The 57,671-nt window shown below is 71.1% G+C and carries 36 protein-coding genes (1 of these 36 running past the window's edge); 17 read left to right on the top strand and 19 right to left on the bottom strand.

Annotated elements, in window-relative coordinates; genetic code table 11:
- On the top strand, window positions 1-342 hold the 3' portion of the coding sequence (locus tag H284_RS0111175; RefSeq protein WP_020076296.1) for a hypothetical protein. It extends 1,230 nt beyond the left edge of the window; 342 of the gene's 1,572 nt are visible here — the last part of the coding sequence; the start codon falls outside the window, past its left edge; it ends in the stop codon at window positions 340-342.
- Between the two features lie 38 nt (window positions 343-380).
- On the top strand, window positions 381-938 hold the full coding sequence (locus H284_RS0111170; RefSeq protein ID WP_020076295.1) for a DUF2087 domain-containing protein: 558 nt from the start codon (window positions 381-383) through the stop codon (window positions 936-938).
- Between the two features lie 9 nt (window positions 939-947).
- Here the strand turns inward: H284_RS0111170 and H284_RS0111165 are convergent, their stop codons facing one another.
- Complete coding sequence (locus H284_RS0111165; protein ID WP_020076294.1) at window positions 948-1,535, bottom strand: CGNR zinc finger domain-containing protein; 588 nt, start codon at window positions 1,533-1,535, stop codon at window positions 948-950.
- Between the two features lie 88 nt (window positions 1,536-1,623).
- Here H284_RS0111165 and H284_RS0111160 point away from each other — a divergent pair, with 88 nt between their 5' ends.
- Window positions 1,624-1,809 (top strand): hypothetical protein, encoded by a 186-nt coding sequence (locus tag H284_RS0111160; protein ID WP_020076293.1) that lies wholly within the window; start codon window positions 1,624-1,626, stop codon window positions 1,807-1,809.
- 68 nt (window positions 1,810-1,877) lie between these two features.
- Here H284_RS0111160 and H284_RS0111155 read toward each other — a convergent pair whose 3' ends face one another.
- The 4 genes from H284_RS0111155 to H284_RS0111140 are packed head-to-tail and all read right to left on the bottom strand — an operon-like array spanning window position 1,878 to window position 8,056.
- The gene (locus H284_RS0111155; protein ID WP_020076292.1) at window positions 1,878-3,731 is read right to left on the bottom strand and encodes a YyaL domain-containing protein; all 1,854 of its coding nucleotides are present in this window, start codon (window positions 3,729-3,731) and stop codon (window positions 1,878-1,880) included.
- Window positions 3,728-6,478 carry an alpha-mannosidase gene (locus H284_RS0111150; protein ID WP_020076291.1) on the bottom strand — a complete coding sequence of 917 codons (2,751 nt, stop codon included), beginning with the start codon at window positions 6,476-6,478 and terminating at the stop codon, window positions 3,728-3,730. The genes H284_RS0111155 and H284_RS0111150 overlap by 4 nt, the downstream gene beginning before the upstream one ends.
- Window positions 6,475-7,059, bottom strand: coding sequence for a D-sedoheptulose-7-phosphate isomerase (locus H284_RS0111145; protein ID WP_020076290.1), 585 nt, complete (start codon window positions 7,057-7,059; stop codon window positions 6,475-6,477). Before H284_RS0111145 ends, H284_RS0111150 begins: the two co-directional genes overlap by 4 nt.
- Window positions 7,052-8,056 (bottom strand): ROK family protein, encoded by a 1,005-nt coding sequence (locus H284_RS0111140; RefSeq protein ID WP_020076289.1) that lies wholly within the window; start codon window positions 8,054-8,056, stop codon window positions 7,052-7,054. Before H284_RS0111140 ends, H284_RS0111145 begins: the two co-directional genes overlap by 8 nt.
- Before the next feature lie 196 nt (window positions 8,057-8,252).
- Here H284_RS0111140 and H284_RS20155 point away from each other — a divergent pair, with 196 nt between their 5' ends.
- Together H284_RS20155 and H284_RS0111130 are read left to right on the top strand one after the other, a co-directional pair.
- Window positions 8,253-8,630, top strand: a complete 378-nt coding sequence (locus H284_RS20155) for an ArsR/SmtB family transcription factor (RefSeq protein ID WP_051092477.1) — start codon at window positions 8,253-8,255, stop codon at window positions 8,628-8,630.
- Window positions 8,627-9,121: an SRPBCC family protein gene (locus H284_RS0111130; RefSeq protein ID WP_018192733.1), complete on the top strand. Its 495-nt coding sequence runs from the start codon at window positions 8,627-8,629 to the stop codon at window positions 9,119-9,121. Before H284_RS20155 ends, H284_RS0111130 begins: the two co-directional genes overlap by 4 nt.
- 134 nt (window positions 9,122-9,255) lie before the next feature.
- Here the strand turns inward: H284_RS0111130 and H284_RS0111125 are convergent, their stop codons facing one another.
- Genes H284_RS0111125 through H284_RS0111095 form a run of 7 tightly spaced genes read right to left on the bottom strand, consistent with a single transcriptional unit; the run spans window position 9,256 to window position 18,541 of the window.
- A complete protein-coding gene (locus tag H284_RS0111125) occupies window positions 9,256-10,017 on the bottom strand; it encodes an alpha/beta fold hydrolase (RefSeq protein ID WP_020076287.1) in 762 nt (253 codons plus the stop codon).
- Between the two features lie 9 nt (window positions 10,018-10,026).
- On the bottom strand, window positions 10,027-11,925 hold the full coding sequence (locus H284_RS0111120; protein ID WP_020076286.1) for an MBL fold metallo-hydrolase: 1,899 nt from the start codon (window positions 11,923-11,925) through the stop codon (window positions 10,027-10,029).
- Window positions 11,922-13,823, bottom strand: coding sequence for an alpha-amylase family protein (locus H284_RS0111115; protein WP_020076285.1), 1,902 nt, complete (start codon window positions 13,821-13,823; stop codon window positions 11,922-11,924). Before H284_RS0111115 ends, H284_RS0111120 begins: the two co-directional genes overlap by 4 nt.
- 23 nt (window positions 13,824-13,846) lie before the next feature.
- Window positions 13,847-15,319, bottom strand: a complete 1,473-nt coding sequence (gene gtfA / locus H284_RS0111110; RefSeq protein WP_020076284.1) for a sucrose phosphorylase — start codon at window positions 15,317-15,319, stop codon at window positions 13,847-13,849.
- A complete protein-coding gene (locus H284_RS20150) occupies window positions 15,316-16,155 on the bottom strand; it encodes a hypothetical protein (RefSeq protein ID WP_231371294.1) in 840 nt (279 codons plus the stop codon). Before H284_RS20150 ends, gtfA begins: the two co-directional genes overlap by 4 nt.
- Window positions 16,155-17,054, bottom strand: coding sequence for a hypothetical protein (locus H284_RS0111100; RefSeq protein WP_020076282.1), 900 nt, complete (start codon window positions 17,052-17,054; stop codon window positions 16,155-16,157). Before H284_RS0111100 ends, H284_RS20150 begins: the two co-directional genes overlap by 1 nt.
- On the bottom strand, window positions 17,051-18,541 hold the full coding sequence (locus H284_RS0111095) for an FGGY family carbohydrate kinase (protein ID WP_020076281.1): 1,491 nt from the start codon (window positions 18,539-18,541) through the stop codon (window positions 17,051-17,053). Before H284_RS0111095 ends, H284_RS0111100 begins: the two co-directional genes overlap by 4 nt.
- A 78-nt stretch (window positions 18,542-18,619) precedes the next feature.
- Between H284_RS0111095 and H284_RS0111090 the strand changes: the two genes are divergently transcribed.
- The 7 genes from H284_RS0111090 to H284_RS0111060 all read left to right on the top strand — a co-directional run bounded on the left by H284_RS0111090 (window position 18,620) and on the right by H284_RS0111060 (window position 28,780).
- On the top strand, window positions 18,620-19,456 hold the full coding sequence (locus tag H284_RS0111090) for a DeoR/GlpR family DNA-binding transcription regulator (RefSeq protein ID WP_020076280.1): 837 nt from the start codon (window positions 18,620-18,622) through the stop codon (window positions 19,454-19,456).
- Window positions 19,456-20,751, top strand: coding sequence for a 3-oxo-tetronate kinase (otnK, locus tag H284_RS0111085; RefSeq protein WP_020076279.1), 1,296 nt, complete (start codon window positions 19,456-19,458; stop codon window positions 20,749-20,751). Before H284_RS0111090 ends, otnK begins: the two co-directional genes overlap by 1 nt.
- Window positions 20,748-21,413, top strand: a complete 666-nt coding sequence (locus H284_RS0111080; RefSeq protein WP_020076278.1) for a class II aldolase/adducin family protein — start codon at window positions 20,748-20,750, stop codon at window positions 21,411-21,413. Before otnK ends, H284_RS0111080 begins: the two co-directional genes overlap by 4 nt.
- A 74-nt stretch (window positions 21,414-21,487) precedes the next feature.
- The gene (locus H284_RS0111075; protein ID WP_029042909.1) at window positions 21,488-23,500 is read left to right on the top strand and encodes an ABC transporter transmembrane domain-containing protein; all 2,013 of its coding nucleotides are present in this window, start codon (window positions 21,488-21,490) and stop codon (window positions 23,498-23,500) included.
- Window positions 23,481-25,223 (top strand): ABC transporter ATP-binding protein, encoded by a 1,743-nt coding sequence (locus H284_RS0111070; protein WP_020076276.1) that lies wholly within the window; start codon window positions 23,481-23,483, stop codon window positions 25,221-25,223. Before H284_RS0111075 ends, H284_RS0111070 begins: the two co-directional genes overlap by 20 nt.
- Window positions 25,220-27,067, top strand: a complete 1,848-nt coding sequence (locus H284_RS0111065) for a protein O-GlcNAcase (RefSeq protein WP_020076275.1) — start codon at window positions 25,220-25,222, stop codon at window positions 27,065-27,067. Before H284_RS0111070 ends, H284_RS0111065 begins: the two co-directional genes overlap by 4 nt.
- A gap of 120 nt (window positions 27,068-27,187) precedes the next feature.
- Complete coding sequence (locus H284_RS0111060; RefSeq protein ID WP_018192749.1) at window positions 27,188-28,780, top strand: stealth family protein; 1,593 nt, start codon at window positions 27,188-27,190, stop codon at window positions 28,778-28,780.
- A gap of 194 nt (window positions 28,781-28,974) precedes the next feature.
- Here the strand turns inward: H284_RS0111060 and H284_RS0111055 are convergent, their stop codons facing one another.
- Both H284_RS0111055 and H284_RS0111050 read right to left on the bottom strand, forming a co-directional pair.
- The gene (locus H284_RS0111055) at window positions 28,975-29,898 is read right to left on the bottom strand and encodes a phosphodiesterase (RefSeq protein ID WP_020076274.1); all 924 of its coding nucleotides are present in this window, start codon (window positions 29,896-29,898) and stop codon (window positions 28,975-28,977) included.
- A 66-nt stretch (window positions 29,899-29,964) separates the two neighbouring features.
- Window positions 29,965-32,583 (bottom strand): glycosyl hydrolase 2 galactose-binding domain-containing protein, encoded by a 2,619-nt coding sequence (locus H284_RS0111050; RefSeq protein WP_020076273.1) that lies wholly within the window; start codon window positions 32,581-32,583, stop codon window positions 29,965-29,967.
- A 129-nt stretch (window positions 32,584-32,712) separates the two neighbouring features.
- On the opposite strand from H284_RS0111050, the gene H284_RS0111045 reads away from it, so the two are divergent.
- From H284_RS0111045 to H284_RS0111025, 5 genes are all read left to right on the top strand, one after another.
- Window positions 32,713-33,723 (top strand): Gfo/Idh/MocA family protein, encoded by a 1,011-nt coding sequence (locus H284_RS0111045; protein ID WP_020076272.1) that lies wholly within the window; start codon window positions 32,713-32,715, stop codon window positions 33,721-33,723.
- 77 nt (window positions 33,724-33,800) lie between these two features.
- On the top strand, window positions 33,801-34,841 hold the full coding sequence (locus H284_RS0111040; RefSeq protein ID WP_020076271.1) for a Gfo/Idh/MocA family protein: 1,041 nt from the start codon (window positions 33,801-33,803) through the stop codon (window positions 34,839-34,841).
- A 71-nt stretch (window positions 34,842-34,912) separates the two neighbouring features.
- Entirely contained in the window at window positions 34,913-35,161 is a 249-nt protein-coding gene (locus H284_RS0111035; protein ID WP_020076270.1) for a hypothetical protein, read from the top strand.
- A 102-nt stretch (window positions 35,162-35,263) separates the two neighbouring features.
- On the top strand, window positions 35,264-35,959 hold the full coding sequence (locus H284_RS0111030; protein ID WP_018192755.1) for a hypothetical protein: 696 nt from the start codon (window positions 35,264-35,266) through the stop codon (window positions 35,957-35,959).
- Between the two features lie 98 nt (window positions 35,960-36,057).
- Window positions 36,058-37,080 (top strand): TolB family protein, encoded by a 1,023-nt coding sequence (locus tag H284_RS0111025; protein ID WP_020076269.1) that lies wholly within the window; start codon window positions 36,058-36,060, stop codon window positions 37,078-37,080.
- A 242-nt stretch (window positions 37,081-37,322) separates the two neighbouring features.
- Here H284_RS0111025 and H284_RS0111020 read toward each other — a convergent pair whose 3' ends face one another.
- The 5 genes from H284_RS0111020 to H284_RS21185 form a co-directional block, all read right to left on the bottom strand.
- Complete coding sequence (locus H284_RS0111020) at window positions 37,323-37,679, bottom strand: hypothetical protein (RefSeq protein ID WP_020076268.1); 357 nt, start codon at window positions 37,677-37,679, stop codon at window positions 37,323-37,325.
- A complete protein-coding gene (lepB, locus tag H284_RS0111015) occupies window positions 37,667-39,214 on the bottom strand; it encodes a signal peptidase I (RefSeq protein ID WP_020076267.1) in 1,548 nt (515 codons plus the stop codon). The genes H284_RS0111020 and lepB overlap by 13 nt, the downstream gene beginning before the upstream one ends.
- 119 nt (window positions 39,215-39,333) lie before the next feature.
- Complete coding sequence (locus tag H284_RS0111010; RefSeq protein ID WP_020076266.1) at window positions 39,334-39,777, bottom strand: hypothetical protein; 444 nt, start codon at window positions 39,775-39,777, stop codon at window positions 39,334-39,336.
- A gap of 67 nt (window positions 39,778-39,844) precedes the next feature.
- Complete coding sequence (locus tag H284_RS0111005; protein ID WP_020076265.1) at window positions 39,845-40,777, bottom strand: L,D-transpeptidase; 933 nt, start codon at window positions 40,775-40,777, stop codon at window positions 39,845-39,847.
- A gap of 58 nt (window positions 40,778-40,835) precedes the next feature.
- The gene (locus H284_RS21185; protein WP_502685488.1) at window positions 40,836-57,671 is read right to left on the bottom strand and encodes a CLIPPER-2 domain-containing protein; all 16,836 of its coding nucleotides are present in this window, start codon (window positions 57,669-57,671) and stop codon (window positions 40,836-40,838) included.

Here is a 57,671-nt window from a genome sequence, read left to right as displayed (position 1 = left end):
ATGCTGCTCAGCGGCGTCGCCGTCTGCTCGGTGACCTCGGCGCGGTTCGTCTTCCCGGTACCTGAGCCCGGCGACAACCCGTTCCGGTCGCGGCCGGGCAGCAACATCTCGCTGATCGGGCCGACGTTCGCGGCGTGGGGCGTCATCGCCGTGCTGTGCCTGCCCGAGATCGTGCTGCTGATCGTCTCTCTGGTGACCCGCGAGGCGATCTGGGGCTGGCTCGGGCTCGCCGCCGGGATCGTGCTCGGCGCGGTGCTGCTCGTCGTCGGCGTGCGCGTGGGCGGCCGCGTCCTGGACGCACGGGCTCCGGAGCTGCTGCTGCAGCTGCGGAAGGACGCCTGAGGCGCCCACACTGCGGACCCGTGCGGGAGACTGGGAACGTGGAGCAGGACGACAGCGCGAGCGCCGACGAGACGCCGGCCGACGGGCAGCGGCCCGCGGACTGGCGGCCCGTGGTCGCCGCGCTCGCCAACCGAGACGCGCGCGCTGTGTGGGCGCAGCTCATCGCGGACGGCGCCCCGGCAAGCGAGATGAGTCCGGCGCGGCAGCGGCGCGCGCTGGCGCTACTCGAGAGCGTCGGCCTGGTGCGCCGCGCCGACGGTGTCCACGAGCCGGTCGACACGGCCTTCCGCGAGCTGCTCGCGACGTCGGCATCGCTGCAGCCGCGCCGCACGGGAGTCGAGCGATTCCTGCGTCCCGACGGCCGGATCGACCGCTTCCCCGCGGCTGCGGAGGACCGCGCTGCGCTGCTCGCCCGCATCGGCGACCGCGTGCTCGCCGACGGCGAGACCGTCACCGAACGGGAACTCACGGAACGCCTGACACGGTTCGGCGCCGATCCCGTGACGCTGCGCCGCTATCTCGTCGATGCGGGCATCCTGGTGCGCACGCGCTCAGGGTCGGAGTACGCCCGGGCCGACGTACCCGCAGACTCCTGACCTGACCGCTCAGGACGGAGTGGATGCCCGACGCGCGTGCGCCTTCTGCATCTTGACCGCGTTCCCGCAGCCCGCCATGGTGCACCACCGGCTGGACCGGTTCTTCGAGTAGTCGTAGTACGCCCACCGGCAGGTGACGCGATCGCAGACCTTGAGCCGGGACCAGCTGCCGTCCTCGCGGGAGGCGCGCACCGCATCCAGCACTCCGGCCAGGGCGGCGCGGGCGCCGCGATCGGTCGCGGGCGCCAGCGCGAATGACTCGGAGCCGCCGAAGGACAGCCGAAGCGGCAGCTCGGCGAGCGCGTCGTCGAGGCTGCGGAGTGCAGCGGCATCGGCGTCGTGGCCGGCGTGCGTGGCGAGCACCGAGCGCAGGCCCTCGCGCACGGTCTTCGCGAGTGCCAGGTCGTCTTCGGTGGCGGTGACGTCATCCCCGAGCAGGTCGCGGCTCCGCAGCCACGCGGCGAGGTCGTCTGGGCTCTCCCAGCCCTCTTCGTCCTCCTGATACTCGACGGTGTTGACGAAGTCCCGCACCAGCCGCAGCTGGGCGGGGATCATCTCGTTCTCCCGTTCGAACGCGAGATCCGTCTGCCGACCCATGACACCACCATACGCCCTTGACAGGTGTCGCGACAGTGCGCATGGTGATGACACCGGCATTAATACTTAGCCGGTGTAGGAGGTCATCGTGGATCGGACAGCACAGCAGATCATCGCGGTCGGACATCGGCCGGAGATCCCGGCCGAGCGGATCGGGAGGTGGATGCGCATCCACTACCGGGCGCTACGGGCGGGGCGGCTGCGACCGCGAGCCGTTCGCGATCCGTGGATCGACCACGTCTCGCCGTGGGCGTTCTGGGGCCTCCACCGCTGAAGGCCGTCGAGGTGCGACTCGTGGCGCTTATTCGGGCGGGATAGCGACCACGACGTGCACCTCGACGCTCAGCCCGCCAGCGTCTGCTCGCAGGCGAGCAACGTCACGCCGACGCTCCAGGCGTGCGAGAGCGTCAGCAGCATCCCCTTCGGCTGGAAGCACGCCGTCTGGTAGTACCGCTCGCTGACCATGCCGCGGTAGGCGTTGAAGTCGCCGTCCTCGCGGGCGATGAACTGCCGGAAGCACGCCAGCGTCTCGTCGGCGCGCTCCGCATAGTGCGGGTCGCCGAGGGCCGCCGAGAGCTCGCGCAGCTCGGCCGTGCAGACGAGCCCGTAGGCGTGCAGGTGCTGGTTCGACGGCGATGCGTTGTCGGCGCCGCGGGTGCGGAAGCCGTACGCCCCGAGCAGGGTGTGCGCCGGGAAGGTGACGTCGTACGTGTAGCGGAAGGTCAGCATCCAATCGGCTGCGCGCCGCGCCACATCGAGCCAGTGCCGATCGCCGGTCGCGCGGTGCAGGGCGACGTAGGCCATCACGGCTGCGTAGCCGTCCTCCGAGGTCGGCGCGAGGTCCACGTCCTCCGGGGCGCCGTGGAGGAACTCGCGGTCGACGAACTTCTCGTAGTACGTGCCGGCTGCGAGCGCCGCGGGCAGGTTGCGCTCGTCGCGTTCGGCCGCCTCCACCAGGGCGGCGATCCACGTCAGACCCGAGGCGCCCGACCAGGACAGCACCTCGCCGGTCTCGGCATGGTGGACCGATCCGAGGTTGCCGTCGTCGCGCTGACGGCCGACGACGACATCCAGGTTCGAGCGGATGGCGCGCTCCCACTGCTCGTGCGGGTCGAGCGCCTGCGCGCGGACGAGGAACAGCGTCGCCTCGGCGAGGGTGCGCGAGTGGAGTCCGCGTTTCAGCTCGGTCCAGCTCTGCGTCCAGCCGTGGTCGCGGTACCAGACGCCCCAGAAGGTTCCGGAGGGCGACAGAGATGCGGTGATGAAGTCGATGACGTGACGCGCCGCGTCCGCCTCGGCCGGCCGGTCGGTCCGCAGCCCGTGCGCGAGGAGCGCGTACGCCCACGGGATGCCGCTGACCCAGCCGACGTGCATGGCCTGGCGGTCGACGCTGAGCCCGTCCCGGCCGCTGACCTCGCGGTCGAAGCCGACGGTCTCCAGCAGCACGCCGGGGTCGGGGTCGTAGTGCCAATCGAGCAGGCAGGCGGCGGTGAGGTCGGCGGCGGTGGCCACGTCCACCCACGGATTCTCGGTCGCGTGCTCGGCCGCTTCGGCGTGCAGCGCGCGCAGGATCGGGGCGTAGGCGTGGCGGGATGCGTCCAGCGCGAACACGCGCACCGCGAGCTCCACCGTCTCGCCGGGGACGAAGCGGTGCGTCGCCACATCGGCCGGCCGCGGGCGGTCGTCGCCGTAGTACGTGACCGGGTATTCGCGGTACGGGAAGCGCAGGCTGACCGTCGCGTCGCCCCACTCCGGGTCGTGCGCGAGCCCGACGCCGGTGAGGCCGAGCGCGGAGGTCTCAGCCGCGGCGAGCGCGACGCCTCCACGGTCCGGCCCCGCCCAGGCGAAGACCGCCGGCGTCGCCGCACGGTCGGCGCGGAACTCCCAGGCGTCGCTCACCAGGGCCGCGTGCTGCTCGGGCGTCCTCGCCCCGATCTCGAAGCGCGGGAACGCCCGGGTGTTCTCGGCCGGCCGGTTCTCGCCATAGAAGGCACCGGGGATGAGCCACCAGGGATCATCGGCGCCGTGAACCGGAGCCTCCACCAGCACCGACCCGTCGGCCGGCTCCGCGCCGGTGTACGTCACGCGCACCGCGAGCCGCCAGCCGGGCTCCGCCTCGCTCCACTCCAGCCGCACCTCGGCCGCCGCGGAAGCGGGACCGGCGACGGTCGCCCGGACCTCGGGGCGCGCGCTCACGGCAGCGGGCGCTCGATCAGGTCGACCTCGCGGACCGGCTGGGCCGGGTCGGCCGGCACCACGAAGGTGCGCAGCTGCGACGGGCCGAAGTCCTCCTCGATGGTGCGCCCGAGCAGCGGGAGCTCGATGCGCGAGCGTCCGCCCTCTCCGCGCGTCTCGACGGCCCGCACCACCACGTCCGCGCCGCCGGGGGCGCCCGTCTCGTCCTCGGTGCCCTTCAGCGCGGTCACCATGACGGTATCGCCGCCGTCGCTCGCGAACGAGTTCACCGGAGGCAGCACGCCGTCGTGGAACGACTCCTGCATCGCCCGCACCGGGTTGCCGAGCACGAGCGCGCGACGGATCGGGTCGGCCTCACGCCAATCGCCCGCGTGGGGCACCAGCTCGTAACTGAACCGCTGGACACCTTGATCCTGGAAGGAGTAGATGCCCTCCGGGTCGAGCAGGCGCGGGTCGTGCCACGAGTAGACCGGGCTGCGGACGGTGGTCACGCCGATGCTCGGCTGCTCGCCGTTGTCGGCGGTTCCCGGCGACACATCGTAGGCGTGCTTGTTGGTCGTGATCACCGTGAGACCGGCGGCGGCACCGTCGATCGTGCCGGTCAGATCCACCCACGACTGCGCGGGCTCCTCGGCGCCGTCGACCGGGCGCTCCAGGTGGCCGAACGGGATCTCGTACGTCGCCGTCGGGTCGTCGAGAACGGTCGGGAAGCGCAGCTTCAGCAGGTGCGCCTGCTCGCGCCAGTCGAGCGTCACGTTGACCCTCAGCACGGGCGAATCGTGGTCGAGGATGAGCTCCTCCACCAGAGTGGATGCGCCCCACGCCCGCTCGACGCGGACGCGCGATCGCAGCGGACCGGTCTCGCGGACCACGATGCGCTTCAGCTCCATCGTCGCGCCCGGCCAGGCGTACGAGATGACCCGGTGGCCCCACGTATCGGTCGGGTCGTCGTTGATCTGGGTGTGCTGGGCGCCGTCGACGCCGGCCATCACATCCACGCCGGTCGCCTTGACCAGGTAGGACGAGATCCAGCCCGTCTCCTGATCGATGCGGATGCGGACGTGCTCGTTCTCGAGGGTGTCGGCCGTCACGGTCAGGCCATCGGATGCCGCACCCGGGCCGGCGCCGGGACGCAGGCGGTAGAGGCGGTAGCCGAGAGCCGGGACGTCGGCGCGGAACACCACGGCGCCGCGCGAGACGTCGTCCGTCGTCGCGGTCGACTGCGAGTTCTGGAAGACGACGGGCTCGCCGTTCTCGTCGACCACGTGCACGCCGGCGCGCTGCGCGCCGTACTGGAAGTCCACATCCACCGACACCGCCCAGGGGTGCGGGTTGAAGACCAGGACCGGCTGCGTGCCGTCCTCCCGGTCGACCTGCACCTGGCGGGCGAGGACGTTGTGCGCCCGCGTGATGATGCGCTTCGAGATCGCGACGGCCTCGCCGAGCTGGTCGCGTGCGTCGTCGTACGACGGCTCGATCGCCGAACCGGGCAGGATGTCGTGGAACTGGTTGAACAGCACCTGCTTCCAGGCGGTCTCCAGCTGTTCGCGCGGGTAGTCGACGCCGTCGGTCGCGGCGACCACCGCTGCCCAGCGCTCCGCGTTCAGCACGGCGAACTGCGCGCGACGCTGCCACGCCTTGATCCCGGAGTGCGCCGAATAGCAGCCGGGCGCATGGTGCTGCAGGTCGTCGCGGCGCACCGGGAGGGTGTCGAGGAACGCCTCGCCCCGGCCGAGCACCTCGTCGAAGTACGTGCGCGGTGACGACATCGTCATCCTTCCGAAAGAGCCCATGCGGTCGTAGCGGTGGATCGACTCGATGTTCGCGATGGTCGGGCCGCCGCCGTGGTTGCCCACGCCGTAGAACACCATCGCGGTCGCGTTCTCGCCGAAGCCGACGGTGCGGTCGAGCGAGGCGAGCGCCTTCTCGGTCTGGCCGTCGACCGAGCCGGGCGGGCTGCAGTACTCGAACGGGATGCGGTAGGCCAGCACGCGCGAGCCGTCGGGCGCCTCCCACCAGAACAGGCTCGGAGCCAGGTCGGACTCGTGCGGGCCGGGCCGCAGGAACGTGTACGAGTCCATCCCCTGGCCGCGCAGGATCTGCGGGAGCATCGCGTTGTGACCGAACGGGTCCACATTCATCCCGACGGTCGACGGCTTCCCGAAGCGCGACTCGAGGTAGCGCTGGCCGTACAGACCCTGGCGCACGAAGCTCTCACCCATCGGCATGTTGTTGTCCGGCTCGACCCACCAGCCGCCGACGTTGACCCAGCGGCCCTCGGCGACACGGCGCTTGATCTGCTCGAACAGCTCGGGGTCGGACTCCTCCACCCAGCTGAGCAGCACGATCTGGTCGCAGGTGAAGACGAAGTCGGGGTACTCCTCCATGCGGTGGATGGCCGACCAGAAGGTCGCGCGGGCCTCCTGGTAGCCCTCCTGCCAGGGCCACAGCCACACCGGGTCGAGGTGCGCGTTGCCGATCATGTGGAGGGTGCGCTGCGGGGTCGCCGTCGGGCGCTTCGCGGGCGGGAGGTCGCGCGGCTGGGTGCCGGCGGGCGCGTTCGCGACGGGGGCCCTGCCGTTCGTGTCGGGGGCGCCCGTCTCGCCGGCGACCTCGTTCCCGGATGCGCTCTCGCGCGGCTCCTGCGCCGCATCCACCGCGATCTGTTCCGGAGTTTCTCCGCCCACACGCGGCGTGTCGGCCGGAGAAAGTCCGGAATCGACGGCTGCCTGCTCGGGGGTGGTCACAGTGCGTACTCCTCGTCGCCGTCGGCCCATGCGTCCACGATCTCGGAGAGCACGTGGAGCATGAACGTGTGGAATTCCTGAATCCTCGGGGTGGTCGTGGACGGGCTCAGCAGCGCGTAGTCGGCGAACTCCTTCGCCGGGCCGCCGTCGCCTCCGCCGAACAGCACCGTCGTGGCGCCGACCGACTTCGCCGCTTCGAGCGCTGAGACGATGTTCGCACTCCGGCCGCTCGTCGTGAAGGCCGCGACGACGTCGCCCGGGCGGGCGAGACCGAGCACCTGGCGCGAGAAGACGTCGTCGTACGAGTAGTCGTTGGCGATGCAGGTCATCGTCGTGGGGTCGGTGCTGAGCGTGACCGCCCCGAGCGGCCGACGGTCGCGCTTGTAGTGCCCGATGATCTCACCGGTGAAGTGCTGCGCATCCGCCGCGCTACCGCCATTGCCGAACGTGTACAGGATGCCGCGCTCGGCGAACGCGTCGCAGAGCAGCTTCCCGACCGCACGCAGGGCCGGCAGCAGTGCCTCGCCCTGCTCGGCGACCTGGATGTGCGCCTCCAGCTGCTGCCGCATCCACTCAGCCACGGTGGTCTCCCTTCCGGACGCCTGCGCCCGCACCGGCGAGCTGGTCGAGGCGGTCGAACGCGACGGCACCGGCGCCGACGACGCAGACGACGTCGCCCAGGGCGGCGAGCACGACGGTGGATGCGGCGGCAGCGGGCGGCATCGCGTCGGCGGCGACGCGCTCGCGCACGGGAACGAGCAGGGCGTCGCCGGAGCGGGTCACCCCGCCGCCGAGCACGACGAGGTCGGGCTCGAAGACGTTGACGAGGTCAGTGAGGGCGACGGAGAGCACGTCGACCGTCTCGTCCCAGAGCTCGACGGCGAGGGCGTCGCCGTCGGCGGCGGCTGCGACCACATCCTCCGCCCGCACGACGGGCAGCTGGGCGAGCGTCGAGCCGGCGCCGCGCTCGGCGACGGCCTCGCGGGCGCGCTGGGCGATGGAGGTGCCGGAGGCGTATCCCTCGAGGCAGCCGCGGCGCCCGCACAGGCACGGACGGCCGCCGGTGCGGACCATCACGTGGCCGAACTCGCCGCCGTTGCCGGCCGCGCCGCGGTGCAGGCGGCCGTCGATGACCGCGCCGCCGCCGATGCCGGTGGAGATCGTCAGGTAGACCATGGTGTCGGCGTCGCGCGCGGCGCCGTAGCGGAACTCGCCGAGGGCGCCGGCCGTCGCGTCGTTCTCGAGAACGGCCGGGATGCCGAACTCGCGCTCGGCGAGCTCGACGATCGGCAGGTCGATCCACCCGGGGAGGTGCAGCGGGCCGGTCAGCACACCGGCCTTGGCGTCGAGCGGACCGCCGCACGAGATGCCGACGGCCTCGACCTCGAGGCCGGATTCGGCGATCGCGCGATGACCCATGTCGAACAGCCTGGGAACGATCGCACCCGGGCCCTCCTCCCGACGAGTGGGTTCGACGATCAGTGCGTGGGTTCGTCCGTCTTCCGTGACAACACCGACGGCGAGCTTCGTGCCGCCGATGTCGAGCGAGAGGACGGCGCGGAGGCCGTTTGCCATCATGTCCTTCCGAGGGTGCACGACCGCGCCAGCGTCGGTGGATCGTGTGGGATCGTTCCCACAGATACTAGGACGCCGCGGGCAGGCGGGTCAACACGGCGCGTTCGCTGGGCGCGTCCGCAGCCGTCGCTCGCAGCCTGAGCGCCTCGCGAGATTCGGGGATTGCGCACAGTGCCGCGTCGCGCTAACGTACAACCAAATGGTTGTAGATGAGTTGACGGATGCTGAGGTCGATCGCATCTTCCAGGCACTGGCGGATGCGACCCGGCGGGATATCGTCGCGCGGTCGCTGCAGGGGGAGCACTCGGTGAGCGAGCTCGCCCGGCGGTACGACATGAGCTTCGCCGCCGTGCAGAAGCACGTCGCCGTGCTCGAGCGGGCGGGACTCGTCCGCAAGCGGACCCGCGGACGCGAGCGCGTCGTGTCGGGCGACCCGGAGACGATCCGGCGGGCGTCCCGGCTGCTCGACGCCTACGAGGAGATCTGGCGCCGTCGCGATCGCGCCATCGACGGCATCCTCGCCGAGGAGGCCCGAAGCACGCTGAGCACCACCGAACCAGAGAGGAACGAGCGATGACCTTCATCGAGTCGAACAAGGACGTGGATGCGCTGACGCTCACGTTCGTCACCGAGTACGACGCGCCGCCGGAGCGCGTGTGGCAGCTGTGGTCCGACCCGCGCCAGCTGGAGCGGTGGTGGGGACCGCCGACCTGGCCGGCCACGTTCGAGGTGTTCGAGTTCGAGCCGGCGGGACGGGCGTCCTACTACATGACCGGGCCTGACGGCACGAAGGCCCATGGCTGGTGGCGGTTCGTCGAGATCGAGCCTCCGGTTCGGATCTCGCTCGACGACGGCTTCGCCGACGACGACGGCAACCCGGCCCCCGGGGAGCCCGTCCGCATGACGACGACGCTCGAGGAGCGCGACGGCCGCACCCGTATGACGCAGCTCACCCAGTTCGCGAGCACGAAGCAGCTGGACGAGATGGTCGCGATGGGCATGGAGGAGGGCATGCGCGAGGCCGTCTCCCAGATCGACGATCTCCTCGCCGCCGACGTCACCCGCTGACGCATCCCATCCCCGCCGACATCCGACCCCCCGTCGAGTACGCACAAATTGCACGCCCCGAGCACCGCGGGCGTGCAGTTTGTGTGTACTCGACGGTGGGCGGAGAGGGGCGAGCGACGGAACGCCCCGCGAGGTCAGGGGGCGTCGAGGAAGGCGAGGAGGTGCGGCAGCGTGCGGCGGAGCGGGCCCGGGTCGCCCGCGGCGGCGAGACGCTCGCCCAGGTAGTCGCCGTGGATGCCGGGGACGATGAGGAGGCGCGCGTCAGGCAGCAGCGACGCCAGCTCGACAAAGTGTTCGGCCCGGACCACGTCACGATCCGCGCCGACCACGAGCGTGGGCGCCGACACGGAGGCGAGCAGCTCGTCGGAGAAGTCCTGGAACCCGAGCATCAGCTCGCGGTCGAGGTCGAACATCCGCCGCGCGTGCTCCGGGTCGCGGCTGACCGCGAGGTCGGCCTCCCGATACGGCGCGGGCAGGTCGTCGAACGTCCCGGCGGCGAGCCCGTCCCAGAAGCCGTCCACCATCCCGGCGCGACGCACCGGGGCCGAAGCCGCGATCAGCCGCCGCACCGCGGACGGATGCCGCGCCGCCAGCTGCAGAGCGACCTGACCTCCGTTGCTGAAGCCCAGCACATCCACCGGGCCCAGCCGGAGCTCGTCCAGCACGGCCGCGACGTCATCCGCCGAGCCTTCGAAGCTCGCAGGACGGTCACCCGAGGTCGTGCGGCCGTGCCCCTGCAGCTCGACCGCGAGCACCGATCGCGTCGGCGCGAGCAGCGGCAGCAGCATCCCCCAGTTCGACTCGATCGTGGAACCGCCGCCGTGGATCAGCAGCAGAGGCGGATGCGGCGAGTCCGGGTCGCCTTGCCATTCGCGATACAGGGGGATGCGTTCCACGCCCGCAGGCTAGCGGAGCGGCACCGAGGTGTCGAGGACTGCGCCCGGTGCGACCGTGTCCACCACGGCATCCCCCGCCTGGCCGTAGCGGGCGGCGCCGATCGTGACGTCCGCCGCGATCCGCTGACGCTTGCGCACGTTCGCCGTCGCCCGCACGGAGAACCGCAGCCGCACGGTCTCGCCCGCTCCCGCCACCACCGATGCGGCGTCCGGGTCGCTCCAGCCGGCGGGCGTCACCAGCCGCGCCACCACCTCGCGCGGCTCGTCGTAGGCGTTGACGACCACGACCTCGTAGTCGAGCTCCGCGCCCGGGGACACGCGCTGATAGAACGGCTCCACCAGCACCAGGTTGCCGTCGGCGGGCGGCAGCATCCCGTCGTCCGGCAGCAGCCCGTCGTGGATGGCGGCCAGCTCGTCGCCCTGCTCGGTCAGCAGCTGCAGGTAGTCCTCGTCCACCTCGCGACCCTGCCAGTGCCCGGTGATCATGAGACCGGGGGCGACGCGACGGTACAGCGCTGCGCTCTGGATGAAGTCGTCACGCCGGAACCGGTTTCGGTACTGGTAGTTGAGGATCTCGCGCTGGACACCGAGCCGCCCCTCCGCGGTCTGCTGGTCACCGGTCGCGAGCACCCGCACGCCGTCGACCTCGAACTCGAACGCGGCGGCGTAGAGGGTATGACCGGGCAGCTCGTGCGTGACGATCTCGTACTCCTGCCAGCGCACCGTCTCGCCGAGACCAAGCACCCGGTCGGCCGGAATGGGCTCGAACCACTGGCACGGAAGGTCGGTGCGCATCGGGTCGGCCATGATCGGCGCGACGTTCTCGGGCAGCCACACCTCGGTGCCCTCGACGTCGCGCAGCAGGTTCAGCCCCGCGATGTGGTCGTCGTGGTAGTGCGTGCCGAGTACGACCTCCACCGAGGTGACCCCGAAGTCGCGCTTGAGCGCCGGGATCGACGCCAGCCATGGCCGCCGTGCGGCGCGGTCGGTGCCGGCGGGCCAGCCGGTGGACATGTCGTAGCCGTAGTCGATGAACAGCGCGGCGCCGGAGTCGCTGAGCAGCACGTACACGCACGAGTTGGCGGTGCGGTTGAGCAGCAGGTGGTCGGTGAGCCGGACGAAGGGACGCTCCAGCCAGTCGCGCAGATCCCACGGGTGGGTGCGCCGCGAGTCGACGTAGCCGCTCATCCGGGTGGCCAGCTGGTCGAGTGCGTCGACGGCCTCGGGCATGGGCTCGCCGTGCGACGGGAGCAGGATGGTCGGCTCCTCCTCCTGCAGCAGCAGGCACGAGAGCACGTTCATCGCCGGTCCCTCGTTCTCGGTGTACGACCACTGCGTGGCCGCGAGCGACCACACCTTGCCCGGCGCGTAGATGAGGTCGCCCGTGAAGGCGACCCGCGCATCCCCGCTATCGACGAGGTAGGTGACCGACCCCATGGTGTGGCCGGGCGTCGGGACGGTCTTCACGTCGACGCCGCCGAATCGCGCGGTGCGGTACTCGGGCACGGTCCCGGCGATCGGCACAGGGTCGAGCAGGGAGAAGCGGTCCTGGCGCAGGTTGTAGTCGTTGTACAGCGCGCGGGCCGACCACATCTCATCCACGCGGGCGAAGAGGTCCTGCTCGACCGGGGGCACGAAGATCGGGATGCCGGCCTCGACCGCGCGCGGAAGGCCCTGCCCCTGGTCGCGATGGTGGTGCGTCATGAGCACCGCGTCGAGGGTCTCGAGGCCGAGTTCGCCGAGGTGGTCGAGCACGTCGCCCGAGCCGAAGTCGATGGCGATGGCGCCGGAACGCTCGGCGCCGGAACGCGCACCGCCGGCCGAACCGGCCGGCGGGATCACCACGTACACGTTGCACGTGTCCGTGAACCGGTGGACGCCCGGGGCGACCTCGGTGAACGCGCTCATACGGCGGATGGCTCCTTCTCGGCGGGTTCGCCCGCACGGCTCGCACGCGTCGCCCGGTAGGCGATCCAGAGACCGGCGATCTCATCCAGGTCGGCGTCGGTAACCGTCTCGCGGCTGTTGTCGATGGACTCCACGTAGTACAAGGCCGGAACCCCGAGCTCGGGCTGGATGCGCGAGTAGGCGAGCCACTCGTCGCGATTCGGCATCGGCCACTGGTCGGTGTCGATCGGGTGGCCGGGAAGGGCGGCCGCGGCGATGTCGTGGCGGTAGCGCAGCTGGTCGGCGACGGGCACCGGGTCGCCGTGGACCGAGTCCTCGAGCACGTCGTTGAGGCGCACCATGTCGGTGACCCCGGAGAACGAGGGATGCACGGTGTGCGTCACGACCAGCGCATCCGGCTTGGCCGCCTTTGCCGCGTCGTGGATGGTCGCGATGATCGCGTGCAGCGCGCTGATGCCCCACACGTCGTCGCCGTGCGTGCGAAGGGTGACACCGGACGGCGCGCGCTGGGTGAAGTCCACCTTGAAGCCGTCGGCGTCGAGTCCGTCGGCCGACAGCATCCGCGTGACCTGGTCGCGCAGCGCGTCGAGGTAGGCGGGATTCGACGGGTCGACGGCGACGGGGCGACCGTGCGCGTCGCGCACGGTCAACTCCGGCGGCAGGCCGGCCGGGTCCCACGCCTTGAACCACAGCAGGACGCGCTGACCGGCGGCGTGCCGCGCGTCGATCCAGCCGCGGAGGTCCGGCCACTTCTCGGTGTCGACCGTGTTGGTGCCGTAGTCGGCCTGCCAGCGGTCGTCGATGACGACGGTGCCCGGGTGGATGTCGCGCTCGGCGAGACGGTTCAGCCACCGGTCGTAGAGGTACTGGCGGGCGAGGTCGGGGGCGAAGGCGGCACCGGCCGGGAGCACGAACCCGTCCGCATTGTCGGTGGCGAGCGCTTCGCCCTCGTGGCTCATCCGGACGGCGAGCGCGCACTGCGCCCCCCAGCCGCAGAAGATCGGCTCGTGCCACCACTCGGCGCCGGCGCTCGGCTCCTCGGCCCAGCCGCGCTCGAGCAGGTCGTCGCAGTAGTCGCGGATGAGGCTCAGCGGCGCGCCGCCGGGCCGCAGCACGAACTCAGGCGACACCCATCCACCCGCGCGGACCCGCGTGTGGCCCTCGTAGGTGAGGCGGAACAGGAAGCCGCCGTCGATCGCGTCGTAGCGGAACGTCGTGAAGCCCAGCTGCGCGATCGGCGCGACCACCGAGACGCCGAGCCAGTCGCCGACGGGCATGTCGGTCGGTCCGTGCGGCGCGTCCGGTGCGATGGACGGCCGGCCGAGGCCGAACACCAGCGGGGGCGGCGAGAAGATGCCGTTCAGCCGGCCAGGCTCGGCGTCGCCGACGACGCCGAGCTGCGCCTGGGTGTTGGAGGCGCGGACGACCTGGATGGGCTCGGTCGGCGTCGGCACGAAGACCGACGGGAAGCGGATGCCCGAGCGGAACGTGCCGGCCGCCCCCGTCGGCAGGGCTGCCTGACCGCCGAAGATCGTCAGGTCGGTGATCCGGGCGTCGTCGTCCTCCGTCGTCACCTCGACGCGGGCGCGGACCTCGCTCGGTGTGCAGTTCAGGACGACGGCCTTGGTCGCCCACGCGCTGGAATCGGTGAGCACGGTGACGCGCACCGTGCCGTCCTCCTGCTCCTCCACGGTGACCGCGGTCGGCCCGGACGACTCGTCCGGGAGGCCGACGCGGTCGACGCTCGCGAGGAGCGACAGATCGCTCCAGAGCTCCCCATTGGGGCCGGCGATGGTCGCGCGCGGCCGGGTGAGCGCGACGCCGAGCGTGTAGGCGGGCGCGACGAGGACGACCTCGGTCGCGCTGCGGGTGACGGTGATGTCCTGGATGGTCTGCATGGTCCTCGGTGGGGGAAGAGGGGTCAGAGAGCGGCGAGTGCGGGCACGGAGTCGGCGGTGAGCTGGCCGCCGGCACCCGCGAGGCGGATGCGGAATCCGGGTTCGGGGGCGAACGAGACGGTGAGGGTGGCGCGCTCGTCGCCGAGCACCCACTCGAGGTCGAGCGAGCCGTCCGCCTCCACACGGTAGCGGAACTCGCCCTGGAAAGCCGGATGCGTCGAGCGCAGGCGGACGAGCGCGAGTTGCGCGCGCGTCACCTCGCTCGCGAGCGCCGTCTCCAGCTCGTCGGGCGTGTACACGTGACGGTTGACGTCGCGGCCCTGGCCGGTGCGCTGGAAGAGCGCCACGTCATCCAGACCGCCGAACAGCCCGACGTAGTACAGCTGCGGTTTGCCGGGGAGCCACAGCTGCACCGCCCGGGCGAGCAGGTAGCTGCGCGCGTCGGCGCCCAGGGAGGAGAAGAAGGTCGCGTTGATCTGGTGCGGAAGGCTCATCCACGCGGGGATGACGGAGGCGACGGTCGAGTGGCCGCCGGTCGCGACGGCGGCCCGCTCGAAGATGGCGGCCATCTCGCCCTGGTCGATGAGCCCAGGCCGATCGCCGGAGGGTCCGGCGTCGATGATGCCGATGCCGTCGTGGGTGTCGAGCACGGTGATCGCGTTCTGCGGGCGGATGCGCATCCACTCGACGAGGCGATCGGAGGTGCCCGTGCCCAGGCTGTGGAGCAGCAGCGGTGCGAGCGCGAAGTCGTAGACGTAATCGACGAGCGGCGCGATGGCGAGCTGTTGCGTGTAGTGGGCGTGCACCTCCACGAGCACGCGGAGCCCCTCATCGCGGGCCATCGCGACGATCTCGCGGACGAACTCGAGCGTCTCCGGGGTCATGAAGCTGTCGGTGCCGGGCGTCTTGACCGCGTAGCCGACCGCGTCGAGACGGACCGTGGTGACGCCGCCCGACCGCAGGGTCGCGAGGATGCGGCGCAGGTACACGCGGGCCCGGTCGTTGGCCACATCCAGGTCGACCTGGTTCGGCATGAAGGTGGTCCACACCAGCCGGCGGCGGCCGTCGGCCATCCGGTAGGCCGTGAACGGCAGACCGGGCCGCGGGCGGTAGAACGCCGTGATGCCGTCCTCGGTCGCACCGTCGGGGAAGACCGTGTCGAAGGTGAGGAACATCCCGTCATGGGCGGACTGCTCGCCGTTCGCCACCCAGTCCACGAACTCGGCGGAGTCGCTCGACACGTGGTTGACGATCAGGTCGGCGGTCACCTCGCGCTCCGCAGCGAGGGCACGGACGTCGTCCCAGGTGCCCAGGCGCGGGTCGACCGCGCCGTGGTCGATGGGGTCGAAGCCCGCGTCGGCGCCGTCGAAAGGCACGAAGAACGGCAGGATGTGCACCCCGGCGAAGTCGCGCAGCGGGCCCTCGAGCAGCGCGCGCAGCCGCGGCAGGTCGCCGCCGAGGCGGTCCGCGTAGGCGAGCAGGTCGACGCCGGTCATGCGCGGGTTCCGTCCGCCGGGGTCCCGTCCGCCGGACCCGCCGCGGCGGAGGTACCGCCGGACCCGGGAGGCGCCGGCCGGTTCGCGCTGGCGTCCGGCGTTCCCGGGTCCGACGGGGTCAGGGCCTCCCGCAGGCCGGCGACGCCGCCGGCCGGAGAGGTGAGCACGGGGAGGTCGACGCCGGCCGATTCGGCGGCCGGTGCCATGGAGGCCTGGGCGAGGACGAGGACGGAGGCCGTTCCGCTGTCCGCGAGCCGGCGCACCTCGTCGGCGATGAGCCGGTCGTGGGTGGCCTGGTCGCCGGCGGCCCGTGCGGCCGCAGCGCCCTCGACGACCGTCGCGGTGACGTCGACCGCGACGCCGCGCGCCGCCGCCTCCCGCTCGATCAGCCGGGTGGTCGGCCCGAGCGTCGCGGTGTTCGTCGCGAGCACCGCGATCCCCCCAGCCGACAGCTCCTGAGTTTTTTCGCCCTCGGACGGCGTGTCAGGCCGAAAAACTCCGGAGCTGTTGGCGTGGGCGGCGAGACGGACGGACTCGGCGGCCATGGCGGCGTCGACGCGGATGACGGGGATGCGGAGCGCAGCAGCCGCCTCCTCCGCGGCCTCGCCGATCGATGAGCAGGTCACGAGCACGGCGTCCGCGCCCGAGTCCGCGAGGTGACGCAGGTGCCCGACGACGCGCTCGCGCACCGCGGGGGTGACGCCCTCGGCGATGGCCGTCTCGAGCATCCACGCGTCGACGACATGCTCACGCGAGGCACCGGGAACGGCATCGGCGACGAGCGCGTCGAACGTCGGCGCGAGCGCCGGGACGGTGTGCAGCAGTCCCGCGATCATCACGCCTCCCGCCACGGCCGGGCCTCGCGGTCGACGACCTCGATGAGCGCTTCGAGACGCGGGACCGACAGCTCGCGCAGAGCCGACGGCACGTCGTCGCGGCCGACGACGTCGCTCCACAGGGCACGTCCGGCGAGGAAGCCGCTCGCACCGGCCTGGCACGCCGCCTCGACCGCGGGCAGGAACGCCGGCCGGTCGACACCCTGCGAGAGCACGACCCACGGCCCGGTGATGGAGGCGTTGAGCTTCTCGCTCGCGTCGCGCTGCGCTGCTTCATCACCGGTGCCCGACATCGGCACCTGCACCTTGTAGAGGCTCTGGCCGAGCGGCGACAGCTCCTCCGCGGCCTCGCGAATGGCGACATCCAGATCCCAGTTGCCGGCGTCGAGCTCCTCGGGGGTGGCCCGGACGACCGGCTCCAGCACGGAGAGCACGCCGCGCGTACGGCACTCGGCGACGAACCGCTCGACCAGCCGGACGCGCTGCTCGCGCTTGGCGTCGCGCCGCCAGATCACGAGCAGCTTCAGCGCCGAGACGCCGGCCAGATCGGTCTGGTCGAGGACGACCTCGTCGAGTGCGGTCTCCTCGACCGGACCGCCGTCCTCCTGGGTGAGGGCGTCTGCGGCGAGGATGAGGCCCGTCTCGGGCGGGAGCGCGTCGCGCACGGCCTCGAACCCGTAGTGCCGGTCGATCAGGAAACCGGATGCGAGCGGGCCGAGCGCCTCGGCGACGTCGAGCTTGAACCGGATGAGCATGTCGTCCGCCGGGCGTCCGGCACCCGCCAGATCGAACATGTGGCGGAGGCTCTCGCGCTGATCCATCGCGACCATCGCGAGGCCGCCGCTGGGGCGGGCGATGGCGTCGAGGTCGAGCGCCGGGCGGGAGGTGGTGTCGGTCATGCGTGTTCCTTGTCGTGGAGCGTGGCCGCGCGCACGAAGGCGTCCAGCAGTGCTGGATCGCCCGCGGACGCGGCGCTGTCGGCGCTGCGCAGGGGCAGCGAGGTCGTGAGGCCGGTGACGCGGTGGGCGGCCAGCATGGCGGCGCCGGTGGCGACCGGCTCCGCAGCGTCCACGCGACGCAACGCGCCGGGGACGAAACGCTGCTTGAGCCGCCACCAGGCACCGTTGGCCGCACCCGGACCGCCGAGAACGGCGAGGTCGACGGAACGCGGGCCGGCGAGGTCGGTCTGGGCCGCATCCATCCACGCCAGCTGCAGCGCGAGTCCGGCGAGCACCGCGGTCAGCGTCGCGGCGGGGTCGGCCAGCCCGGTGGATGCGGTGCCCGCGTCGCCCGCGGAGGCGAGCTCCACGAGGCGCAGCGTCGCGGCGGGGTCCGGCGCGGGCGACTGACGCCCGCGAAGGTACGGGAGCAGGACGGCCTCGACCGGGCCGCCCGCGAGCCCGAGCGCCTGCTCCTGCACATCGTGGCGATCGGCCCCGGGCAGCAGCTCGGCGAACGCCCATTCCACCAGCGCACCGGCGGTGGGATTGCCCGCCAGCAGCGTCTCGTGCGCGCCGTCCACGGTGCGCGCGAGGCTCATCCCGTGGCGGCGCGCGCCCCCGCGGGAGACGGCGTCGGCAACCCGCAGCAGCGCCTCGGCGGTGCCGACGGAGTCGGCGGCCTGGCCGGGTTCGCGGACTCCCGCGGCCCAGGCGCCGACGGCGTGGTCGTGGCCGGCGACGACCACGGGCAGCCCGGCTGGGAGGCCAAGCGCGGCGGCGGCCGAGGCCGTCAAAGTCCCGGCGATAGCGCCCGGCTCGACGACGCGCGGGAAGCGCTCAGGGGTCACGCCGGCGAGCGCGAGCAGCTCGGGGTCGAAGGATGCGGCGAGCGCGCCCCCGCGCTCGGGCAGGCGATACGCCATGGTGCGGGCGGCGAGCGTGTGGTCCGTGGCCGCCTCTCCGGTGAGCGCCTCGACGATCAGCCCGTCGGCGCCGCGCCAGCGCGCATCGGCGAGCCGCGCATCCCCGTCTGCCGCCAGCCGGAGCCAGTGCGTCAGCGGCGACTTGGCCGGGGCGGGCACGCCGGTCGCCGCGTACAGCGCCCCGGCGCCGGCGGCCGCGACCAGGCGGTCGGCGGTCGCCGTGTCTCCGTCGGCCCAGCGCAGGAGGTCGCCCTGGGGGCGTCCGTCCGGGGCGACCAGGCAGCCGGTCTCGCCCATCGAGGCCACGCCGAGCGCGGCGATCGGGTACGGGCTATCGGCGGCGATCTCCCGGATCGCCCCCAGCACGACCGCCTGGAGCGCCGCGCCGCTTCCGGGCGTCGGGACGGTCAGCGTCCGCTCTTCGCGCACGGAATCGCCCAGCAGCGCCAGGACCACCTTGGTGTTGGTGGTGCCGACGTCCACGCCGAGGGCGGCGAGAGAGGCGGAGGTCACGTGCTCCATTCTGTTTACTTCTGAACATTCACGTCAAGATTTGTGCGTTTGTTGACAAGCGTTCGGGGCAGCCGCTTGGATGGACGGGTGCGTTACACCGATGCCCCCGCCCGCCGCGAGGAGCTGCTCCGACGGCTCTCCGCCGAGGGCTACGTGTCGTCGTCGCGCGTCGCGGAGGAGCTCGGCGTCTCCGAGATGACCATCCGCCGCGACCTCCGCCAGCTCGAAGGGGAGGGGCTCGCCCGCCGGGTGATCGGCGGCGCCAGCCTCCCGAACCTCGGCCACGGGCGTCCCTTCGACGAGCGCGCCGTCACCGGCAGCGGCGAGAAGCACGCCATCGCCGAGGCCTGCCTCGACCTTCTCGACGGCGCCGTCACGGTCGCCCTCGACGCCGGCACCTCCGTCGCACCCCTGACCGGGATGCTGCAGCCCGGCACCACGATCGTGAGCCACTCCGCGCCGGTCATCCAGGCCGCCATCGAGCGTGCCGACGTCGAGCTCGTCGCCGTCGGCGGCGTGTACCAGAGCGAGACCCGCTCCTTCGCCGGCGCCACCGCACGCCGGACCATCGCCGACTACTCCGTCGACATCGCCGTCCTCTCGGCGACGGCGGTCGACACCACCGGCATCCTCTGCGCCAACGCACTCGACGCCGAACTCAAGCAGGAGCTCGCCCGCGCGGCCCGCACCACCATCCTGCTGGTCGACCACTCCAAGCTCGGAGCGCGCGCCCCGATCCGCGTCGGCGGCCTGGACCTGGTGGATGTGATCCTCACGGACCCGGGCGCCGACCCCGACGACCTGCAGGCGCTGCGCGACGCCGGTGCGACCGTCGTCGTCGCCGGCGAGCACGTCGCGCCGGGCTCTCTGACCTCCCGCGCGACCAACGCCACCACCGACGCACCGGGGGTCGGTGTCTCGTGATGCGGCTCGGCGCTGTCGCCGACGACGTCACCGGAGCCTGCGACCTGGCGGGACGCGTCGCCGAAGCCGGGCTCCCGGCGAGCGTGCTGCTCGGCATCCCGGTTTCGGACGTATCGCCGGATGATGTGTTCGCCCCGGCCGGTTCGTCGTGCGCGGTCGTCGCCCTGAAGGTGCGGACCGCGCCCGTGGCGCACGCGGTCGCTGCCTCGTCGGAGGCCGCCCGGTTCCTCGTCGGCGCGGGCGCGACGCTGCTGTACCAGAAGTACTGCTCGACCTTCGATTCGACGCCGGAGGGCAACATCGGGCCGATCGCGGACGCGCTCGCGGCCGTCGCTGCGGAAGGCGCCGCAGCCGGTGCGCCGACCGCCGTCACCATCGGGACTCCCGCGACCCCGGACGCCGCGCGCACCCAGTACCAGGGCGTGCTCTTCGCCGGCGGGGTGCCGCTGGCCGAGTCCCCGATGCGCGACCACCCGCTGACGCCCATGCGCGACTCGAACGTCGTCCGCCTGCTCGCCCCGCAGACATCCGCGCCCGTCTCCCTGGTGCGCTGGCTGGACGTGCAGCGCGGGACCGACGCGGTCGTCGACCGCATCGGCGACGGACACACCCTCGTGGACGCCCTCACCGACGACGACCTCGACACCGTCGCGGCGGCCGTCCTCCGCGTGGCCGCCGAGCGTCCCGTAATCGCGGGCGGCGGCGCAGGGGTGGGGGCCGCGCTGGCGCGCGTCGCGGTCCGCGAGTTCGGCGCCACCGGACCCGCCGCCTCCCTCCCGGCCGTCCCCGTGACCGGCCGTCTCATCCTCGCCGGAAGCGCTTCCGCCGCCACCCGCGGTCAGATCGCTGCTTTCACCGGGGAACGCCACGAACTCGACCCGCTCGACCTCGCTCGCGACCCCGGCACGCTCGACCGCCTCCGCGAGGCCCTCGCCGCCCGCGCCGACCGGCTAGCGCCCGTCCTGGTGCACGCGTCGCCGGATGTGACGACCGCACAGCGCGAACTGGGCGCCGAGCGGGCCGCGGCACTGCTGGAGGACGCCCTCTCCGAACTCGCGGCCTGGGCCGTCAACGAGCTGGAGGTCAGTCATCTGCTCGTCGCGGGAGGCGAAACCTCCGGCGCCGTGACCACCCGCCTGGGCATCGAGCGCCTGCGGATCGGCGTGCAGGCCGCCCCCGGCGTGCCGTGGGCGGTCGCCCGCACAGGCTCCGGCCGGACCGTCGCCGTTCTGCTCAAGTCGGGCAACTTCGGCCTCCCGACGCTGTTCACCGACCCGTGGGAGGTGGCACCGTGACGCGCTCCGACGACACGGCCCTGCGGGAGAGGGATGTGCGCGAGGCGGAGGCCCGCGCGGCGGTCGTCCGCGCCTGCCGCCACCTGTCAGCGGCGGGCCTGTCGCCCGGAAGCTCGGGCAACGTCAGCGTCCGCGTCGGGTCGCGCATCATCGCGACGCCCACGGGCTCCTCCCTGCGCTCCGTGACCGAGGAGCAGCTGGCCGCGACGCCCGCCGATCAGGAGGGCGCACCGCGACCCACCAAGGAGCTGCCGCTGCACGCCGCGATGTACGCCGCGCATCCCGACGCCACCGCCGTGGTCCACCTCCACTCGCCGTACGCGACGGCGGTCGCCTGCCTTCCGGCGACGGAGGGCGGGTTCGCCCAGCTGCCTCCGCTGACGCCGTATCGCGTGATGCGGCTGGGCGATGTGCCGCTCGTGCCGTATGCGCGCCCGGGAAGCGCCGAACTCGCCGCGGGCGTGGCCGCGGCCGCGCCCGCGCATCCTGCTCTGCTGCTCGCCAACCACGGCCCCGTGGTCGCGGCCGGCACCCTCGACGGCGCCATCGACCTGGTCGAGGAGCTCGAGACGGCCGCCCTGCTGACGCTACTGCTGAAGCAGGCCCCGGCCGTCCCGCTCGACGCGGCGGCGATCGCCGCGCTCACCCCGCCGGGCCGCTGAACCGCCGTCCCGCCGTTCCGCCCACCGCACCTCCCCCACATCCCGCACCCGCTCGATCCCCCTCAGGAGCACTCGTGTCCAGCGTCCGCGCTGCTCGTCCGTCCGCCTCCCGTCCGCCGTCGCGCACACCGCGCGGCGCCCGCATCCCCTCGGCCAGGCCCACCGAACGGCATCTGTCGTCGGTGCCGCGGTTCCTGCTGTGGCAGGCCGCGCGACAGCCCGCCAGCCTCGGTGCCGGCATGCTGTTCGGCGTCGTCTGGATGCTGTGCCAGGCCGTCTGGCCCTACCTGCTCGGCCGCGCGGTCGACGAGGGCGTCTCCGGCGACTCCGGCCGCCTGTGGACCTGGTGCGGCGCCCTGCTGATCGTCGCCGTCGTCCAGGCGATCACCGGGATGCTGCGCCACCGGATGGCCATCTCCAACTGGCTGCGCTCGTCACTCGGCGTGGCCCGCCTGATCGGCTACCACTCCGCCGAGACCGGTCCGGCGATCACCGCGACGACCTCGTCGGGTGAGATCGTCGCGACCGTGAGCACCGACTCCCTGCGCCTGGGTGCGATGTACGAGGTGACCGCCCGGCTCGGCGGCGGTGTCGTCGCGTTCGTCGTGGTGTCGATCATCATGCTGTCCGCCAGTGTTCCGCTCGGGCTCGCCGTCGTCATCGGCGTCCCGGCCGTGGCCGCTGTGCTCGCCCTGCTGCTGCGGCCGCTTCGCGCACGGCAGGCCGTGTGGCGCGAGGAGTCCGGCGGCCTCACCACCCTCGGCGCCGACACGGTCGTCGGCCTGCGCGTGCTGCGCGGCATCGGCGGCGAGCAGGAGTTCGTCGAGCGGTATGCCGACCAGTCACAGCGGGTCCGTGCCGCCGGGGTCGGCGTGGCCAAGACGCAGAGCTGGCTCGACGGACTGCAGGTGCTCCTGCCCGGCGTCTTCCTGGTCTTCATCGTCTGGTTCGGCGCCCACCTCGCGGCCGACGGCACCATCACGCCCGGCCAGCTGACCGCGTTCTACGGCTATGCGACCTTCCTCGTGCTCCCGCTGCGCACCGCCGTCGAGGCCGCGCAGACCTTCACCGCCGGGGTCGTGTCCGCCCGTCGCGTGCTCTCCGTGCTCCGCACGCGGCCCGCCGCGCAGGACGCCGACGAGACCGCGGAGGCGCCGGCGTGGGGATCGGCCATCGAAGACCTCGCCTCCGGTGTCGTCATCCCGCCCGGCCGGTTCACTGCGATCGTGGATGCGGACCCCGACGAGGCCGCCGCCATCGCGACCCGCATCGGCCGCTTCGACGACGCCGTGCACCGCGAGGCGCCGGTGCTGTGGGGCGGCGTCGACCACACCCGCGTCCCCGTCCGCGACGTGCGCCGGCGCATCGTCGTGAACGACGCGAACCCGCACCTGTTCGGCGGCCGGTTGCTGGACGGCCTCGACACGTTGCCCGTGCGCGACGAGGAGGCCGGCAGCTGGCGCGAGGACGACACCTCCACCGGGCGGATGCGCCGGGTCTCCGCCGCGCTCGACGCGGCGGCAGCGACCGAGACCGTCGACGCCCTGCCCGAGGGCGTGCACGAGCGCGTCGCCGAGCGCGGCCGCACCTTCTCCGGCGGCCAGCGGCAACGCCTCAGCCTCGCCCGCGCGCTGCTCACCGACGCCGAGGTGCTCGTGCTCATCGAGCCGACGAGCGCGGTGGATGCGCACACCGAGTCGCAGATCGCCGAACGGCTCCGGGAGGCCCGCGACGGCCGCACCACCGTCGTCGTCACCGCCAGCCCGCTGCTCCTCGACCGGATGGACACCATCGCGGTGGTGCGGAAGGGCCGGGTCGTCGGCACCGGGATGCACCAGCAGCTGCTGCGCCAGGAGGACGACCTCGGCGACCTTTACCGCGCGATCGTCTCGCGCACGATCTCGGCCGCCGAGCCGGCCGAAGGCGAAGACCTCGACGCCGCCTGGACCGGCTCGATCGACGCGCTCTGGACGGCGACGCATCCCGTGACGGCGCAGCGCCCGGAAAGCGGACGCACGACGAAGAAGCCGAAGAAGAAGGACAAGCGCACGAAGAAGGGAACGGGCGATGCTGCTGCCGATCGCTAGCACCAGGACGGTCCGGGAGACCGGCGCGCGTCTCATCCGCCAGCACCGCGGCGGCCTCTCCGTCGTGCTGGTGCTGCACACCCTCGCCGCGGTCGCCGGTCTCGCCGGACCGGCCCTCATCGGCGTCATCATCGACGGCGTCACCGGCCACACCCTCGTCACGGGCGGGATCGACACGATCGCCCTCATCCTGCTCGTCGCCATCGTCTGCCAGGCCGTGCTGATCCGGTTCGCCCAGCGGCAGTCGATGGTTCTCGGCGAGGGGGTCTTCGCGCAGCTGCGGGAGGAGTTCCTCGCGACCGTCGCACGGCTCCCGCTCTCCACCGTCGAGGCGGCGGGGACGGGCGACCTGCTCGCGCGCACCACCAACGACATCCAGTCGGTCGCCCAGACCGTGCGGTTCGGCGTCCCGCGCATCCTGGTCGCCAGCGTCACGGCCGTGCTGACGGTGGTCGCGGCGTTCCTGGTGAACCCAGCCGTCGCTGTCGCCATGTTCGCCGGCGTGCCCATCCTCGTGATCGCAGCGCGCTGGTACCTCCGGCGCTCCGGCCCCGGCTACCAGCGCCAGCTCGCCTCCTACGCGACCCTCGGCGGAACGATCAGCGAGACCGTGGACGGCGTGCGGACCATCGAGGCGCTCAGCCTCGCCCCCGCGCAGCGCGCCAAGATCGATGCCGCGCTCCGCGAGCGCCGCGAGTCGGAGTGGTACACGCTCTGGCTGCGCTCCTGGTTCTTCCCGAGCACCGACATCGCGTTCCTGCTCCCGGTGATCGTCGTCATCGCGTGGGGCGCGTTCCTCGTGGGCAGCGGCGCCGCGACGATCGGCGCCGTCACCGCGGTCGCCCTCTACGCGATGCAGCTGGTGTCGCCGGTCGACGAGCTGATCAGCTGGCTGGACGAGATCCAGGTCGGCACCACCGCCCTGTCGCGCATCATCGGCGTTGCCGACGTGCCGGAGGACCGCCACGCGACCGGCGAGCAGCCGGTCGACGAGCACGTGCTGGCCGAAGACGTGCGCTTCTCCTACCGCGAAGGCACCGAGGTGCTGCACGGCGTCACCCTCGACCTGGCCGTCGGCGAGCGCCTCGCGATCGTCGGACCGTCCGGGTCGGGCAAGTCGACGCTCGGCCGCCTGATGGCCGGCATCACCGAGCCGACCAGCGGACGCATCACCGTCGGCGGTGTCCGGCTCGTCGACCTCCCGCTCGACGACCTCCGCAGCCACGTCGCCCTCGTCACGCAGGAGCACCACGTCTTCGTCGGCACCATCGCCGAGAACCTGTCGCTCGCGAAACCGGGCGCCGGCCGCGACGAGCTCGCCCGGGCGCTCCGGGTGGTGGATGCGCTGCGCTGGGTCGCCGCGATGCCGAAGGGACTCGACACGGTCGTCGGCTCCGGCGGCGTCGTCCTCACCCCGGCGCAGGCGCAGCAGCTCGCCCTCGCCCGGCTGGTGCTCCTCGACCCGCACACGCTCATCCTCGACGAGGCGACCTCGCTGCTCGACCCCACCGCAGCCCGCGACCTGGAACGCGCGATGAACCGCGTATTGGAGGGCCGGACCGTCGTCGCGATCGCGCACCGCCTCCACACCGCGCACGACGCCGACCGCATCGCCGTGGTGCGCGACGGCGCCGTGGAGGAGCTGGGCAGCCACGAAGAACTCGTGGCCGCGGGCGGTGCGTACGCGGAACTCTGGGCGTCGTGGCACGGAGGCGGTCGGTGAGCGCCGCGGGAGGGCCGGGCGCCCTCATGTGGCGCGGCGTCGTCGAAGGGTTCTACGGCGAACCCTGGTCGCACGCCGACCGGCTCGCCTGGTTCGAGCGGGGTGGTGCGATCGGGCTCGACCGCTACCTGTACGCCCCCAAGGACGACCCGTGGCACCGCGAGGAGTGGCGGGAGCCCTATCCCGTCGATCGACTCGCCGACCTCGCCGAGCTGAACCGGGCCGCCGCCGAGCGCGGCGTGCTCTTCGTCTACGCGATCTCGCCGGGCCTCTCGATGCGCTTCGACGACGACGCGGAGCACGACGCGCTCGCGGCGAAGTGCCGGCAGCTCCTCGACGCGGGCATCCGCTCGTTCGCCCTCCTCTTCGACGATGTGCCGATGGACGAGCCGGAGGCCCTCGGCCGCGCACACGGAGAGGTCGCGGCCCTGTTCGAGCGCGGCTTCCTCCGCCCCGCCGGCATCGACGAACCTGTGCTGCTCTGCCCGACCGACTACGCCGGCGTCAAGCGGACGCCGTACCGCGTCGGGCTGGCCAAGACGCTCCCGGCCGACGCCCGCCTGCTGTGGACGGGCGCGGACGTCGTTGTCGGCACGGTGACCGCCGACGACATCACCCGAGCCGTCGAGAGCTTCGGGCGTGACCTGGTGCTCTGGGACAACTTCCCCGTCAACGACTTCGACCGCTCGCGCGTCTTCCTCGGTCCGCTGACCGGGCGGGAGGCAGCGCCGGGACTGGTCGGCATCGTCGCCAACCCGATGGTCGAGGCAGCGCCCTCCCGGCTCGCGCTGGAGACGGTCGCAGAGTGGGCGGCCGACCCGGCCGGGTACGACGCGGCAGCGGCGGCCGACCGCGCCTATGCGGCCGTCATCGGCGGCGACCCGGGGCTCCGCGCCCTGGTGGCCGCGTGTAGCGCTTGGCCGCCCGGAGCCCCGCGCTGGCCGGAACTCGACGCCGCCGTCGACGCCGAGCGATGGGATGCGGCTGGCGCTCTGCTCTCCGAGCTCGCGGACACCCACGCGGCGACCTCCGTGCCGGCCGACCTCGCCGACCAGCTGGAGCCGTGGATCGTCGCGGCGCGGGCCGCCGGTTCCGCGGGAGCGCTCGCGTGCAGAGTCCTGGCCGCTCCGGACATCCACGCGGCCGGGCACGCCTCCGCGCTCCTCGACGCGCGACGTGAGCTGGAGTCCGAGTACGCCGACGTCGCGCGCGGCGCCGTCCTCGCGCTCGTCGACGCGGCCCTCGAACGCCTCGGAGTCGCAGCGCACCGCACCCACGGCGACGGCTCGCTCGTCGCCGTGCTTAGCGGCCCCAACCCGACGCCGGGCGACCGCGAGCTCGTCGAGTTCCTCGGCCGCTCCGGGATGCGCGCGCACCTGGGCGACGACCCGAACGCCGACCTCGTCATCGTCACGCGCGCCGCGCCCGAGGAAGTCGCGCGGGCCGCCGCATCCCGTCCCGTGCCGCTGCTGGCGTGGGGGCACCTCGTCCCGCTGGGGCTGGCCTCGGCCGCGGCCGTCCCGCTGTCGCTGGACCGCATCCACATCTCCGCCGCCGAGCACCCGGCCGCCGCGGGTCTCGACGGCGAGGTGGTCGTCTACCGCGGACGCTCGAAGCTCACCGTCGCGGACCCTCCACCAGACGCGGACGTGGTCGCACGCGACCCCGAGTCCGGCCGCGTGGTGATCGGCATCACCCCGGCGGGGTCTCCCCTTGCCGACGGCACGCCCGCTCCCGCCGCGCGCGCCACGTTCTTCCTCGCGGCCGACGGCTTCGCGCCGTGGCTGGTGACCCCCGAGGCTCGCGACCTCCTGCTCGCCACCCTCCGCGCCCTCCTCCCCTGATCCCCCGCAGATTCGTGCCGAATGTGCGGAATGGCGAGTCGATAACGCACATTCGGCACGAATCTCGCGCCTCCGACCGCGGAACGCACTCTCACGAGAGCGGCCTAGAGTAATGCGTGTATGGCTGAGCATCCTCCCGCATCCCTCTCCGACCAGCCCGAGCCCGTCGTCGTCACCCTCGACCCCGGTCCCGGCGCGCCCCGGTTCGCCCGCGACGACATCGTGCAGCGCAAGGGCCTCTTCACGCTGGTCTCCGGCCCCTTCACGCCGCGGGAGTCGATGATCGAAGACCTCCTCGCCGTGCGCGACGCGCTCGATGCGGCCGGTCTCGAGTACCTGCTCGTGCGCGACGACGACAACCGCCTGATCGTGGCGCTCGACCGCCGGCGCCGCAAGGAGGTCTCGGCGGTCCTCGCCGAAGCGTTCGCCGACGAGCCCTTCTACTCGCGCAGCATCGACCCCGAGAAGGACGAGCACGGCGACGACCTGCTCATCGCCGACGGCCGCCTTTCGCGCCGCAAGGCCGACATCCTGCGCCTGTACCGTCCGCGGCTCGAGCCCATCGGACGGCTGCGATATGGCGCCGACACCGCGTTCCAGCTCGAGTTCTGGCGGTTCGGCGACGACGAGATCACCGCACCGCGCGAGAACGCCCTCATGCGGCCGCGCCTGCCCCGCAGCGAAGCGGTCGAGGCCGAGGTGGAGCTGTACGGACGACGCTGGCGCACCCTCCAGCACATGTTCGACCCGCTGGCGAGCGACATCGCCTTCGACGTCGACATCGTGTTCTCGTGGGTCGACGGCTCCAGTGCGGAGTACCAGCGGCAGCGGGCCGCGCGGATGGCGGCGTACGTGGTCGGGGAGGGCGACGACAACGAGGCCCGCTTCCGGCAGATCGACGAGCTCAAGTACGCACTCCGCAGCGTCCACATGTTCGCGCCGTGGATCCGGAACATCTACATCGCGACCGACTCCCCGGTGCCGCCGTGGCTCGACCCGGAGCATCCGCGCATCCACATCATGCGGAGCGAGGACTTCTTCGCGGACACCTCCACACTGCCCACGCACAACTCGCACGCCGTCGAGAGCCAGCTGCACCACATCCCGGGCCTGTCGGAGCACTTCCTCTACAGCAACGACGACATGTTCATCGGCCGTCCGCTGTCGCCCGACGTGTTCTTCTCGCCCGGCGGGATCACCAAGTTCGTCGAGGCCGGGACGCGCATCGGGCTGGGCGAGACCGACCCGGCGCGCAGCGGATTCGAGAATGCGGCCCGCGTGAACCGCCGCCTGCTCTGGGAGCGATTCGGCGCCGTCACGACCCGCCATCTCGAGCACTGCGCGGCCCCGCTGCGCATCAGCGTGCTGCGGGAGATGGAGCGGGAGTTCGCGGAGGACTTCCGGCGCACCGCCGCGAGCCCGTTCCGCTCGGCGACCGACATCTCCGTCACGAACTCGCTCTACCACTACTACGCGCTGATGACCGGGCGCGCGGTGACGCAGACGCAGGCAAAGGTGCTCTACATCGAGACGACGCTGCGGCAGGCACCCGACATGATGCGTCGTCTCCTCAAGCGGCGCGATCAGGACATGTTCTGCCTCAACGACGGCTCGAAGCCCGAGATCAGCCCCGAGGAGCGGACGCGGATCGTGACCGACTTCCTCGAGCGCTACTTCCCGTTCGCGGCTCCCTGGGAGCGTCCCGGCACCTGACGCGCGCTCCCGCCGCCGCCCGGGGTGGCTACGATTTGCGCCAAATCTCGGTTATGGCGCGTCCATAACGACGATTTGGGCCAAATCTCCGCACGGTCGTGCTGACGGCGATTTGCGCCAAATCTCGGTTATGGCGCGTCCATAACGACGATTTGGCGCAAATCTCGGCCCGGACGGGCGGGGCGGGGCGAGGGTCAGGCGAGGACGCTGATGGGCTCGGTCGGGGTCTCGCGACGCGGCGCCGGAGGGATGCGGATGCCATCCTCGGCCAGGCGACGGGCCGACTCCTCCGCGTCCACGTAGTCGAGCGTCGGGTAGTGCCCGAGCGGCACCACCGAGTGGAGCACGGTGTTCGGATACACGTGCACCAGGTTGAAGGCGAGCGCCCCATCCCGGCCGCGCGTGCCTCCCACCGGCACGTTGAGGTCTTGCGTGTAGCAGCTCGCCGACGACACGGACACGGGGATGCCCGCGAAGGTCGCCGTCGACGAGTAATGCAGGTGCCCGGCCAGGATGCTGCGCACGTCGCTGCCCTCCAGCACCTCGCGCAGCTGCGACTGGTCGCGCAGCTCCACGGAGACGGCGAGGTCGAGCACGCTCGGGATGGGCGGGTGATGCATCGCGAGGATGGTGCCCTCCGGCGCCGGCATCGCCAGCTCGGCCGCCAGCCAGTCCAGCTGCGACTCGCTGACGTCGCCGTAGTGGTGTCCGGGCACGGTGGAGTCGAGGACGATGACGCGCAGTCCGCCGAGCCAGTACACGTCGTCGATCGGTGACGTATCGCCGAGCTCGTCGCGGAGGCCCTGCCGGAACGACGCACGATCGTCGTGGTTGCCCATCACCCAGATGACGCGCGCGCCCATCCGCTCGGCCGCCGGGTCGACGAGGGCGCGCAGCCGCGCGTAGGCGTCGGGTTGGCCGCGGTCGGCGAGATCGCCGGTGAAGACGATCGCCTCCGGCCTGCCACCGGACGCCTCGACCTCCGCGAGGAGGGCGCGGAGGTGCTGTTCGCTGTCGACGGTGCCGTAGAGCTGTTCGCCTCCCGCCAGCAGATGGGTGTCGCTGATGTGGAGGAGGAAGTGGTCCGGCCGCGGGTATTCCGCGATTCGCGTCTTCACGGGGCTATCACACCACCTACGTCTGAACGGATCGTGAACGCTCACGGTGTGCCGCCTGCATTCGTTTCATGTCAGATCCGCCGGTTCGGCGTTCCAGGCCTCGACGCGCACGGGCATTCCGGCGGTCGCAGCAAGCGTCCGCTCCTCCCCGGGGAGCAGCGGTCGGGGGTCGCCGCCGACGCTCAGAATGCCGGGCGCACCGACCGGCCGTGGGTCGACCAACCGCACGGTCAGGGCGGCATTCGGGCCGTCATTGCGGACGCGCACGGCTCCGGTCGCGTCACGAGCGACGGTCAGAACGGGTGCCGGCACGTCGAAGAGCGCGGCCCAGTCCGCAGTCACCGTGGCGAGCATCCGTTCGCGGTCGAGCTCGCGGCCGTCCGCATCCCGCCACTCCGCCTCCCACACGAAGACGTCGGGCAGGTCGGTGGTCGCGACCTCCAGCGTCCCGACGGGTTCGGGATGCCGCACAGCGCCCACGCGCACCTCACGCAAGGCGAGCACGCCGCCGTCGAGCCCGCGAGCCCGCAGCGTGAGCACGGACCCGGACGGTACAGGATCCTCCGCCCACAACCACGCCTCGACCGACGCGACCGCCTCGCCGCCCCACACAGCCCGCGTCACGCCGAGCGTCGCCCGCCGCCGCTCGTACGCGCGTGCGACCGCGAAGTACGCGGGTTTCGGGTCGCCCCGGAAGTCGACCGTCGCCGTGCACCACGCGTTCGGGTAGCTCTCGTTCAGCTGCCACGGCAGCACCATGCTGCAGCGCGGCGAGCGCCGCCGGTCCGCCTCGACCGCGTACTGCAGCCCCGTGGCTTGCAGCAGCTGGGATGCGCGGTTCAGCGTCTCGAGCGTGTCCGGCCGGCCGCCGAACAGCTCGACCACCTGGTCGGCGTTGTTCCACCACTCCCCGAGGTGCCGGTACACCGGGTTCGTCCGGTTCGCGGGCCAGCGATCCGCCTCGGGCACGAGCGCTTCGAGCGACCGCAGGTTCGTCATCCCCTCTACCCCGAACTCGGTGTGCGCGAGGCTCGTTCCGGCGTTGGCGAGCGTGTACTGGCCGACGAGGCCCTGGTGCTCCCAGGGCCCGTGGACGTCGTGCTGCCCGTCGGGGTTCGCCTCGATGCGGTCCAGCCGGTTATGGAACTCCGGACCCGTCGGCGAGGTCGGCAGCCACCCGCGGCCCGGATCGAGGCGCGCGACCGCGTCGGAGAGCGCGCCCAGCACGGGCGAACGATGGTCGGAGAGCGGCACCCCGCCGTCGTCGAGCTCGTTCCCGCCGCCCCAGAGCAGCAGCGACGGATGGTGCACCCGGGTCGGGATGAGCGCCTCGGCCTCCGTACGCATCAGCGCCACGAACCCCGGGTCGGCGCTCGGCGCGCTCTGCATCCCGGAACTCGACTGCGAGAACTCCTGCCAGACGAGCAGCCCGAGGCGGTCGCAGGTGGCGTAGAAATGGTCGGTCTCGATCAGCCCGCCGCCCCACACGCGCATCAGCCGGGCGCCGGACGCCGCCGCCAGACCGAGCATGTGCTCGACCGTGCCCTCGTCGATCGATCCGAACTGGGCGTCGGCGGGCGTCCAGTTCCAGCCGAGCAGCGGGACGGTCACACCGTTCACGACGGCCGTGTACGGGAGCGCGTCCGCCGGGGCGCCGGGATTCGGCACCAGCGCGGCGGTCCGGAAGCCGACCCGACGCTCGGTGCGGTCGGTCTCGCCCTCGTCGTCCGCGAGGACGGCCGTCACCGTGTACAGCGGCTGGGCGCCGACCGTATTCGGCCACCACAGCTCCGGGTTCGGGATGCGCAGCTCCGCCGAACCGTCGGCCGCCGGGACGCGCCGCTCGGCCACCGCCTGTCCGTCTCGCGCGACCGTGACCGTGACGCTGAGCCGCTCGTTGCCGCGCTCCGCCAGCGGCGCCTCCCACGCGACGGCGACGACTCCATCCCCGCCCCGGCCCATCCCGCCCAGGTGCGACATCTCGTGACCATTCGGCCCGGATTCGCGCACCGACTCACGACTCGACGGCTCGGCCACCGACGCGCGCACCGTCACGTCGCCGAGCAGCGCGCGCCCGATACGCAGGCGCGCGCTCTTCCAGACGCCCTGGTGGCGGAGTCGCGGCGAGAAGTCCCAGCCGTAGCCGAGGCGCGGTGTGTGAACGCGTACGCGCTCGGTCCGTCCGACCTGCGGCTCGGAGTCCGGCGCGGGATGCACGCGCAGGGCCAGCTTGTGCCGCCCGGCCGAGCGGAGGGATGCGTCCAGCGGCACCCGCAGGCGGTGGTACAGCCCGCGCACCGAGCCGATGCGCTCTCCGTCCCAGTAGACGTCGGCTCCCGGGTCCACGCCGTCGAACTCGAGCACCGCCACGCCGTTGGCCGCGTTCGCATCCAGCTCCACCGCCCGCCGGTACACCCACGAGCGCTCGGCCACCCACTCGGCCGCGCGGGAGTTGCGGCCGACGCGCGGATCGGGCAGTTCGCCCGCGCGGTGCAGGTCGTTGACGACCGCGCCCGGCACCCGTCCCGGCAGCCAGCCCGGCGCGGCCGCGATCGCCGCGGATGCCTCGGCCACGTTGTTCCCCGCCTCCGGCAGGGGCGCCCCGAGGTACCACTCGGCCGTATCGCCGAGGGCTTCGCGGATGGTCCAATCGTCGCCGTCGAGGGTGATCGTCGTTGAGCTCACCCCACGATCATGCCCAATCTGGGAACGATTCCAGAAATTTGCGCCAGGGACTATCGACTGCTCCCGAGCAGAAGGTACGCTTTCGTGGTTCGCGCGCATCGAATACCAGGCAAGGAGGCCTTGACAGGCATGTCCCACCCACTCGCTGTCGCAGCGATCGGCTTCTGGCACGTCCACGCAGGCGACTACGTGCGCAACGTCCAGCAGCATCCCGACACCACCCTCGTCGCCGTCTGGGACGACGACGAGCAGCGCGGCCGCGCGGCCGCAGACGAGTTCGGCGTGGAGTTCGTCGCCGACCTCGACGAGCTGCTCGCCCGCCCCGAACTCGACGCGGTGACCATCACCACGGCGACCGACCAGCACCGCGACGTCATCGGACGCGCCATCGCGGCCGGCAAGCACGTCTTCACCGAGAAGATCCTCGCCCCGACAGTCGCCGAAGCGGAAGAACTGGTCGACCTGGCCCGCGAGGCCGGCGTCGCACTCGTGGTGTCCCTCCCCCGGCTCTCCGACGACTACACCGTCGCCATCGAGCGCATCCTCGACGACGGCACCCTCGGCGAGCTGACCTACTCCCGCGTGCGCCTCGCGCACGACGGCTGGGTCGCCGGCTGGCTTCCGGAGCAGTTCGCCGACCCGGTGGCCGCGATCGGCGGCGCCCTCACCGACCTGGGATGCCACCCGGCGTACCTGACGCGGCTGTTCCACCGCGCCGAGCCGCTCACCATCTCGGCGGCCTACGGGCACGTCACCGACCGCGCGGTCGAGGACAACGCGGTCGTCACGGCCGAGTTCCCCGGCGGACGCATCGGCGTCTTCGAGGCGAGCGTCGTCACCACGCCGGGCGCGTTCACGATCGAACTGCGCGGCACCGCCGCGACGGTCATGTTCGGCTTCGGCGGCGAGCGCCTTCTCGCGAAGGGCGGCGCGTTCGGCGACGAATGGCAGGAGCTGCCCCTCCCGGAGCGGCGGCCCGGCGCGTTCGCGCAGTGGGTGCACCACATCCACGACGGCACGACCGCCGACGACAACCTGCGTCACGCCGTCGAGCTGACCCGCATGGTCGTCGCCGCCAACGAGTCCGCCGCCACCGGCCGTGCCGTCGCACTGACCGGACAGCCGGCGCCGGTCGCCTGACCCGCCGCAGCATCCCCACTCCCACCCCTCATTCCGTGCATCCGCACGCCCATCCACTTCTGCGAAGGAGCATCACCATGCCCAGCAACACCGTCCGTATCGGCCTCATCGGAGCCGGCGGCATCGCCGGAGCCCACGTCGCCGGCTACCTCCGCAACCCGGAGACCGTCACGTTCGCCGCCGTCGCCGACCCGGTCCGCGAGGCCGCCGAGCGCCGGGCCGGCGACAGCGGCGCCGAGGTCTACGCCGACTACGCGACCATGCTCGCCGAGGCCGACATCGACGCCGTCGACATCTGCCTGCCCCACCACCTGCACAAGGATGCGATCGTCGCCGCCGCCCGCGCAGGCAAGCACATCCTGTGCGAGAAGCCGCTCTGCCTGACCCCGGAGGAGGCCGCCGAGGTGGATGCCGCGGTCGCCGAAGCCGGCGTCACCCTGATGTGCGCGCACAACCAGCTGTTCCTCCCGGCCGTCGCCACGGCCAAAGAGCTCATCGACTCCGGCGTGCTCGGCCGGGTCTACGAGGTGCGCACCACCGACAGCTTCTACAACGACTTCGACCCGTCGAACATGGGATGGCGGGCCCACGCATCCACGAGCGGCGGCGGCGAGCTGATCGACACCGGCTACCACCCGACGTACCTCTTGCTGCACCTCGCGGGCGGCTCACCGGTCGAGGTGACCGCGATGCTCGCCACACACCGTCTCTCGTTCATGGAGGGCGAGGACTCCGCGCAGGTGCTGGTCCGCTTCGACAACGGCGTGATCGGCAGCCTCGTCACCAGCTGGGCCTACCAGCCGGCGGACGGCACGGAGAAGTTCTCCGTGGTCGGCGAACTGGGCAGCCTCACCAGCGACGGCACATCCCTCAGCTATCGGCTGCGCGGCGAGTCCGAGCCGACGGCGCTCGAGCTTGCGCCGGTGCACGAGTTCCAGGAGGAAGTGGGCCACTTCGCGCGCAGCATCCTCGACGGCACGCGCCCCCTCCACACGCAGAAGGAGGGGATCGAGGTGCTCGGCATCATCCTCGCCGCCTACGAATCGGCGCAGAACAGGACGATCGCGCCGGTCCGCTCGGTGCGCGAGCTGGTGACCGCCTCCGCGCCCGAGAGCTGAGTTCGCAGAAAATTCACCCTGGGGTGAATTCAGGTATATCCAGCGGGTCGGGCGCGGAGTTACAGTTCAGCATGAGCATGCAGCGGACGGGGGCCCGCAACCGGTCACTGGAGCCCCATCGTCAAGATGATTTCGTCGCCGTCCCGTACCTGCGACAGGGCCAGCTGATCTCCCTGATCCGGTGGTCACTCGTGTCCGGCGAGTGGAAGTACACCACGATCCTCGCGGAGTACCTCCATCGCGACGAAGGGTCGTGGTACCTCGTCATCAACGGCAGCCGCGCCAAGCTCGACCGCTCCGAGTGGGCGATCTTCAACTGACGGTCCGACCTCTCCGCCGAAGGCTCTCTCGGCGGAGAGGTCGCGGCACCGCCCCGCGCCGCCTCCCGCTCCACCGCGCGCCCCGGCGGTACTGTTCCCCGTGTGACCCAGACCGAGAAGCGGGAGCGGTCGGCCCAGCCGGAGCATCGCTGGCCCGCCGTGATCGCCACGCTCGTCGCCCTGGCGGCGTACGCGTTCCTCCCCAGCGTCGTCCCCCTGCTGGAGCGCTACGCCGTCGTCGGAGTGTGCGTACTCATGGTCGTCGCGCTCGTTCTCTACAACCCGCACCGGCTCACCCGGGAGTCGCGGTGGTCGCGCCGGGCCGAGATCGCCCTCTCGATCTTCATCCTCCTGGCGAACCAGATCGCGTTCGCGGAGACGGTGGTCCGGCTGCTCAACAAGCACGGCAACGGGTACGAGCTGCTGCTCGCGTCGCTGCAGGTGTGGCTGACCAACGTGATCGCCTTCGCGCTGGTGTTCTGGGTGCTCGACCGCGGTGGCCCGGTCGCCCGCGCGACCGTTCCGCGGCCTCGACTGGCCCTGGCGGACTTCCGTTTCCCGCAGGACGAGGATCACGACGCCGTCGACGAAGTGGCGCGCGGATCCAGCAAGCAGGCGGACTGGGTGCCGAACTACATCGACTACTTCTACTTCTCGCTGTCGAACTCGATGGCGTTCAGCCCGACCGACACCATGCCGCTGACCCACCGCGCGAAGCTGCTCATGTCGCTGGAGTCGTTCGCCGGCTTCGCGCTCCTCGCCCTCGTGATCGCGCGCGCCGTCTCGCTGATCGGCTGAGCGGTGGGCGACCCCTCCTGTGGATGTCGTCCTCCTGCGTAATCACCCGCTCCTTCCCGAGTCCTTATTAACGAGCGCTCAAGCGGAGGAGACCGTCGATGAACAAGGCCACCAGACGTCGCGTCGCGCGGGCTGTCGCCACAGCGGCAGCCATCGCCGCGGTGCTCGGCGGAGCGAGTGGATGCGCGGGAGCCTCACCAGCGCCCGCCGCCTCGACCTCGGCTCCCGCATCCACCGGCGCGTCGGTGTGGAAGCTGCCCTCAGGCCCGCGGATCGTGTTCCGGAACACCGCGCCCGGGCCGGACTCCGGGCTCGTCGCCTCCGTTCCCCTCTCGTCCCCGCAGTCGAAGCGGACCGTCTCCGACCTCGCCTGTGAGCGCGTGTACGCGACCCGCAAGGCGCTGTCGTGCATGAGCAAGAGTGGGACGAACCCGATCGGCTACCGCGAGACGCTGTACAACGCGGACGGGGTGGAGACACGGTTCTGGCCGCTGCCCGGCGCCCCGAGCCGGACGCGCCTGTCGCCCGACTCCAAGCTGGCCGCCTGGACCTCCTTCGTCGACGGCGAATCGTATGAGGGCGTGAAGTTCTCGACCCAGACCATCATCACGGCGCTGTACGGCACGTACTACGGGCCGCTCGACGCGTTCACCTTCCTCATCGATGCCAAGCCCTACACCGCCGTCGACCTCAACTATTGGGGAGTGACGTTCACCGACGACGGCAACACGTTCTACGCGACCGCGGCGTCGGCCGGCCGTACCTGGCTGGTCAAGGGCAACCTCCGCGGGCGCGCGCTGGTGGCCCTCCACGAGGGCGCCGAATGTCCGTCACTGTCGCCCGACGGCACCCGCGTCGCCTACAAGAAGAACCTCGGGACGACGGATGCGCCGCGGTGGACCCTCGCGGTGCTCGACCTCGCGTCGGAGAAGGAGACTGTGCTCCCGCTCGAGGGGAACGTCGATGACCAGACCGAGTGGTTGGACGACCGGACGCTGCTGTTCGGCCTACCCGCTGCGGGGAAGGACGGGGACTTCAACGTCTACTCGGCGCCGGCGGATGGTTCGGCCGCGGAGACGCTGCTGATCGAGCACGCGTGGTCGCCGTCGGTGGTGCGCTGAGCGCAGCGGACGCCGGGTGCGGCCCGAGGGCTGCCGGCAGTGGACCGCGAGCTGCCGGCTGCTGGTGGCACGGCTGCCGGTCGCACGGCTGCCGGTCTCGCGGCTGCCGGTTGCCGGTCGCGGGGCTGCCGGCTGCTGGTCTCGCGGCTGCCGGTCGCCGGGCTGGCGGCTGCCGGTCTCGCGGCTGCCGGTCGCCGGTCTCGCGGCTGCCGGTCGCCGGCCGCCAGCCGCGGGGCTGTCGATCACACGGCGGAGTGCAGGAAGACGGCGACGGCGACGTTCAGCGACAGTAGGGCGAGCAGCAGGATGTTGAGGTAGCCGATCACGACGGCCGTCTGCGCGACGGCCCGGCCCCGTCCTCCATCGTGCTGGAGGGTGCGGGTGATCTTGTGAGCGAGCGGGATGGCGACGATGGGGAGCAGGAAGGCCAGGATCAGCGCGACGACGGCGACCGGGTGGACCCGTCGGGGCACGACCGTGGGTAGCGCGTAGTCCGCGACGTACTCGGACGCCGTGTGGGGGGCGGGCACTCCGACCGCGGACTCATCGAGTCCGTCGACCTCGTCGTCGCTCAGTGGGCGAGCTTTCAGATGGGACATGTCTGGTTCGGAACGGACGCGAAAGTCTCTCGCGCCGACGAGATCGGCGCGAGTTGGTTGAGGGGCCAGAGTTTGAGTGCTGCCTGGCCGACCACATCCACGATGGGGACGAACCCCTTGGTGGGTAGGTCTTGCGTGTGGCTGGAGTCGCGGGAGTTGTAGCGGTTGTCTCCGAGGACCCAGAGCTCCCCTGCAGGAACGGTGACGTCGAACTCGGCGGACGCCGGCTGTCCTTCGGGGATGATGGCGTAGGGCTCGTAGAGCTCGACGCCGTTCACTGTGACCCGACCGTTCGTGCTGCAGCAGGTAACCGTGTCGCCGGGGATGCCGATCACGCGCTTCACGAGGTAGTCGCCGGTGCCGGACGCCGCTGCGCCCGCCGCGCTCGCACTCGCAGAGGGGGAGCCGTCGAGCCAGCCGCCGGGATCGCTGAAGACGATGACGTCGCCTCTGCTGATGGGTGCTGCGCCGTACGCGAGCTTGTTCACCAGGATGCGGTCGTCGGTGTGGAGGGTGTTCTCCATCGAGACGGAGGGCACGGTGAAGGGGGTGACGATGATGTTCTGGACGAGGATGGTCACCGCGAACGCGACCACGACGAGGAGGGTGCCGAGGATCACCCGGCGTCGGGTGCGGCGGCGGCGCAGCATCGCCCTCCGCGGGTGCCTGCTGTCGGCCAAGCGCCCCCGTCGACCGCGGGTCTTGGGGACGAGCGCGACGTGGCGGGACCGCCGCGCGTGCCTCTGGTGCTCGGAGTCGTCGAGCGCGACGGGGCTGCTCGCCGAGACGGGAGGGGCGAACGCCTGCGTCTCCGCCGTGGGCATCGGCGGGACCGTGACATCGGGCGCCGCCTGCGCGGGCACTGCCTGCGCGGGGGCTGCCGCGTGTCGGATGGCGCGGCGGGAGGTGGGCCGCGGTTCAGCGACCCGGGGATCCTCGCTCGGCTGCCGGGTGGCGGCCGGTGCCGGGGCGGGCGTCGCGGGTGCCGCAGGAACGGAGGGCGCGGCTGGAGCAACGGAGATATGGGCGGCTGCGGGCGCAGCGGCGGGCAGCGGTGCGCCCTCCGGGGGCAGCGGCGCGGCGCCGGGCGTCTGGACCTGCGCGTCGGCGTGACGCGGATCGTGAGGCGCCGGAGCGGCCGTGCGGCTCTGCGGCGGTGCGAGTGAGACGTGGTCGGTGATCGATGCGGGTACGAAGCTGGTCTGGATGGTGCCGAAGTCGTCGTCTTCTTCGCGGAAGGAGCGCTTGTCCCACCAGACGACGCCGAGTTGCTGGTTGCGGCCGTGGAAGTCGCCTCCGGCTTCCATCACGGCGAGGTCGATGACGCCGTACGGTCCGGCGTCGATGACGGTGCGGTCGGACTCGGTGATACTCGCGGCCGTCCAGGCAGCCGGGCCTTTCGGTGCCGTGGTCGTGTCTTGCTGCTCACGCCAGGAGAGCGCGTCGGGGACGACGCTGGAGCGGTTCGCCGGCGGTACGTACGAGGAGCGTCGCTGCTTCGACCTCCTCGACGGGATGCGAGGCATCACGGTCATCTCGCCTCCCTTTCTGAACGCTGGTGAGACACGGGTTCACTCACTTAGACGGAGCCGGCGGCGCTCCATGACGCGGAATGCGAAGATTCCGATCATGTGAGCGCCGCCGTTGTGGTCCCTTACTTCTTGGGGACGACGGCGCCGAGGACGCAGGACACGGAGTCCGCGTTGGCGGGGAGGGTGGCGGTGGTGGTCCACTCCTTCTTGTCGCCGGCGGCGCCCTTGACGGTGGTGACCCCGCGCCCGTAGACGGACGAGTTCTTGGAGTTCACCCAGCTGACCGACACGACGACGTCGCCTTTGGTGTCCTTGGGCATGGTGACCGTGCCCTTGGCGGTGACGCTGGAGCCGGTCGTCTCGCAGCTGTCCATCTTCGTGGCGGAGATGACGCCGGTGCCGGTCGGGATGGTCGGCAGCGGCGTGGAGCCGCCTGCCGCTGCCTGGTTGCCACCTGCGCTGGTCGACGACGGCGACGTGCTCGGGGTGCCGGTGCAGCCCGCGAGTCCGGCGACGGCGAGGGCGGCCGCGGCGATCGGGAGGATGAGGTTTCTTCTCTTCGTCATGGTGTGATCCTTTGCTTCACGGAACGGTTGTTCAGGGTGCTGGGTTGGGCCCCGGGAGAGCGGACTCTCAGGGGACGATCGTGACGCTCGTGCCGAGGGGCAGAGCGTTGACGGCCGTGACGGCCTCGTCGGACAGACGGATGCATCCGTGCGAGATGCTGCCGCTGTGGGAGGGGAAGTAGTGCATGCCGATAAGTCCTCCGTCCTCGCCCTGGAACGGTTCGTCCTGAGCGGACGCGTGCAGGGATGTCAACTGAATCGGGTAGGTCGCCTGGCCCTGTTGGGGGTCGAGGTAACGCTCTTGCAGGTAGCCGGTCACTCCTGTGGGGGTCGGGGTTCCCGGCGCTCCGACGGCGACGTCGAACGTCTTCTCGACCGTGCCGGAGAAGTCCTCGATGCGCAGCTTCTGCTCGCCCGTCGACACGACCACGCGGCGGTCGAGCGTCGTGGTCCGGTCGAGGGCGTCGGTCCGCACCCATCCGGCCGTCTGTGCCGGCGCTGCGCCGTTCGACTGGGACGGCAGCTTCTGTCGGGCGGGTGTCATGACGAGCGTCCACGCGCCGTCGGAGCGCACGGGGACGATCACGGTCGGCCGTCCGGTGAAGTTCATGAACGCGAAGCGGGCGACTGCGACGTGTTCGTCGTTGTAGATGGGCGTGTCCGTCGCGATGGTGTAGACGTCGTGCGACACGGGGGGCACGTCGGAGCTCGCGTACGGGAGGAGTCCGGGGATGACCGCGTCGTACCGGGCTTCGGGGAGTGCCGCGACCTGGTCGGCGGTCAGCGCCGTGTGGTCGCCGGCGCGCACCGCCACCCCGCCGTCCTGCGTCGAGGAGCCGGAAGCGCGGTCGGCGCCTTTCTGCTGCGGTTGCGCGACGACGGTCGCCACGGCCCCGGCCGCGAGGACGACCGCCGTCGCCCCGAGGACGACGGCCATGACCAGCCGGCGCCGGTGTCGGCGCCGGCGGTCACGCCGCGGGTGTTCGGGCAGCTCGGTCATCCCATCCCTCCCTCCGAGGACGGCGCCTGCATCGCCATGGCCTCACGGCCCGCGCGGATCATCCGGAGACTCCCGGAAGAGCGTTGCGCGGCAGGGGCGTGTCGACCGTGGCGGGTGGCGTGGCGGTCACCTTGCCGCCGCCGGGCGTGGTGCCCGTGACGAACGCCGTGTTGTCCACGTGTCCCGCATCCAGGTCGGCCTGCGTCAGCTGGTAGGTCGCCGTCGCCGTGACCTTCTGGCCCGGGGCCAGCGTGCCCGGGGCTCCCGGCCAGGTGTAGGTCAGCGGGGACAGGCCCGGCATCAGGTCGGCGACCGCCACGTTGCTGATGGTCACGTTGCCGATGTTGCTCACGGTGAAGCTGTAGGTGATGACGTCACCCACGGCGGCCGGGGACGAGAGGCGACTGGTGTCGGCCGTCTTGACCAGGTCGAGCTTCGGGTCCGGCGTGAGCGGGGTGTCCGTCCCGGCCGGCGGCGTGGTCACGACTTCGCCCGACGGCGGGGTGCCCGTCGACGTCGCCGTATTGGTCACATGCCCTGCGTCGAGATCCGCCTGCGTCAGCTGGTAGGTCGCCGTCGCCGTGACCTTCTCCTTCGGAGCCAGCGTGCCCGGCGTCCCCGGCCACGAGTACGTCAGGGACGACAGTCCCGGCATCGGGTCGGCGATGGACACGTTCGTCATGGTCACGTTGCCCTCGTTCGTCGCCACGAAGGTGTAGGTGATCGTGTCGCCCACCTTCGCCGGATTCGCGATGGCCCCTGTGCCCGCCGACTTCACCAGAGTGAGGTTGGGTGCCGGCTGGAGCGGAACGTCGGCCGTTGCGCTGTCGGTCACGTTCGGGCCGGTCGGCGGGGTGCCGGTCGTGCCGGCGGTGTTCGACACGTGGCCCGCGTCGAGGTCCGCCTGCGTCAGTCGGTACGTCGCGGTCGCGGTGGCCTTCTGCGTCGGAGCGAGCGTGCCCGGCGTGCCCGGCCACGTGTACGTCAGAGCGGACAGGCCCGGCATCGGGTCGGTGATCGTGACACCGGTGAGCGTGACGGTGCCCGTGTTCTCGGCGACGAACGTGTAGGTGACCACGTCGCCTGCTCGAGCCGGTGTGCCGATCTGCGCGGGGTCGGCCGACTTGACCAGATCGATCGCTGCAGTGGTGACGAGCGGGGTATCCGTGCTCGCCGGCGGAGTCGTCACGGCCGTGCCTGACGGGGGCGTCCCGTTCGCCGTCGCCGCGTTGTTCACGTGTCCTGCGTCGAGATCCGCCTGCGTCAGCTGGTAGGTCGCTGTAGCGGTGACCTTCTCCTTCGGCGCTAGCGTGCCCGGAGCACCCGGCCACGAGTACGTCAGGGCCGACAGACCCGGCATCGGGTCGGTGATCGACACGTTCGTCATCGTCACGTTGCCCGTGTTCTGCGACACGAACGTGAAGGTGATGGTGTCACCCACGGCAGCCGGAGACTGGACCGCTCCCGCCTCGGCGCTCTTCACCAGGTCGAGTCCCGGAGTCACGGTGAGCGGGATGTCGACGGAGGCTTGGTCGGTGACCTTGGTGCCGGTGGGCGGGGTGCCCTCGGTGCTTGCGGTGTTGGCCACATGCCCGGCGTCGATGTCCGCCTGCGTCAGCTGGTACGTCGCCGTGGCGGTGACCTTCTGTTTCGGGGCCAGCGTGCCCGGAGTGCCCGGCCAGGTGTAGGTCAGGGCGGACAGGCCCGGCTTCGGGTCGGTGATCGCGACACCGGTGAGAGTGACGTTGCCGGTGTTCTCCGCCACGAAGGTGTAAGTGACGGTGTCACCCGCCCGGGGCGGCGACTGGACCGCGGCGACGTCGGCCGCCTTGACCAGGTCGATGCTCGGGACCGTCACCAGCGGCAGGTCCGCCGATGCCCCGTCGGTGACCTTCGTGCCGGTGGGCGGGGTGCCCTCGGTGCCGGCGGTGTTGGCCACGTGCCCGGCGTCGATGTCCGCCTGCGTCAGCTGATACGTGGCCGTCGCGGTGACCTTCTCCTTCGGGGCCAGCGTGCCCGGGGTACCCGGCCAGGTGTAGGTCAGAGCGGACAGGCCCGGCAACGGGTCGGTGATGCTGACGCCGGTCAGCGTCACGTTGCCGTTGTTCTCCGCCACGAAGGTGTACGTGACGGTGTCGCCCGCCTGCGGCGGGGTCTGCACCGTCGACGGATCGGCGAGCTTCGTGAGATCGATGCTCGGCGCCGGCGGCACCGGCACGTCAGCGGTCGCACCGTCGGTCACGTCGGTGCCCGTAGGCGGGGTGCCCGTCGTGGTCGCGGAGTTGGTCACGAGCCCGGCGTCGATGTCCGCCTGCGTCAACTGGTACGTGGCCGTCGCCGTGACCTTCTGCTTCGGAGCCAGCGTGCCCGGAGTGCCCGGCCACGAGTAGGTCAGGGCGGACAGGCCCGGCATCGGGTCGGTGATCGACACGTTGGTCAGGGTGACGGTGCCCGTGTTCTCCGACACGAAGGTGTAGGTGATCACATCGCCCGGCTTCGCCGGCGAGCTGAACGCGGTCGCATCCGCTGCCTTGCTGAGCTCGATCGTCGCCGAAGTCGTCAGCGGCGTGTCCGTCGCTGCGGGCGGCGGAGTCACGTCGGCGCCGGACGGCGGGGTGCCCTTCGAGGTCGCCACATTGCCCACGTGGCCTGCGTCGATGTCTGCCTGCGTCAGCGCGTACGTCGCCGTCGCCGTGACCGTCTCGCCCGGCTGCAGCGTGCCCGGAGTTCCCGGCCAGTTGTACGTCAGAGCGGACAGGCCTGGCATCGGATCCGTGATCGACACGTTCGTCAGCGTGACGTTTCCGGTGTTCTCCGAGGAGAACAGGAAGGTCACGACGTCACCCGGCTGCGCCGGCGACTGGATGCCACCAGGCTGAACGTCCTTGGTGAACGTCAGTTCCGGCTCGACCACCAATGGGGTGTCCGTCGCCGCAGGCGGCGGGGTCACGTCCGGACCGGTCGGCGGGGTACCCGTCGAGGTCGCGGTGTTTGCCACGTGTCCCGCGTTGAGGTCGGCCTGCGTCAGCGCATACGTCGCGGTCGCCGTGACGGTCTCGCCCGGCTGCAACGTGCCCGGAGTTCCCGGCCACGTGTACGTCAGCGGAGAGAGTCCTGACTTGGGGTCGGTGATCGACACGTTCGTCAGCGTGACGTTTCCGTCGTTCTTCGCGGAGAACGCGAAGGTCACAACGTCACCCGGCTGCGCCGGCGACTGGATCCCACCAGGAACGACATCCTTTACGAAGGTCAGTTTCGGGTCGGACACGAGCGGGGTGTCCACGGACGCCGGAGGCGTCGTGACATCCGTACCCGACGGCGGAGTACCGGTCGCGGTCGCAGAGTTCGTCACGATGCCGGCATTGATGTCGGCCTGTGTGAGCTGGTAGGTCGCCGTCGCGGTGACCTTCTCACCCGGCAACAGGGTGCCCGGAGTGCCCGGCCACGAGTACGTCAGGGTCGAGAGACCCGGCAGCACGTCGGTGATGACCACACCGGTCAGCGTCGTCGTACCCTCGTTCTCGGCCGTGAACAGATAGGTGATCGTGTCACCGACCTGCGCCGGGTTCTTGACCGCGGTCGCATCGGCGTCCTTGGTCAGGGTCAACTCGGACGTCGACACCAGGGGCGTGTCGGTTGTCGCGGGCGGCGGCGTCACGTCCGGACCCGTCGGCGGAGTACCCGTCGAGGTCGCGGTGTTCGCCACGTGCCCGGCATCGATGTCCGCCTGGGTCAGCGCGTACGTTGCCGTCGCGGTGACGGTCTCGCCCGGCTGCAACGTGCCGGGGGTACCCGGCCACGTGTACGTCAGCGGCGACAGGCCGACCATCTGATCGTCGATCGTGACACCAGTGAGCGTCACGTTTCCGTCGTTCTTCGCGGAGAACTGGAAGGTGACCACATCACCCGGCTGTGCGGGCGACTGGATGCCGCCAGGGACGACGTCCTTGGTGAACGTCAGCTCCGGGTCGGACACCAGTGGCGTGTCCACCGTGGCCGGAGGCGTCGTAACGTCGGTGCCGGTCGGCGGGGTACCCGTGGCGGTTGCCGCGTTGGTGACGATCCCGGCATTGATGTCGGCCTGAGTGAGCTGGTAGGTGGCGGTCGCCGTGACGACCTCTCCCGGCAGCAGGGTGCCCGGAGTGTTCACCCAGGTGTAGGTCAGCGGGGACAGGCCTGGCAGCACATCCGTGATGGTGACACCGGTGAGGGTCGTGTTGCCGTCGTTCTTAGCGGAGAACAGGTACGTGATCGTGTCACCGACCTGCGCCGGGTTCTTCACCGCGGTCGCGTCCGCATCCTTCGTGAGGGTCAGCTTCGACGAGGACACCAGCGGGGTGTCCGTCGCCGCTGGGGGCGGGGTCACGTCCGGACCGGTCGGCGGGGTACCCGTCGAAGTCGCGGTGTTCGCCACGTGACCCGCGTCGATGTCGGCCTGGGTCAGCGCATAGGTCGCCGTCGCGGTGACCGTCTCGCCCGGCTGCAGCGTTCCCGGGGTGCCCGGCCAGGTGTAGGTCAGCGGGGAGAGTCCCTGCTTGGGGTCCGTGATCGACACGTTCGTCAGGGTGACGTTGCCGTCGTTCTTCGCCGAGAACTGGAAGGTGACCACGTCACCCGGCTGCGCCGGCGACTGAATGCCGCCGGGGACGACGTCCTTCACGAACGTCAGCACCGGGTCGGAGACGAGCGGGGTGTCCACGGACGCCGGAGGCGTCGTGACATCGGTACCCGTCGGCGGGGTCCCCGTCGCCGTGGCGGAGTTCGTCACCACACCGGCGTTGATGTCGGCCTGGGTGAGCTGGTACGTCGCCGTGGCCGTGACTTTCTGACCGGGCAGCAACGTTCCGGGGGTGCCCGGCCACGAGTACGTCAGGGTCGAGAGGCCCGGCAGCACGTCGGTGATGACCACACTGGTGAGGGTCGTGTTGCCCTCGTTCTCGGCGGTGAACAGGTACGTGATCGTGTCACCGACCTGAGCCGGGTTCTTCACCGCGGTCGCGTCAGCATCCTTGGTCAGGGTCAGCTTGGAGGTCGCCACGAGCGGGGTGTCCGTGCCCGCCGGCGGCGGGGTCACGTCCGGACCAGAGGGCGGGGTACCCGTCGAGGTCGCCACGTTGCCCACGTGCCCGGCGTCGATGTCCGCCTGCGTCAGCGCGTAGGTCGCCGTCGCCGTGACGGTCTCGCCCGGCTGCAGCGTTCCCGGAGTTCCCGGCCACACGTAGGTCAGCGGGGAGAGTCCCGGCATCGGGTCATCGATCGACACGTTGGTCAGGGTGACGTTTCCGTCGTTCTTCGCGGAGAACTGGAAGGTGACCACATCACCCGGCTGCGCCGGCGACTGGATGCCGCCCGGCTGCACATCCTTCGTGAACGTCAACCCGGGGTCGGACACCAGAGGGGTGTCGACCGTCGCCGGAGGCGTCGTGACATCGGTGCCCGTCGGCGGCGTACCTGTCGCGGTCGCGGAGTTCGTCACAATGCCCGCATTGATGTCCGCCTGCGTGAGCTGGTACGTCGCCGTCGCGGTGACTTTCTCACCCGGCAGCAACGTTCCGGGGGTGCCCGGCCACGAGTACGTCAGGGTCGAAAGGCCCGGCAGCACGTCGGTGATGACCACACCGGTCAGCGTCGTGTTGCCCTCGTTCTCGGCGGTGAAGAGGTACGTGATCGTGTCGCCCACCTGCGCCGGGTTCTGGACCGCGGTCGCGTCAGCATCCTTGGTCAGGGTCAGCTTGGAGGTCGCCACGAGCGGGGTGTCCGTCGCCGCCGGCGGCGGGGTCACGTCCGGACCAGAGGGCGGAGTGCCCTTGGACGTCGCCACGTTTCCGACATGACCTGCGTCAATGTCGGCCTGCGTCAGCGCGTAGGTCGCCGTCGCGGTGACGGTCTCGCCCGGCTGCAACGTACCGGGCGTGCCCGGCCACGTGTAGGTCAGCGGAGAGAGTCCCGGCTTGGGGTCCGTGATCGACACGTTCGTCAGCGTGACGTTGCCGTCGTTCTTCGCGGAGAACTGGAACGTGACCACGTCACCCGGCTGCGCCGGCGACTGGATCCCACCAGGGACGACGTCCTTCGCGAACGTCAGCTCGGGGTCGGACACCAGCGGGGTATCGACCGTCGCCGGAGGCGTCGTCACATCCGTACCCGACGGCGGGGTCCCCGTCGCCGTGGCGGAGTTCGTCACCACACCGGCATTGATGTCCGCCTGCGTGAGCTGGTACGTCGCGGTCGCGGTGACCTTCTCACCCGGGAGCAGTGTTCCGGGTGTTCCGAGCCACGAGTACGTCAACGGGGACAGGCCCGGCAGCACATCGGTGATCGCGACGCCGGTGAGGGTCGTGTTGCCCTCGTTCTCGGCGGTGAACAGGTACGTGATCGAGTCACCGACCTGCGCCGGGTTCTGGACCGCAGTCGCGTCGGCATCCTTCGTCAGCGTCAGCTTGGACGTCGCCACCAACGGGGTGTCGGTCACCGCGGGCGGCGGAGTGACATCCGGACCGGTCGGCGGGGTGCCGATGGCGGTCGCCACGTTGTCTACGTGACCTGCGTCGATGTCGGCCTGCGCCAGAGCGTAGGTCGCCGTCGCCGTGACCGTCTCGCCCGGCTGCAACGTACCGGGGGTGCCCGGCCACGTATACGTCAGGGCAGAGAGTCCCGGCTTGGGGTCGGTGATCGTGACACCGGTGAGCGTGACGTTTCCGTCGTTCTTCGCGGAGAACGCGAAGGTGACCACGTCACCCGGCTGTGCCGGCGACTGGATGCCACCAGGGACGACGTCCTTGGTGAACGTCAGCGCGGGGTCCGCGACGAGTGGGGTGTCGGTCGTCGCGGGTGGTGGGGTCACGTCCGGACCGGTCGGCGGGGTACCCGTCGAGGTCGCGGTGTTCGCCACGTGACCTGCGTCGATGTCGGCCTGGGTCAGCGCATAGGTCGCGGTCGCGGTGACGGTCTCGCCCGGCTGCAACGTTCCGGGCGTGCCCGGCCACACGTAGGTCAGAGCAGAGAGTCCAGGCTTGGGGTCGGTGATCGTGACACCGGTGAGCGTCACATTGCCATCGTTCTTCGCCGAGAAGGCGAAGGTGACCACGTCACCCGGCTGCGCCGGCGACTGGATCCCGCCGGGGACGACGTTCTTGGTGAACGTCAGCTCCGGGTCGGAGACGAGCGGGGTGTCCACGGTCGCCGGAGGCGTCGTGACATCGGTGCCCGTCGGCGGAGTGCCCGTCGCGGTCGCCGAGTTGGTGACGATGCCGGCGTTGAGGTCGGCCTGCGTGAGCTGGTAGGTCGCGGTCGCGGTGACCTTCTCACCCGGCAACAGGGTGCCCGGAGTGCCGGGCCACGAGTACGTCAGGGTCGAAAGGCCGGGCAGGACGTCGGTGATCGCGACACCGGTCAGCGTAGTGTTGCCCTCGTTCTCCGCGGTGAACAGATACGTGATCGTGTCACCGACCTGCGCCGGGTTCTTCACCGCGGTCGCGTCCGCGTCCTTGGTCAGGGTCAGCTTGGACGAGGAGACCAGCGGAGTGTCCGTCGCCGCCGGCGGCGGGGTCACGTCCGGACCGGTCGGAGGCGTCCCCTTGGACGTCGCCACGTTTCCGACATGACCCGCGTCGATGTCGGCCTGCGTCAGAGCGTAGGTCGCCGTCGCGGTGACCGTCTCGCCCGGCTGCAGCGTGCCCGGGGTGCCCGGCCACACATAGGTCAGCGGAGAGAGTCCCGGCATGGGGTCCGTGATCGACACGTTCGTCAGCGTGACGTTGCCGTCGTTCTTCGCCGAGAAGGCGAAGGTGACCACGTCGCCCGGCTCGGCTGGGGACTGGATGGCGCCCGGCTGCACGTCCTTCGTGAACGTCAGCTCCGGGTCGGGCACCAGCGGGGTGTCCACCGTCGCCGGGGGCGTCGTGACGCTCGTCCCCGTGGGCGGGTTACCCGTCGCTGTCGCGGAGTTCGTGACGATGCCGGCGTTGATGTCCGCCTGGGTCAGCTGGTAGGTCGCCGTGGCGGTGACCTTCTCCGTCGGCGCAAGCGTGCCCGGGGTTCCTGGCCACGAGTACGTGAGCGGTGAGAGACCCGGAAGGACGTCGGTGATCGTGACGCCGGTGAGGGTCGTGGTGCCCTCGTTCTCGGCCGTGAACAGATAGGTGATCGTGTCACCGACCTGCGCGGGGCTCTTGACCGCAGTCGCGTCCGCGTCCTTCGTGAGCGTGAGCTTCGGCGTGGAGGTCAGCGGGGTGTCGGTCGCGGCCGGCGGCGGGGTGACCGGGGGACCCGAGGGCGGGGTGCCGGTGGAGGTCGCCACGTTGCCGACGTGACCTGCGTCGATGTCGGCCTGCGTCAGAGCGTAGGTCGCCGTCGCGGTGACCGTCTCGCCCGGCTGCAGCGTGCCCGGTGTGCCCGGCCAGGTGTAGGTCAGCGGGGAGAGCCCGGGCATCGGGTCGTCGATGGTCACACCGGTCAGGGTGACGTTTCCGTCGTTCTTCGCGGAGAACTGGAAGGTCACCACGTCGCCCGGCTGCGCCGGCGACTGAATGGCGTCAGGCTGAACATCCTTGGTGAATGTGAGCACCGGGTTCGAGACGAGCGGGGTGTCCACGGATGCCGGAGGCGTCGTCACATCGGTGCCAGTGGGCGGAGTGCCCTTGGCGGTCGCCGAGTTCGTGACGAGCCCTGTGTTGATGTCGGCCTGAGTCAGCTGGTAGGTCGCGGTCGCCGTGACGATCTGCGTCGGCGCCAGCGTGCCCGGAGTGCCCGGCCACGTGTACGTCAGCGGGGACAGACCCGGCAGGGCGTCGGCGATGGTGACACCGGTGAGGGTGGTGTTTCCGGTGTTCTCGGCCGAGAACAGGTAGGTGATCGTGTCCCCGACCTGGGCCGGGTCCTTCACCGCCGCCGCGTCCGCCACCTTGGTCAGTGTCAGGTTCGGAGAAGCGGTCAGCGGAACGTCGACCGACCACTCGGCCGTCACGTCAGGTCCCGAGGGCGGAGTGCCGACGGTCGTCGCCGTGTTCGGAACATGGCCCGCGTCGAGGTCCGCCTGCGTCAACTGGTACGTCGCCGTCGCGACGACCTTCTCCTTCGGCGCGAGCGTCCCCGGCGTTCCCGGCCAGGTGTACGTCAGAGCCGAAAGGCCCGGCAGCTGGTCGATGATCTTCACGTCAGTGAGGGTCACCGTGCCCGAGTTGGTGGACTCGAAGGTATAGGTGATCGTGTCGCCCACTTCGGCCGGTGACTGGATGGCCGTCGTGTTCGCAACCTTGAGCAGTGTGATGGACGGCCCCGACGTCAGCGGAGTGTCTGTGACCGCCGGCGGGGTCGTGACGTCGGTGCCCGTGGGCGGAGTGCCCGTCGCAGTCGCCGTGTTGCCCACGTGGCCCGCGTCGAGATCCGCTTGCGTCAGCTGGTAGGTCGCCGTCGCGGTGACGACTTCCTTCGGCTGCAGGGTCCCCGGGGTCCCCGGCCACGAGTACGCGAGCGGGGAGAGCCCCGGCATCTGGTCGTCGATCGTGACACCGGTGAGTGTGACGTTTCCGTCGTTCGTCGCCGAGAACACGAAGGTGATCAGGTCGCCGACCTTGGCCGGAGACTGCACGGCACCGGCCTGGGCGTCCTTCGTCAGCGACAGCTTGGGGTCCGACACGAGCGGTGTGTCGACGGATGCCGGAGGCGTCGTGACATCCGTGCCCGTCGGCGGGGTGCCCGTCGCGATAGCAGAGTTCGTGACCAGCCCGGCGTTGATGTCGGCCTGCGTCAGCTGATAGGTCGCCGTCGCGGTGACCTTCTCACCCGGCAGCAACGTTCCCGCAGCGCCCGGCCACGAATACGTCAGCGAGGAGAGTCCCGCCAGCCCATCCGTGATCGTGACACCGGTAAGGGTCGTCGTGCCCTCGTTCTCCGCGGTGAACAGGTACGTGATCGTGTCCCCGACCTGGGCCGGGTTCTTGACCGCGGTCGCGTCCGCGTCCTTGGTCAGGGTTAGCTTCGACGTCGACACCAACGGGGTGTCCGTCACAGCGGGCGGAGTAGTGACGTCTGTACCGGTCGGCGGAGTGCCCGTCGAGATCGCGGTGTTCGCCACGTGACCCGCGTCGATGTCGGCCTGGGTCAGCTGATAGGTGGCCGTCGCCGTGACGACGTCGTCAGGCAGCAGGGTGCCCGGGGTGCCCGGCCAGGTGTAGGTCAGCGGAGACAGACCCGGAAGCTGGTCGTCGATCGTGACGCCGGTCAGCGTCGTCGTGCCCTCGTTCTTCGCCGAGAACAGATACGTGATCGTGTCACCTACCTGAGCCGGATTCTGGATGCCGCCCGGCTGGACGTCCTTCGTCAGGGTCAGCTTCGACGTCGACACCAGCGGGGTGTCCGTCACGGCCGGTGGCGTGGTGACATCGGTGCCGGTCGGGGGTGTGCCCTTCGCGGTCGCCGAGTTCGCCACGTGCCCTGCATCGATGTCGGCCTGCGTCAGCTGATAGGTCGCCGTCGCGGTGACGGTCTCTCCCGGCGCCAGCGTGCCCGGAGCGCCCGGCCATGCGTACGTCAGCGGGGACAAGCCTGGCAGCGCGTCCGTGATCGCCACGCCGGTGAGGGTGGTGTTGCCCTCGTTCTTCGCCGAGAACAGGTACGTGATGGTGTCGCCGACCTGAGCCGGGTTCGTGACAGCGTCGACGTTGGTGCTCTTGACCAGCGACAGGTCGGGGTCGGACGCGAGAGGAACCGTCGTGCTCGCCACGTCGGTGACGTCGTCACCGGAGGGCGGAGTGCCGGTGGTGCTCGCCGTGTTCACGACCGTGCCCGCGTCGAGGTCCGCCTGCGTCAGCGGGTACGTCGCCGTAGCCGTAACCTTCTCGCCTGGCTGCAACGTGCCTGGGGTGCCCGGCCACGTGTAGGTCAGCGGGGACAGTCCCGGCAGCGGGTCGGCGATCGTGACGCCGGTGAGCGTGGTGTTACCGGTGTTCTCCGAGACGAAGGTATAGGTGACCACGTCACCCGCCTTCGGCGGCGACTGCAGGGCGGAGGTGTCCTTCGTCTTCACGAGGTCGATGGACGCGGACGGGACCAGCGGCGTGTCGGTGGCCGCCGGCGGAGTAGTGAAGTCGGAACCGGTCGGCGGCGTGCCCGTCGACGTCGCCACGTTGCCCACGTGGCCCGCGTCGATGTCGGCCTGCGTGAGCTGGTAGGTCGCCGTCGCCGACGCCGACTGCTTCGGCTCGAGCACGCCCGGTGCGGCCGGCCACGAGTACGTCAGCGCAGAGAGTCCCGGCTTGGGATCGTCGATCGTGACGCCCGTCATCGTGACGTTCCCGGCGTTGGTCACCAGGAAGACGAAGGTGACGGTGTCGCCGACAGCAGCGGGCGACTGCACAGCATCGGCCTGCGCGTCCTTGACGAGCTCGAGCGTCGGATCCGCCGGGAGCGGAACCGTCTCGGTCGCGTCGTCGGTCACGTTGCCGCCGGTCGGCGGAGTGCCGACCGTTGTCGCCGTATTGACGACCTGGCCCGCATTGAGATCGGACTGGACCAGCAGGTAGGTGGCGGTCGCGGTGACCGACTCACCCGGCTGCAGCGTGCCCGGGGTTCCCGGCCAGATGTAGGTCAGCGAGGACAGGCCCGGCAGCACATCCGTGATGGTGACACCGGTCAGGGTCGTATTGCCCGTGTTCTTGGACACGAACGTGTAGGTGACCTGGTCTCCGGCCCTCGGCGGGGACGACAGCGCCGTCGAATCGGCGGTCTTCACCAGCTCGACCGCCGAGGACGACACCAGTGGGGTGTCCGTGGTCGCGGGTGGCGGGGTCACGTCCGGACCGGTCGGCGGGGTACCCGTCGAGGTCGCGGTGTTTGCCACGTGTCCCGCGTCGATGTCGGCCTGGGTCAGCGCGTAGGTCGCCGTCGCGGTGACGGTCTCGCCCGGCTGCAACGTGCCCGGGGTACCCGGCCACGTGTAGGTCAGCGGAGAGAGTCCCGGCTTGGGGTCGGTGATCGTGACACCGGTGAGCGTCACATTGCCGTCGTTCTTCGCCGAGAAGGCGAAGGTGACCACGTCACCCGGCTGTGCCGGCGACTGGATGCCGCCGGGGACGACGTCCTTCGTGAACGTCAGCACCGGGTCGGAGACGAGCGGGGTGTCCACCGTCGCCGGAGGCGTCGTGACATCGGTACCCGTCGGCGGGGTCCCCGTCGCCGTGGCGGAGTTCGTCACCACACCGGCGTTGATGTCGGCCTGGGTGAGCTGGTACGTCGCCGTGGCCGTGACTTTCTGACCGGGCAGCAACGTTCCGGGGGTGCCGGGCCACGAGTACGTCAGGGTCGAGAGGCCCGGCAGGACATCGGTGATCGCGACACCGGTCAGCGTTGTGTTGCCCTCGTTCTCGGAGGTGAACAGGTACGTGATCGTGTCACCGACCTGAGCCGGGTTCTTCACCGCGGTCGCGTCGGCGTCCTTGGTCAGGGTCAGCTTGGAGGTCGCCACGAGCGGGGTGTCCGTCGCCGCCGGCGGCGGGGTCACGTCCGGACCGGACGGCGGCGTCCCCTTGGACGTTGCCACGTTTCCGACATGACCCGCGTCGATGTCGGCCTGGGTCAGCGCGTAGGTAGCGGTCGCGGTGACGGTCTCGCCCGGCTGCAGCGTGCCGGGGGTGCCCGGCCAGGTGTAGGTCAGGGCAGAGAGTCCCGGCTTGGGGTCGGTGATCGTGACACCGGTGAGAGTGACGTTGCCGTCGTTCTTCGCGGAGAACGCGAAGGTGACCACGTCACCCGGCTGTGCCGGCGACTGGATCCCGCCGGGGACGACGTTCTTGGTGAACGTCAGCTCGGGGTCGGAGACCAGCGGGGTGTCCACGGACGCCGGAGGCGTCGTGACGGTGCCGCCCGTGGGCGGGTTGCCCGTCGCCGTGGCCGAGTTGGTGACCTTGCCGGCGTTGATGTCGGCCTGGGTCAGCTGGTAGGTCGCCGTGGCGGTGACCTTCTCCGTCGGTGCAAGCGTGCCCGGGGTGCCCGGCCACGAGTACGTGAGCGAGGACAGGCCCGGCAGGGCGTCAGTGATGGTCACCCCGGTGAGCGTGGTGTTGCCGTCGTTGACCGCGGTGAAGGTGTAGGTGATGGTGTCACCGACCTGCGCGGGGTTCTTGACCGCGGTCGCGTCATCGACCTTCGTGAGGGTCAGCTTCGGACCGGGGGCGACCGGGGTGTCCGTGCTCGCGGGGGGCGAGGTGACGGACGGGCCCGTCGGCGGGGTGCCGACGGCGATCGCCGTGTTGGACACGAGGCCTCGGTCGATGTCGGCCTGGGTCAGATGGTAGCTCGCGGTGGCCGTGACGCTCTGGCCCGGCGGGAGCGTGCCCGGGGTGCCCGGCCACGTGTAGGTCAACGTGGACAGGCCCGGCAGCGGATCGTTGATGGTCACGCCGGTGAGGGTCGTGTTGCCGTTGTTCTTCGCCGCGAAGGTGAAGATGATCGTGTCGCCCACCTGGGCCGGCGACTGGATGGCGCGGGGGTCGGCCACCTTTGTCAGCTCGAGTTCCGAGGTGGTGATCAGGGTGGTGTCCGTCGGGGCCGGCGGGGTGACCACGGGCGGACCGACGGGCGGGTTGCCGGTCGCGGTGGCGGCGTTCGCCACATGGCCGGCGTCGATGTCCGCCTGGGTCACCTGGTAGGTCGCCGTCGCGGTGACGATCTCCTTCGGCGCCAGGGTGCCCGGGGTGTTCAGCCACGTGTACGTCAGCGGGGACAGACCCGGAAGGACGTCGTCGATCTTCACGCCGGTCAGGGTGACGTTGCCGTCGTTCTCGGCGGAGAACGTGTAGGTGATCGTGTCACCCACCTTCACCGGGTTCTGGAGCGCGCCGGCATCGGCCGTCTTGGTGACCTTCAGCGACGGGCCCGGCGTGACCGGGACCTGGGCGGTGGCGGTGTCGGTGACATCCCCACCCGTCGGCGGCGTGCCCGTCGTGGTGGCCGTGTTGTCCACCCGGCCGGCGTCGAGGTCGGCCTGCGTGAGCTGGTAGGTGGCCGTCGCCGTGACCGACTGGCTCGGCTGCAGGACGCCCGGGGCGCCCGGCCACGTGTAGGTCAGGGCGGAGAGCCCGGGCATCGGGTCGGTAATGGTGACGCCGGTCAGCGTGGTGTTACCGGTGTTCTTGGACACGAACGTGTAGGTGACGGTGTCGCCGAGGCGGGCCGGGGACTGCACTGCACCGGCGTCCGGCGTCTTGGTCAGCTCGATGCCCGAACCCGCGGTCACGGTGAGGTCGTAGACGTCCTGGTCGGTGACCGGGGGGCCGCTTGGCGGGGTGCCCTCGGTGGTCGCCGTGTTGGTCACCTTGCCCGCGTTGATGTCGGACTGGGTCAGCTGGTAGGTCGCCGTCGCGGTGACCTGCTGGCCCGGGTCGAGGGTGCCCGGAGTGCCCGGCCACGTGTAGGTCAGCGGTGACAGGCCCGGCAGCGGGTCGTCGATCGTGACACCGGTCAGGGTCGTGTTGCCGTTGTTGGTCGACACGAACGTGTAGGTGACGGTGTCACCGACGACCGCGGGCGACTGCACCGCGGACGCGTCGGCGGACTTGACCAGGTCGATGCTCGGCGCCGGGCCGAGAGTCGTGTCGGTTTCGGCCGGCGGGGTCACGAGCGGCGGCCCGTTCGGCGGGGTTCCGGTCGAGATGGCGGAGTTCGCCACGTGGCCGGCGTTGATGTCCGCCTGCGTCAGCACGTACTGCGCGGTGGCGACGGCGTCCTCGCCGGGCAGGAGGATGCCCGGGGTTCCCGGCCACGTGTAGGTCAGAGGGGACAGACCCGGAAGCTGGTCCGTGATCGACACGTTGGTCAGGGTCGTGTTGCCGTCGTTGTGTGCGGTGAACGTGTAGACGATGACGTCGCCGACCTTGGCCGGGTTGGACACGCCGCTGGTGCCGGCGACCTTCGCCAGGGTGAGCTTCGGGTCCTGCACGCCGGGGATCTCGACCTCGGCCGGCGGGGACACCACGTCCGGGCCGGTGGGCGGCGTTCCGGAGGCGGTCGCCTCATTCAGCACGTGTCCTGCGTCGATGTCGGCCTGTGTCAGCACATAGGTGGCCGTGCAGACCAGCTGGCCGCGCGGCTGCAACTGCGCCGTCGGCGGGCAGGACAGCGGCGACAGCGTGCCCGAGCCGGAGAACTGGGTCTCTGAGATCTGCGGGTTCGTCAGCGTGACGTTGCCGTTGTTGGTCGCCACGAACGTATACGTGATGGTTCGGCCGACGACAAAGTTGGCCGCGTCGTTCGGGGACGCCGACTTGACCAGGCCGATGGCCGGGTTGGCGGTCAGGGTTACATCGTTCGGGGCCGGCGGGGAGTTCACCGGCGGACCCGAGGGCGGGGTGCCGACCGCGGTCGCGACGTTGGCGACGTGGCCGGAGTTGATGTCGTTGGTGGTGACACGGTAGGTCGCCGTCGCGGTGACGGTCTGGCCCGGCGTCAGCGTGCCCGGCGTGCCCGGCCACGTGTACGTCAGTGCGGAGAGACCCGGAAGCACATCGGAGATGCTGACGTTGGTCAGCGTCACGTTGCCCGTGTTCTGGGCGCTGAACCGGTACGTGATGACGTCACCCGCGGAGGGCGGGGTGGGCAGACCGATGAGGTCGACCCCCTTGGTCAGGGTGAGCTGGGGACCCGCTGTGAGCGGGACGTCGACGACAGCGGGCGGCGGAACGACCGCTGGTCCCGTGGGCGGGGTGCCCGTGGTGGTGGCGCGGTTGTCCACGTGACCGGCGTTGATGTCGGCCTGGGTCACGGAGTAGATCGCGGTGGCCGTGACGGATTCGTCCGGCTGCAGCGTGCCCGGCGTGTTCTGCCACGTGTAGGTCAGGGCCGACAGGCCCGGCAGGGCGTCCGCTATCGACACATTCGTCAGCGTGACATTTCCCGTGTTCTTCGCCGTGAAGTGGTACGTGATCTGGTCGCCGACCTTGGTCGGACTGTTCAGCTGGTCGCGGTCGGCCGTCTTGACCAGGGTCATGTCCGGGTTCGCCAGCAGCGGGGTGTCCGTTACCGACGGCGGGGGCGTCACGTCCGGACCGGTCGGAGGTGTGCCCTTTGCGGTGGCGGAGTTCGCCAGGTGGCCGGTGTTGATGTCGGCCTGGGTCAGCTTGTACGTCGCCGTCGCCGTGACCGTCTCTCCGGGCAGCAGTGTGCCTGGAGTGCCCGGCCACGTGTAGACCAGCGGGCTCAGGCCCGCCTTGGCGTCGGTGATGGTCACGCCGGTGAGGGTGACGTTGCCCTCGTTCTTCGCCGAGAAGTGGAACACGACCGTGTCACCGGGAACCGGCGGCGTCTGCACGGCATTGAAGTCGGCGGTTTTCGTGGAGGTGAGTTTCGGTGCTGCTGTCAGCGGGACGGGCACGCTGGCGGGGGGTGTGGTGACGTTCTGGCCGGTGGGTGGTGTCCCGGTGGCGGTGGCCTGGTTGATGACCTGGCCGGTGTTGATGTCGGCCTGGGTGAGCTGGTAGGTCGCGGTCGCCGTCACGGTCTGGCCGGGGGTGAGGGTGCCGGGGGTGCCGGGCCAGGTGTAGCTGATCGCGGACAGGCCCGGGAGCTGGTCGGTGATGCTCACCCCGGTGAGGGTGACGTTGCCGGTGTTGGTGGAGGTGAAGGTGTAGGTGATCGTGTCCCCGACCGTCGCCGGGTTCTTCACCGCGGACGCGTTCGCGGTCTTGATCAGGTTCAGGGTGGGGTTCGCCACCAGCGGGGTGTCGGTCGCGGCCGGGGGCGGGGTGACCGTGGTCCCGTCCGGGGTCTTCCCGGAGGTGGTGGCCTGGTTGTTCACCTCACCGGCGTCCAGGTCGGCCTGGGTGAGCCGGTAGGTCGCGGTCGCGGTGACCTTCTCCTTCGGCTGCAGGGTGCCCGGGGTGCCCGGCCAGGTGTAGGTCAG

It is taken from the genome of Cryocola sp. 340MFSha3.1 (genome assembly GCF_000383315.1).
GTDB lineage: Bacteria > Actinomycetota > Actinomycetes > Actinomycetales > Microbacteriaceae > Leifsonia.
The sequence above is the reverse complement of the archived record's forward strand: the minus strand, read 5'-3'. Positions and strand labels throughout refer to the sequence as shown.

Bases quoted from the DNA above. Each gene is read 5' to 3' on its own strand.
- H284_RS0111165 (WP_020076294.1), bottom strand. From the start codon at position 1,535: ATGGGTCGGCAGACGGATCTCGCGTTCGAACGGGAGAACGAGATGATC.
- H284_RS0111140 (WP_020076289.1), bottom strand. From the start codon at position 8,056: ATGATGGCAAACGGCCTCCGCGCCGTCCTCTCGCTCGACATCGGCGGC.
- H284_RS20155 (WP_051092477.1), top strand. From the start codon at position 8,253: ATGGTTGTAGATGAGTTGACGGATGCTGAGGTCGATCGCATCTTCCAG.
- H284_RS0111130 (WP_018192733.1), top strand. From the start codon at position 8,627: ATGACCTTCATCGAGTCGAACAAGGACGTGGATGCGCTGACGCTCACG.
- H284_RS0111120 (WP_020076286.1), bottom strand. From the start codon at position 11,925: ATGAGCGCGTTCACCGAGGTCGCCCCGGGCGTCCACCGGTTCACGGAC.
- H284_RS0111115 (WP_020076285.1), bottom strand. From the start codon at position 13,823: ATGCAGACCATCCAGGACATCACCGTCACCCGCAGCGCGACCGAGGTC.
- gtfA (WP_020076284.1), bottom strand. From the start codon at position 15,319: ATGACCGGCGTCGACCTGCTCGCCTACGCGGACCGCCTCGGCGGCGAC.
- H284_RS20150 (WP_231371294.1), bottom strand. From the start codon at position 16,155: ATGATCGCGGGACTGCTGCACACCGTCCCGGCGCTCGCGCCGACGTTC.
- H284_RS0111100 (WP_020076282.1), bottom strand. From the start codon at position 17,054: ATGACCGACACCACCTCCCGCCCGGCGCTCGACCTCGACGCCATCGCC.
- H284_RS0111095 (WP_020076281.1), bottom strand. From the start codon at position 18,541: ATGGAGCACGTGACCTCCGCCTCTCTCGCCGCCCTCGGCGTGGACGTC.
- otnK (WP_020076279.1), top strand. From the start codon at position 19,456: ATGCGGCTCGGCGCTGTCGCCGACGACGTCACCGGAGCCTGCGACCTG.
- H284_RS0111070 (WP_020076276.1), top strand. From the start codon at position 23,481: ATGCTGCTGCCGATCGCTAGCACCAGGACGGTCCGGGAGACCGGCGCG.
- H284_RS0111060 (WP_018192749.1), top strand. From the start codon at position 27,188: ATGGCTGAGCATCCTCCCGCATCCCTCTCCGACCAGCCCGAGCCCGTC.
- H284_RS0111045 (WP_020076272.1), top strand. From the start codon at position 32,713: ATGTCCCACCCACTCGCTGTCGCAGCGATCGGCTTCTGGCACGTCCAC.
- H284_RS0111040 (WP_020076271.1), top strand. From the start codon at position 33,801: ATGCCCAGCAACACCGTCCGTATCGGCCTCATCGGAGCCGGCGGCATC.
- H284_RS0111035 (WP_020076270.1), top strand. From the start codon at position 34,913: ATGAGCATGCAGCGGACGGGGGCCCGCAACCGGTCACTGGAGCCCCAT.
- H284_RS0111025 (WP_020076269.1), top strand. From the start codon at position 36,058: ATGAACAAGGCCACCAGACGTCGCGTCGCGCGGGCTGTCGCCACAGCG.
- H284_RS0111020 (WP_020076268.1), bottom strand. From the start codon at position 37,679: ATGTCCCATCTGAAAGCTCGCCCACTGAGCGACGACGAGGTCGACGGA.
- lepB (WP_020076267.1), bottom strand. From the start codon at position 39,214: ATGACCGTGATGCCTCGCATCCCGTCGAGGAGGTCGAAGCAGCGACGC.
- H284_RS0111010 (WP_020076266.1), bottom strand. From the start codon at position 39,777: ATGACGAAGAGAAGAAACCTCATCCTCCCGATCGCCGCGGCCGCCCTC.
- H284_RS0111005 (WP_020076265.1), bottom strand. From the start codon at position 40,777: ATGACCGAGCTGCCCGAACACCCGCGGCGTGACCGCCGGCGCCGACAC.